The sequence below is a fragment of the Leifsonia sp. AK011 genome (assembly GCF_013410945.1).
GTDB lineage: Bacteria > Actinomycetota > Actinomycetes > Actinomycetales > Microbacteriaceae > Rhodoglobus.
This window is the reverse complement of the sequence record NZ_JACCCH010000001.1, coordinates 1871831-1928117: the sequence shown is the minus strand read 5'-3', so window position 1 is coordinate 1928117 and position 56287 is coordinate 1871831. Positions and strand designations below refer to the sequence as shown.

The following is a 56287-nucleotide window of genomic DNA, read 5'->3' as shown; positions in this document are numbered from 1 at the left end:
GGGTGCCTGAACTGGCGGCCCTGACGGGCAGGGATGAGCTCGTTCGCGACTACGTGATGGGTCAGCCGGGTGCGACGGAGTTCGTCGCTGCATACACCACCGCGCTGGGTCCGGTGCTGGCCGGGTATCAGCGTGAGAACAAACGACACGCTACGATCGCCATTGGATGCACGGGGGGCAAGCACCGCTCGGTCGCAGTCGCAGAGGCCCTCGCAGCCCAGTTGCGGGATGTGCCGGGCGTAGCGGTCAACGTGAGGCATAGGGATCTCGGGCGCGAGTAGGCACCCCCCATCCCATCGCAGCAAGAGAAGGAGCATGTCGTGGCACTTACCGCCGAGGTCAAGGAGGAGCTGGCGTCAGTCCAGACGGGCAAGACGACTCTCCGAGCGGCGGAACTGGCTACCATCCTCCGGTTCTCCGGGGGCCTCCACATGATCTCCGGACGCATCGCGATCGAATCCGAGCTCGACACGGAGCGTCTCGCCACGCGCGTTCGGCGTGACATCGCCGAGCTCTACGGCGTTCGTGCCGATGCACAGCTCGTGAGCGCCTCAGCACCCCGGCGCACGAGCCACTACCTCGTCCGAGTGATCGAGGGGGGAGAGACCCTCGCCAGGCAAACCGGTCTCCTCGACGCGCGCAGGCGCCCGATCCGAGGACTTCCCAACCGTCTGACGACGGGCAACACCGAGGAGATGGCCGCGCTCTGGCGTGGTGCGTTCCTCGCCGCGGGCGCCCTGACGGATCCCGGCCGCAGTTCGGCTCTCGAGGTCACGTGCCCCGGCAACGAGTCCGCCATGGCGCTCGTGGGTGCTGCCGGCCGTCTCGGTGTCGCCGCCAAGGCACGCGAAGTGCGCGGTGTGTACAAGGTCGTGATCCGCGACGGGGATGCCATCGCATCCATGCTCGAGCTGATGGGCGCCCGCAAGAGTGTGGCCGCGTGGAGTGAGCTCCGCCAGCGCCGCGAGGTTCGCGCCACCGCCAACCGTCTCGTCAACTTCGACGACGCGAACCTGCGTCGCTCGGCACAAGCTGCCGTTGCGGCCTGCGCCCGCGTGGAGCGTGCGCTCGAGATCCTCGGCAAGGACGTGCCAGAGCATCTGAGGTACGCGGGGGAGTTGCGTCTGCGCTTCCGCGATTCGAGCCTCGACGAGCTCGGGCACCACGCGGACCCTCCCATGACGAAGGATGCCGTCGCTGGTCGCATCCGTCGCCTTCTGGCTATGGCCGACAAGCGTGCGGCCGACGAGGGCATCCCCGGAACGGACGCCAACCTGCCCCCGGATTACGAGGACGAGTAACACCGACGTCACCCCCGCGAGTGCCGCTCACAGGGGTGACTAGACTGGAAAACACACCCCGTCGCAGTCTTTTTCGCGGGACTCGGGGGATCACTGCTAGGAGATCACGATGGCTGAATACACCCTTCCGGAACTTCCCTACGACTACTCGGCGCTTGCCCCGAGCATCAGCGCGGAGATCATGGAGCTGCACCACAGCAAGCATCACCAGGCGTATGTCACCGGTGCGAACGCAGCCCTCGCCGGCCTCGCAGCCGCGCGTGACGCTGGCGATCTCGCCAACGTGAACAAGCTCGAGAAGGACCTGGCCTTCAACCTCGGCGGCCACGTCAACCACTCGATCTTCTGGACCAACATGTCGCCCGACGGTGGCGACAAGCCCACGGGTGACCTCGAGAGCGCGATCGACGACACGTTCGGCTCGTTCGACAAGTTCACGGCCCACTTCACCGCAGCGGCCATGGGCGTTCAGGGCTCCGGCTGGGCAGCGCTCATGTGGGACTCGATCGGCAAGAACCTCATCATCAACCAGTTCTTCGACCAGCAGGCCAACTTCGCCGCCGGCACCGTGCCCCTCCTCCTGCTCGACGTCTGGGAGCACGCGTACTACCTCGACTACAAGAACGTCCGCGCCGACTACGTCAAGGCTTTCTGGAACATCGCCAACTGGGAGAACGTCCAGAACCGCTTCACCGTTGCGCGCGAAAAGACCGACGGCCTGCTGGTACTGTCATAGCGGCATCGTGGCCGGGGCTGGTGCCCCTGCCTCTTCAATCCACATCCCCCACCACAGCCATTCCAGCGTCATGGGACGCGTGAGCATCAATCGGAGCCATAGTGACCGTCAAGATCGGTATCAACGGATTCGGCCGCATCGGCCGCAACTTCTTCCGCGCCGCACTCGCCAAGGGTGCCGACGTGGAGATCGTCGCGGTCAATGACCTGACCGACAACAAGACGCTTGCGCACCTGCTCAAGTACGACACGATCACCGGCCGTCTCGACGCCACCGTCGAGTTCGACGGTGAGCAGATCGTCGTCAACGGCAAGGCCATCCGCGTCTTCGAGGAGCGCGACCCCGCCAACCTCCCCTGGGGCGAGCTGGGTGTCGACATCGTCATCGAGTCGACCGGCCGCTTCACCAAGTCCGAGGATGCCGCGAAGCACATCACCGCGGGAGCCAAGAAGGTCATCGTCTCCGCCCCGGCCACCGGTTCGGATGTCGCGACCCTGGTGCTCGGCGTGAACGAGGACACCTACGACCCCGCGATCCACAACATCATCTCGAACGCGTCGTGCACCACGAACTGCCTGGCGCCGCTCGCGAAGGTGTTCATGGAGAACTTCGGCATCGAGCGTGGTCTCATGACGACGGTCCACGCCTACACCGCCGACCAGAACCTGCAGGACGGCCCCCACAGCGACCTGCGCCGTGCCCGTGCCGCCGCCGCGAACATCATCCCCACGTCGACCGGTGCGGCCAAGGCCCTTGGCCTTGTCATCCCGGAGCTCGTGGGCAAGCTCGACGGCTACGCGCTGCGCGTCCCGGTCATCACCGGATCGATCACCGACCTGACCGTCACGGCATCGCGCCCGGTCACCGTCGAGGAGATCAACGCCGCGTACAAGGCTGCAGCCGAGGGCCCGCTCAAGGGAATCCTCAAGTACACCGAGGACGAGATCGTCTCCAGTGACATCGTGGGGGACCCGCACTCGTCGATCTTCGACGCGGGCCTCACCAAGGTCATCGGCGACCAGGTCAAGGTTGCCTCGTGGTACGACAACGAGTGGGGCTACTCGAACCGCCTGGTCGACATCACCGAGTTCGTCGGCGCGCGTCTCTAGGCCCCGCCTGGAGACCCGGACCACCACGACTCAGTCACCATGCCGATTCGCACGCTCGAGTCCCTCGGGGAGCTCGGGGGCAAGCGCGTCATCGTTCGCTGCGATCTGAACGTCCCCCTGAAGGACGGCCAGATCACGGATGACGGACGCATTCGCGCCTCGATCCCCACGCTCACCAAGCTCATCGACGCGGGTGCCCGCGTTGTGATCGTCTCGCACCTCGGTCGCCCTGACGGCGCCCCGGATCCTCGCTACAGCCTGGAACCGGTCGCCGTCAGGCTTGCGGAGCTCCTCGACCGCCCGGTCGCGTTCGCCACCGACACCGTCGGTGACTCGGCGACCGCGGTGGTCGGAGGGCTGGGCGATGGCGACGTCGCACTCCTGGAGAACCTGCGGTTCAACCCGGAGGAGACCTCGAAGGATGCCGCGGTCCGAGCATCCTTCGCCGGCCAGCTCGCCTCCTTCGCCGACGCGTTCGTCTCGGACGGTTTCGGTGTCGTGCATCGCAAGCAGGCGAGCGTCTTCGAGCTGGCCGACGCGCTTCCGAGTGCTGCCGGCCTTCTCATTGAGCAGGAACTCGGCGTTTTGGAACGGCTCACGGTGACTCCGGAACGTCCCTATACGGTCGTCCTCGGTGGGTCCAAGGTCTCGGACAAGCTCAGCGTCATCGACGCTCTGCTTCCCAAGGTCGACACGCTGCTCATTGGCGGCGGCATGCTGTTCACCTTCCTCGTGGCACAGGGGCACAAGGTCGCCTCCAGCCTGCTCGAGGAGGACCAGGTCGAGGTCGTGCGCGAGTACCTCTCGCGCGCGAAGGAACTCGGCGTGGAGATCGTCCTGCCGACGGACATCGTCGTGGCGTCCGCCTTCAGTGCGGATGCCGAGTACGAGGTGGCCCCCAGCGACGCAATCGAGCTGACCCCCTTCGGCGACAAGGGTCTGGGTCTCGATATCGGACCCGAGACGTCTGCACGCTTCGCTGAGGTGATCGCTGGCTCGAAAACGGTCTTCTGGAACGGTCCGATGGGCGTCTTCGAACTCGCTCCGTTCGCAGCGGGCACCAAGGCAGTTGCAGCGGCCCTCGCATCCTTCGACGGATTCGGGGTGGTCGGCGGGGGAGACTCGGCCGCAGCCGTTCGGGCCCTGGGCTTTGACGACGACCAGTTCGGTCACATTTCTACCGGCGGCGGCGCGAGCCTCGAGTTCCTCGAGGGCAAGCGACTTCCTGGACTGGAGGTCCTCGGATGGCAGCAGTAAGCAGGGTCCCGCTCATCGCGGGCAACTGGAAGATGAACTTCGACCACGAGCAGGCGATAGCCTTCGTGCAGAAGCTCGCATGGACCCTCAAGGACGCCGGTCACGACTTCGACGCCAAGGGTTCAGAGGTTGCGGTCTTCCCACCCTTCACTGATCTTCGACCCGTTCAGAACCTCATCTGGTCGGACAAGCTCGAGGTGGTCTACGGCGGACAGGACCTGTCCGAGCACGATTCCGGCGCGTACACCGGAGAGATCTCCGGTGCGTTCCTCGCGGCCCTGAAGTGCCGCTATGTGCTCGTTGGTCACTCCGAGCGCCGCACGATGCATGGCGAAACTGACGAGCAGCTCGCACGCAAGGTGGCGGCCGCGCTTCGCCATGGACTCGTCCCCGTGCTGTGCGTCGGCGAGACCGCGGAGGACCTGGAGGAGCACGGTCCGAGCGCCGTCCCCGTCGCCCAGCTCCGTGCGGCGCTGGCCGACGTCTCCGGAACGCCCGACATCGTGATCGCTTACGAGCCGGTCTGGGCGATCGGATCGGGATTGGCGGCCACGCCCGAGCAGGCGGAGCAGGTCGCTTCTGCACTTCGATCGACTCTTGCTGAGCTCCTCGGCGACGAGGTGGCCCAGGCCACGCGCATCCTCTATGGCGGATCGGTGAAGGCGAGCAACATCGCGTCGCTCATGCGCGAACCGAACATCGACGGTGCCCTGGTCGGCGGTGCAAGCCTCGACGTCAACGAGTTCGCGAGCATCGCGCGCTTCCAGAAGCATGTCGGAACCTGACACACAGCGCTCCCGCTATACTTACTGAGGCTTTCGAAAGGTTCTTCACGTGGAAATTCTCCAGGTCGTGCTTCAGGTTCTCCTGGGCATCACGTCTCTTCTCCTGACCCTCCTGATCCTTCTTCACCGCGGACGTGGTGGAGGACTGTCGGACATGTTCGGTGGAGGTGTCACGTCGAACCTCGGCGCATCCGGCGTTGCCGAGCGCAACCTCAATCGAATCACCGTTCTTCTGGCTGTTGTCTGGATCATCTGCATCGTGATTCTCGGACTCATCACCAGATTCAACGGCTGATTTCCCACAGGCTGAGCGAGGAGCATCATGGCATCTGGCGGTAGTGCAATTCGAGGGTCCCGCGTCGGGGCCGGTCCCATGGGCGAACAGGATCGCGGCTTCCACGCCGACCGCATCGCCGTGTCCTATTGGGACGAGATGGGCAACGAGACTGTTCGCTACTTCGCGGCAAATCTGCCCGACGAGGAGATCCCTGAGGTCATCGACTCTCCGTCGACGGGTCTGCCCGCCGGTCGCGACAAGAACAACCCGCCGTCGGTGGCCAAGCTCGAGCCGTACAAGACGCATCTCGCATACGTGAAGGAACGCCGCACCGAAGAGGAAGCATCGCAGCTCCTCGAGGAGGCGCTCGTCCAGCTCCGTACTCGCCGAGGCACCGCAGGCAACTAGCGCAACCGCAAGGCTGCGCGCAGTCAGTTCTGCTGGATGTCGTCCGCGCCCGTCCAGAACTGGCCGGGATCGATGAGGTTCTCGGGAACTTCTGCGGCGGCATCCCCGTCGACGAAGAACAACGTGCTGCGACGCCCTTCGAGGCCGGAAGCGGGGACCTCATCGATACTCGCGTCCGCGAGAGTAAGTCCCAGTGCTGATGCCTTGTCGGCCCCGGCAACGACAGCCCACACGCGCGCCGACGAGTTGATGGTCGGCAGCGTCAGGCTGAGCCGCTCCGGAGGAGGCTTGGGGGAGTTGCGTACCGAGATCACGGTTGCCTCGGTTTCGCGGATCCCGTCCATGCCGGGGAACAGCGAAGCGATGTGTCCGTCCGGCCCCATCCCCAGGAATGTGATGTCGAAGTGGGGGAAGCGCGCGGATCGGGGAGCGTTCGCCTGGAGCTCGGTCGAATAGGCTTCCGCCGCGGCATCCAGGTCAAGTCCTGCGTCAGAGCGGGCGAAGGGATGGACCCGCTCAGGGTCGAGCCCGACATGGTCCAGGAGGGCATCGCGAGCCTGCGTCTCGTTGCGTTCGGGATCACCCTCAGGCAGCCACCGCTCGTCGCCCCACCAGACGTTCACGCGGGACCAGTCGACGGAGTCACGCGCAGGCGACGAGTTGATCGCCGCCAGAACAGCGATGCCCATCGTTCCGCCTGTGAGGACGACACTCGCCTCGCCGAACTCCTCGATCAGATCCTTGACCTTGCGGAGGAATCGCGCCGCGACTGCTGCCGCGAGAATCTCCTTGCTCTCGTGGACGAGCACGCGACGTTCAGGACTCATGCTGAGACCTTAGCCGCTCCATGGGACGTGCTCAGTTCAGGAACGCCGCGCTGGATCACTTCGCCGTACAGGTCGTCGGGATCGAGACGTCGCAACTCCTCAGCGAGGCAGTCACGCATGCTGCGGCGGGGAAGTGAGATGTCGTGGGTCGGCTGGGACGGCTGCTCGAGCTGGGCGATCGCCGGCTCGATGCGTTCGAGCTTGATCACGCCGTTCTTGCGCGTGAGTTCGACTGCCTCGATGCCGGCGCCCTGGCTGCCGGCGGACACGGTGAGATCCACACGTACCTTCAGCGCGTGCTGCAGCCACGCGGCGAGTAGCGCGGTGGAGGGCGAATCCGACGCTCCCCGCACCCGGACCGCGGTCACCGGCACAAATGGGGGCTGGTCGAGCACCGCGGCGAGCTGTGCCCGCCAGAGCGTGAGTCGAGTCCACGCGAAGTCCGTGTCGCCCGGGGCGTAGCTGCTCGCGAGCCGAGAGAGCTCGGCGAGCGGATCGCTGCTGGATGCGGCATCCGTGATCCTGCGCTGGGCGATACGGCCCAGAGCCGACTGGGACACGTTCTCCGGTGCGACACCTGGCCACCATGCCACGACGGGGGCGTCCGGGAGGAGCAGACCCGTCACGAGGCTCTCCTCATCGGTCGAGGCGTCCCCGTAGGCACGCACGACGATGACCTCGCTCGCTCCGGCGTCACCACCGACGCGGATCTGCGCGTCAACGCGCGCTCCGCTGGTCTCCTCAGGATCCGAGGAGACCACGATCACCCGCATGGGGTGCTCACGAGAGGCGTCGTTCGCGGCCTCGATGGCCTCCTCCTCCTCACCGAGCCTCGTCGAGATGATGAGTGTCAGGACTCGACCGAGGGCGACAGCACCGCCCTCCTCGCGGATCTTGACGAGCGTCTTCGAGATCTGGCTCGTCGTGGTGTTGGGCAGATCGACGATCATGGACGCCTCCAGGTACGGCCGTCGCGGGCCATGAGAGCATCGGCGGATGCCGGCCCCCACGTTCCCGGACGATACTGCTCGGGCTGGCCCTGCTTGGCCCAGTACTCCTCGATCGGGTCGAGGATCTTCCAACTGAGCTCGACCTCCTCGTGCCTCGGGAAGAGGGGAGGGTCGCCGAGGAGCACATCGAGAATGAGTCGTTCGTAGGCCTCGGGGCTTGCCTCGGTGAAGGCGTGGCCGTAGCCGAAGTCCATCGTCACGTCGCGCACCTGCATCCCGGCGCCCGGCACCTTCGAGCCGAAGCGGATGGTCACGCCCTCGTCGGGCTGAACCCTGATGACGAGTGCGTTCTGGCCGAGCGCCGACGTCTGGCTCTCCGCAAAGAGGTACTGCGGGGCGCGCTTGAACACGACCGCAATCTCGGTCACCCGGCGGCCGAGCCGCTTGCCCGTGCGCAGGTAGAACGGCACGCCCGCCCACCGACGAGTGTCGATGTCGAGGCGAATGGCCGCGTAGGTCTCCGTGGTCGAGAGCGGGTTCATCCCGTCCTCGTCGAGGAAGCCGATGACCTTCTCGCCCCCGGCCCAACCACCCGAGTACTGGCCCCGGGCGGTGTGCTTTCCGAGGTCCTTCGGGAGGCGAACGGCCGAGAGAACCTTCTCCTTCTCGGCGCGGAGATCCGCGGCATCGAATGACACGGGCTCCTCCATCGCCGTCAGGGCCAGGAGCTGCAGGAGGTGGTTCTGGATCACGTCGCGCGCTGCACCGATGCCGTCGTAGTAGCCGGCACGTCCACCGACGCCCACATCCTCGGCCATCGTGATCTGGATGTGGTCGACGTAGTTGGCGTTCCAGATGGGTTCGTACAGCTGGTTGGCGAAGCGCAGAGCCAGGATGTTCTGCACCGTCTCCTTACCGAGGTAGTGGTCGATACGGAACACACTGTCGGGCGGGAACACGGACTCTACGACGTCGTTCAACTCACGCGCGGTCTTCAGGTCGCTTCCGAACGGCTTCTCGATGACGACTCGTCGCCACTGGCCCTCCTTGGGCTCGGCGAGCCCTGAGTTACGGAGCTGCTCGGTCACCTGCGGGAACGACTTCGGCGGGATCGAGAGGTAGAACGCGTGGTTGCCCATCGTTCCGCGGTCCCGGTCGAGTTCCTCGATCGTCGCCTTCAGGCGCGCGAACGCGGCATCGTCGTCGAACTCGCCCTGGACAAAACGGATGCCCGTCGCAAGCTGCTTCCAGACGTCCTCGTCGAACGGGGTCCTCGCATACTGCTTGACGGCGTCGTGGACGACCTCAGCGAAGTCCTGGTCCTCCCAGTCGCGCCGGGCGAAGCCGACGAGCGCGAAGCCGGGAGGAAGAAGACCACGGTTGGCGAGGTCGTAGACCGCCGGCATCAGCTTCTTGCGCGACAGGTCACCTGTCACACCGAAGATGATGAGGCCGCTCGGACCAGCGATCCGATTGAGTCGGCGATCGCTCGGAAGGCGCAGGGGATTGAATCCTGCGGTGATGGGCGCGGGTGTCATGGTGCTCGAATTCGCTATGCGACGGTGTCGACTACTACCGGGATGGCCCCAGCGGGGTTGGTGAGCGTGAGGCTCAGAACCGGGCGGCCGTGGTCCGCGAGCACGCTCGCATCGCCTGCTGCCTGGGCCCTGATCAGCTCACCGAAGGTGAAGGGACGGTCGGGAATCTGCAGGTCCTCGTCCTCGACTGTGGTCAGCTGGAGGAAAACGCCTACAGCCGGTCCGCCCTTGTGGAACTGACCGGTCGAATGCAGGAATCGCGGGCCCCAACCGAACGTGACGGGCCGCTTCGACCGCGCCGCGAGCGAGTCGCGGAGCTCGACGAGCTGAGGGTAGGCGAGACGGTTGACGTACGCCTGGATCGAGATGTAGCCGTCCCCGGGGACCAGCGAGATCAGCTTCTCGACGGCATCCGCGAGACTCGTGGCTCCCTCGACGACATCAGCGGTTCCACGAACCTCGATGTCCCCGTCGACGAACGCGGGGGACGGGGCCTGCGACGGATTGTCGATGAGCGCGCGAGTGGCGATCTTCGCCGACTCCACATCGGGCTGGTCGAACGGGTTGATGCCGAGGAGGCGGCCTGCGACGGCCGTCGCGTACTCCCAGGTGAGGAGCTGCGCACCGAGGGTGCCGGTGATCTCGATCTCACCATCAGCGACCTCACGAGTGTCCTCCCAGTCTCCGACGAGTCGAATGATCTGCACGTCGGGGAGGTTCTCGCTGAGCTCGGGGGAGTTGACGTCGAGCACGACGGGCAGGATGCCGGTACCGAGCTTGCCCGTCGACTCGGCGATGAGCTGCTCGGCCCAGTCGCCGAAGCCCAGGATGTGGGTTCCGTCCGGCACAATGCCGAGCTTGTTCTTGAGGGGCTTGGTGCCGGCGATAGCGGCGCCGAGCACGAGACCGGGGTTGGTCGTGGTGTCGACGGCCAGATCCAGCATCATGGCCTCAGCCTCATCGAGGAGCTCCGAGATGTCTGCTCCTGCGAGGCCCGAGGGGACCAGACCGAAGGCGGTCAGAGCCGAGTAACGGCCACCCACGGTGGGGTCGGCGTTGAACACGCGATATCCGGCCTCGCGAGCCGAGACATCCAGCGGAGAACCCGGGTCGGTCACGATCACGATGCGCTCGAGCGGGTCGATGCCCGCCTCGCGGAAGTAGGACTCGTAGACGCGCTTCTGGCTGTCGGTCTCGACAGTCGAGCCCGACTTCGACGAGATGACGACGGCCGTGGTGGCGAGTCGATCGCCCAGTGCCGAGAGCACCTGCCCGGGGTCGGTGGAGTCCAGAACGGTCAGCTCCACACCGTAGGTGCGAGTGATGACCTCTGGCGCGAGCGAGGATCCTCCCATTCCGCCGAGAACGATGTGGTTCACACCGGACTCGCGGAGCTTGTCACGCAGGGCGAGGATATCGTCGACCATGGGGCGCGATACGGAGACCGCCTCGACCCAGCCGAGTCGCTTGGCCGATTCCTCCTCGGCGTCGGGCCCCCAGAGGGTGGCGTCGCCGCCCGTGATCCGGCTCGCGACGAGATCGCTCACGAGCTGGGGCACAACCCGGTCCACGGCCTCAGCGGCCGCGCCCGAGAGAGCGATCTTCACGCTCACTTGGCCGCCTCGAGTGCTGCAGTGACGGTGTCGAGAAGTTCGTTCCAGGACACGATGAACTTCTCGACGCCCTCCTTCTCGAGGAGCGCGGTGACCTCGTCGTACGAGATACCGAGACCGGCAAGCGCGTCGAGAACGGCCTGTGCCGCGTCGTAGGAACCCGTGACCTCGTCACCCGTGATGACGCCGTGGTCGAAGGTCGCCTCGAGCGTCTTCTCGGGCATCGTGTTGACGGTCTCGGCAACCGCGAGCTGCGTCACGTAGAGAGTGTCGGGCAGGCTCGGGTCCTTGACGCCGGTCGATGCCCACAGCGGACGCTGCTTGTTCGCACCCGCGGCGATGAGTGCCTGGGCGCGCTCGGTGGCGAACGCCTCCTGGTACACGCGGTAGGCGAGCTGCGCGTTCGCGACGCCGGCCTTGCTCTTGAGCGCGATGGCCTCGTCGGTACCGATGGCGTCGAGACGCTTGTCGATCTCGGTGTCGACGCGCGACACGAAGAACGAGGCGACCGAGTGGATCGTCGAGAGGTCGATGCCCGCGGCCTTAGCCTGCTCGAGACCGGCGAGGTAGGCGTCGATCACGGCCTGGTGACGCTCGAGGCTGAAGATCAGGGTCACGTTGACGCTGATGCCAGCACCGATCGTCGCGGTGATGGCCTCCAGGCCCTCCACCGTCGCCGGGATCTTGATCATCGCGTTCGGTCGGTCAACCTTGGCCCAGAGCTGCTGCGCCTGCTCGATGGTGCCGGCAGCGTCGTGTGCAAGACCCGGCTCGACCTCGATCGAGACGCGGCCGTCGAAGCCGCTCGTGGTGTCGTAGATGCCGCGGAAGATGTCACTGGCGGCGGCCACGTCATCGGTCGTGATCTCGAAGACGGCATCGGTGACGGAAGTACCGGCCTTGGCCAGCTCGGCGACCTGCGCGTCGTAGGTCGTGCCCTTGGCCAGCGCGCTGGCGAAGATCGTCGGGTTCGTGGTGACCCCGACGACGTTGCGCTCGGCGATCAGCTTCTGGAGACCGCCCGACTGGATCCGGTCACGAGAGAGGTCGTCGAGCCAAATGCTGACGCCGAGGGCGGACAGTGCTGCGGTGGGGGATTCGGTGCTCATCTGTGTTCTGTGTTCTTTCTTGTTGTCGCTAGCTGCGGACAGCGGCCAGCGTCTCCTTGGCTGCGGCCACGGCTGCTTCCGTGGTGATTCCGAACTCGGTGAACAGGGTCTTGTAGTCGGCGGATGCACCGAAGTGCTCGATCGACACGCTGCGCCCTGCATCCCCGACGTACTTGGACCAGCCGAGCGAGAGACCCGCCTCGACGGACACGCGAGCCTTGACGGCTGCGGGGAGGACGGACTCGCGGTACGCGGCATCCTGCTCCTCGAACCACTCGAGGCACGGAGCGGATACGACGCGGGCGTTGATGCCCTCCTTCTGGAGCTCGGCGCGAGCGGCCACAGCCAGCTGCACCTCCGAGCCCGTTGCGATGAAGATCACGTCGGGAGTTCCGCCGGGGGCCTCTGCCAGGACGTAGGCGCCCTTCGGCACGAAGCTCGCCGAGGCAAACACGTCGCCCTCTGCCGCGCCATCTCCGCGCTCGAAAACCGGGATGTTCTGGCGCGTGAGGGCGATTCCCGCAGGGCCGTTGCGGCGCTCGAGGATCGTCTTCCAGGCCCAACCGGTCTCGTTGGCGTCGCCGGGGCGAACCACATCGAGGCCGGGGATGGCACGGAGCGTCGCAAGCTGCTCGATCGGCTGGTGGGTCGGGCCGTCCTCGCCGAGCGCGACCGAGTCGTGCGTCCAGACGAAGATCGAGGGGACCTTCATGAGCGCGGCGAGACGAACTGCTGGCCGCATGTAGTCGCTGAAGATCAGGAACGTGCCGCCGAACGCACGGGTGTTTCCGTGCAGCACGATGCCGTTGATGATCGCGCCCATGGCGTGCTCACGGATGCCGAAGTGGAGGACGCGGCCGTAGGGGTTGCCCGTCCACTCGTGGGTCGAGTGCTCGGCCGGGATGAAGGATGCGCCACCCTCGATCGTCGTGAGGTTCGACTCTGCGAGGTCCGCTGAACCTCCCCAGAGCTCCGGGATGATGGCGCCGAGGGCACCGATTACCTTGCCGGACGCGGCACGAGTGGAGACATCCTTGCCGCCGTCGAAGACGGGGAGTGCTGCCTCGACGCCCTCAGGCAGCTCGCCGCGCATGATGCGGTCGAACATCTCCTTGCGCTCGGGGTTCGCACTCGCCCAGGCGTCGAACGACTTGTCCCACTCGGCGTGGGCGGCCTTGCCGCGCTCGACCGCCTCGCGGGTGTGGGTGATGACCTCGTCGCTGACCTCGAAGGTCTTCTCGGGGTCGAATCCGAGAACCTCCTTGACGGCTGCCAGTTCCTCCGCGCCGAGGGCGGAACCGTGGATCTTGCCCGAGTTCTGCTTCTTCGGGCTCGGCCAGCCGATGATCGTCTTGAGGATGATGAGCGACGGCTTGTCGGTGACACCCTTGGCCGCCTCGATGGCGTCGTTGAGCGCCTGGAGGTCCTCGACGTACTCGCCGGTCTTCTTCCAGTCGACGGTCTGCACGTGCCAGTGGTACGACTCGTAGCGGGCCTTGACGTCCTCGGTGAAGGCGATGTTCGTGTCGTCCTCGATCGAGATCTGGTTGGAGTCGTAGATCGCGATCAGGTTGCCGAGCTGCTGGTGACCGGCGAGCGACGATGCCTCGGACGAGACACCCTCCTGCAGGTCGCCGTCGCCCGCGAGCACGTAGATGAAGTGGTCGAAGGGGCTCGTGCCCTGATCGGCATCCGGGTCGAACAGGCCACGCTCGAAACGGGCTGCGTAGGCGAAGCCGACTGCCGACGAGATTCCCTGGCCGAGCGGGCCGGTCGTGATCTCGACACCGTCGGTGTGTCCGTACTCCGGGTGTCCGGGGGTCTTGGAGCCCCAGGTGCGGAGGGCCTTGATGTCGTCGAGCTCGAGGCCGTAACCGCCAAGGTAGAGCTGCACGTACTGCGTGAGCGAGCTGTGCCCGATCGAGAGGATGAACCGGTCGCGACCGATCCAGTGGGTGTCGGAGGGATCCTGCCGCATCACCTTCTGGAAGAGCAGGTACGCCGCTGGCGCCATGCTCATCGCGGTTCCGGGATGCCCGTTCCCCACTTTCTCAACGGCGTCGGCGGCGAGAATCCTCGCGGTGTCGACTGCCCTGTTATCGATGGGGTCCCATTGGAGAGCGGCCACGGTGACTGATAACCCTTCTGCAAGCGGCGCCGCCTGAAAGGCTGGTGCACGGCGAACGAACGCCTGCCACAGACGACCTCGGCTGTGTCGCCGCAGCCTCGAACCACTCAGGGAGAGGGGGACGGGCCGCATTTGTTGGCTGGCAGGCTATTCCCAGTATAGAGAGTCCGCGCCCGGTGTTACCGCCCGTGTTGCCCGCGACACGGAACCCCGCTCCGACGGTCGCCTATCATCGAGAGTATGGACGTCGTGCTCGAAGACCGCCCGGAGACGGGGCGCATCGGCGTCATCCGTAAGACCAAGGCCTACATCGCCCTCACCAAGCCAAGAGTTATCGAGCTCCTGCTCGTCACTACGGCTCCCGTGATGATCCTCGCAGCGCAGGGCATCCCCAACCTCTGGCTCGTTCTCGGCACACTCATCGGTGGTTCGCTCAGCGCTGGTTCGGCCAACGCGTTCAACTGCTACATCGACCGCGACATCGACAGAGTGATGAACCGCACCAAGAAGCGTCCGTTGGTGACGGGGGAGCTGTCCGACCGCGAAGCCCTCGCCTTCGCCTGGATCACGGGGATCGTCTCGGTTCTCTGGCTCGGCTTCCTCGTGAACTGGCTGGCCGCCGCCCTGTCGCTCGCCGCGATCCTGTTCTACGTCTTCGTCTACACTCTCCTGCTCAAGCGCCGCACCCCCCAGAACATCGTCTGGGGTGGAGCAGCGGGATGCATGCCTGTGCTCATCGGATGGGCGGCCGTAACGGGGTCCCTGAACTGGACCCCCGTGATCCTCTTTGCGATCGTCTTCCTCTGGACCCCGCCGCACTACTGGCCCCTCTCGATGAGGTACCGCGCCGACTACCAGTCCGTGAACGTGCCGATGCTCGCCGTCGTCCGAGGACGCACCGTGGTGGGCCTACAGGTCGTTCTCTACGCGTGGGCGACGGTTGCGTGCTCGCTCCTGCTCATCCCGGTTGCGGGCATGGGCCTCGTCTACTCGGTCGTTGCCGTCGCGAGCGGCGGATGGTTCATCATCGAGTCGCACCGTCTGTACTCGACCGCGATCCGGCACGGCAACGTTCGCCCGATGCGCGTGTTCCACGCCTCGATCACATACTTGACGCTCGTCTTCCTCGCAGTCGGGATCGACCCGCTGCTGCCGTTCTAGCTCACTGCGGCTGGCGCGGAGGCGGGATCGGTCCGGGGCTCGCGCAGGGAGAGCACAACTGCGGTCATGGCGGCGGCCAGGCAGCACGCGAGCACCATGTGGATGCCGACGAGAAGCTCGGGGAGTCCCAGGCGCGCCTGGGTGAGTCCGACAGCGATCTGCACGATCTCGACGACGAGCAGGACGACCGCGAAGCGCAGCATCCGAGCCTGACCAAGTCGCCATGCGCCGATGACAAGCAGAACGGTCGCCCCGAACGTCGCATAAGCGGGCCAGCTGTGGATGTGCTGCAGCAACTCGGGGTTCAGCCCATTGCGTGCAGCTCCACCGTCACCCGCGTGCGGCCCGGAGCCCGTCACGAGAATTCCGACGAGGATCGTCATCGCTGTGAGCACGCCCGTGGCGTACACCAGGGCGGAGAACCACAGGGGCAGAGCGATCCTGTCGCCGCGGGGTCCGACGAACACGCGGAACACGAGAACTGCCGACAGCGAGACGAGCACGACGGAAGCCAGGTAGTGCAGGCCCACCACATACGGGTTGAGGTTGGTCAGCACCGTAATGCCGCCGATGATCGCCTGGATCGGCACGTAGAGGCCGATGAACAGGGACAGAAAGAACAGGTCACGACGCTCGCGACGGATGCGCAGCACCAGTACGAACATGATGATCGCGATCAGAACGAGCACGAAAGTGAGGAGTCGGTTGCCGAACTCGATGATTCCGTGGATGCCCATCTCGGGCGTTGTGACAAACGACTCGTCCGTGCACCGCGGCCAGGTCGGGCATCCCAGCCCTGACCCGGTCAAACGCACGGCTCCGCCCGTGCCCACGATCAGAATCTGGGCGATGAGAGTGGCAATGGCGAACACGCGGATACGCGTGTCGACGGCGCTGGGCAATCGAGCGAACACGGCTTTCACAGCCGAACCTCCTGTTATTTGGTGCTGTGCCCTGTAGAATCATGGGGTTCTATGAACAGCCCAAGCCGGGGAGTCAGCGCAGACGTCGGAGACAACTCCGAGTCCTGGTTCAGTCTAAGCAAGCCCCGGCCGTGCCACTCACGAGCAGCGCACATCGGGCCTGCCGAGTACTGAACCCCAAGCTGCCGTGGAGGGAATGCCGGTACTGCCACCTTGGTTGGCACCGGTGGGAAAGAGGAATACACATGGCTGACGTACTGATTGATCGCCCTGAGTTGGGCAGTCTCGGCCAATACGAATTCGGTTGGTCCGACTCGGACGCCGCTGGCGCCACGGCGCGACGCGGTATCAACGAAGACGTGGTTCGCGACATCTCCGCTCTGAAGAACGAGCCGGAGTCGATGCTGAAGACCCGACTTGCCGGTCTTCGCAACTTCTTCCGCAAACCAATGCCCACGTGGGGAGCTGATCTCTCGGGCATCGACTTCGACAACATCAAGTACTTCGTGCGCTCCACCGAGAAGCAGGCACAGACGTGGGAGGACCTCCCCGAGGACATCCGCAACACGTACGAGAAGCTCGGTATCCCCGAGGCGGAGCGCCAGCGCCTCGTCTCCGGCGTCGCGGCACAGTACGAGTCCGAGGTCGTGTTCCACTCGATCAACGCCGAGCTCGAGGCTCAGGGCGTGATCTTCATGGACACCGATACGGCGCTCAGGGAGCACCCGGAGTTCTTCGAGGAGTACTTCGGCACCGTCATCCCGGCTGGCGACAACAAGTTCGCCGCGCTCAATACCGCGGTGTGGTCCGGAGGCTCCTTCGTGTACGTGCCGAAGGGTGTCCACGTCGAGATTCCTTTGCAGGCCTACTTCCGCATCAACACGGAGAACATGGGCCAGTTCGAGCGCACGCTCATCATCGCCGACGAGGGCTCGTACGTTCACTACATCGAGGGATGCACGGCACCGATCTACAAGTCGGACTCCTTACACTCCGCGGTCGTCGAGATCATCGTGAAGAAGAACGCCCGCGTTCGCTACACGACCATCCAGAACTGGTCCAACAACGTCTACAACCTCGTGACGAAGCGCGCGATCGCGCACGAGGGCGCGACGATGGAGTGGATCGACGGCAACATCGGATCCAAGGTCACGATGAAGTACCCGTCGATCTACCTCGTCGGTGAGCACGCCAAGGGTGAGACGCTCTCCGTCGCCTTTGCTGGCCCCGGCCAGCACCAGGACGCCGGCGCGAAGATGATCCACATGGCGCCCTACACGACCTCCTCGATCGTCTCGAAATCGATCGCTCGCGGTGGCGGCCGCGCTGGATACCGCGGTGAGGTTCGTGTCGACGAGAAGGCACATCACTCGGCCAACACCGTGCGATGCGACGCGCTTCTGGTCGACACGATCTCGCGATCCGACACCTACCCCGCCATCGACATCCGCGTGGATGACGTACAGCTGGGTCACGAAGCGACGGTCTCGCGCGTGAGCGCAGAGCAGTTGTTCTACCTGCAGTCCCGCGGGATGCCGGAGGACGAGGCCATGGCCATGATCGTCCGCGGGTTCATCGAGCCCATCGCCCGCGAGCTCCCGATGGAGTACGCGCTCGAACTCAACAAGCTCATCGAGATGAGCATGGAAGGCTCTGTCGGCTAGATGTCCATCGCTACTACCCAAACCCCCGGCCAGCACGGAGCTACGGCCCACAGTGACGGAGGGTGGGGCGCCGTAGAGGTGCCCGTACAGACCCGCTCCGAGCGCTTCACCTCAACGGACCCCGCTGAGTTCCCGGATGTCACCGGCCTGGAGATCGACTGGAAGCTCACCCCCGTCGCGACGGTCCGAGACTTGATCGACGGCTCGCTCGACGGAGGCGCCTACTCGCTGCAGGAGCAGCCGGAAGGCAGCGGAACCGTCGAGTGGATCGCGATGGACGACGCGCGGATCGGGAGCGCCGGCATCCCCGAGGACAAAGCAGCAGCCAACGCATGGTCGAGCACCGAGCGCGCCCTCGCCGTGGAGATATCGGGGGAGGAGCCGATCGCGATCGGGCTCGACCGCTCGGGCTTCGGTGACGCCGCCCGCGCCGCCCACACGGTCATCACCGCTCGGGAAGGTTCCACGGGCCACGTGGTTCTCCGCAGTTCGGGCCGGGCCACGCTGGCCGAAAACGTCGAGATCGTCGTCGAGCAGGGCGCATCGCTGACCGTCATCAGCCTCCAGGAGTGGGACGACGACAGCCTCCACCTCGCAAGCCACTTCGCACAGGTGGGGCGGGACGCGAAGCTCACGCACATCGTCATCTCCCTGGGCGGCGCTGTGGTCCGGGTCAACCCGTCGGCCCACCTCAGTGGCGAAGGCTCGAATGGCGAGCTCTACGGCCTGTACTTCGCTGACGCCGGGCAGCACCTCGAGCAGCGCGTCTACCTGCACCACGAGGCCGCGCACACCGTCGGGCGCGTCAACTACAAGGGCGCGCTCCAGGGCGAGGGCGCTCGCACGGTCTGGGTGGGCGACGTCCTCATCGGTCCGGATGCCACGGGCACCGACTCCTACGAGCAGAACCGCAACCTCGTCCTCACCGGCGGGACCCGGGCCGACAGCATCCCGAACCTCGAGATCGAGACGGGTGACATTCTCGGAGCCGGGCACGCGAGCGCCACGGGACGCTTCGACGACGAGCAGCTGTTCTACCTGCAGTCGCGCGGCATCACCGAGCCGGAGGCTCGCCGCCTCGTGGTGATCGGCTTCCTCAACGAGATCGTGCAGAAGGTCGGCGACCCCGCTCTCGAGGAGTACCTCACGGGGCGCATCATCGCGGAGCTCGGGGGCGCAGCATGACCGCGGAACGCGTGTGCACGACGGCAGAGCTCGAGGTCAACAAGCCGTTCAAGGTCGTGCTCGACGGCACGGCAATCGTGATCGTCAAGGACTCTGCCGGTGACATCCACGCCATCGGCGACACGTGCACGCACGGGGACATCTCGCTCTCCGAGGGCTTCGTCGAGGACGACTCGATCGAGTGCTGGGCGCACGGCTCGGCGTTCTCGCTCAAGACCGGCAAGCCATCCAACCTTCCCGCCTACGAGCCCGTGCCGGTGTTCGTGGTGAACGTCGACGCCGATGGCGTCGTCTCCATCGACCCGCACGAGATCGTGTCCGTCTGAGCCCCGGCCAGACCACAGACCCACAGAAACGAAAAGACATGTCAGTACTGGAAATCAAAGACCTCCACGTCAGCGTCGAGACCGATCAGGGCACGCGCCAGATCCTCAAGGGCGTCGACCTGACCCTCCGACAGGGGGAGATCCACGCGATCATGGGGCCCAACGGCTCCGGCAAGTCGACCCTCGCCTACTCGATCGCGGGACACCCGAAGTACACCGTGGAGAGCGGCTCCGTGCTCCTCGACGGTGCGGAGGTGCTGGAGATGAGTGTCGACGAGCGTGCCCGTGCAGGTATCTTCCTTGCCATGCAGTACCCCGTGGAGATCCCGGGCGTGCGCATGACCGACTTCCTGCGCACCGCGAAGACCGCCCTTGACGGCGAAGCTCCCGCGATCCGCACCTGGGTCAAAGAGGTAAACCAGGCGATGGAGTCCCTCCGAATGGACAAGTCCTTCGGTGAGCGGAACGTCAACGAGGGCTTCTCGGGTGGAGAGAAGAAGCGCCACGAGATCCTCCAGCTCGAGCTGCTCAAGCCGAAGTTCGCCGTGCTTGACGAGACGGACTCCGGTCTCGACGTCGACGCTCTCAAGATCGTGTCAGAGGGCGTGAACCGTGCACACGAGGCCAATGACCTCGGTGTCCTGCTCATTACGCACTACACACGCATCCTCCGCTACATCAAGCCCGACTTCGTGCACGTCTTCGTCGACGGACGCGTCGCTGAAGAGGGTGGCCCGGAGCTCGCCGAGCGTCTCGAGGAGGAAGGCTACGATCGCTTTCTCCAGGGCACGGGCGTAGCGTAGGTCCATGGCAACCGCACTCGCACCGGCCCTCTTCGACCAGGTCGAAGAGGCGCTGAAGGACGTCGTTGACCCCGAGCTCGGCGTCAACATCGTCGACCTGGGACTCATCTACGACCTCAGCTGGGATGACGAGAACGATGCGCTCATCATCAGCATGACGCTCACGTCGGCTGGATGCCCCCTCACGGACGTCATCGAGGAGCAGACCGCGCAGTCGCTGGACGGCATCGTCGACGCATTCCGCATCAACTGGGTCTGGATGCCGCCGTGGGGGCCGGACAAGATCACCGACGACGGTCGCGAGATGATGCGCGCCCTCGGCTTCTCGATCTAGCGTTCCTCCACCGTCCGGATCATCCGGACGGTGTGCCCCGCGTCCCACCGTAGACTGTGTGGCTGACCCCCCGTTTTTCGCGTCCTACGAACGCGCCCAGAGAACTGGATCTCCGCTGTGCTTTCTGTACAGGACCTAGAGTTGCGCGTTGGCGCACGCCTCCTCATGGAGAACGTGAGCTTCCGTGTGACCCAGGGCGACAAGATCGGTCTCGTCGGGCGCAATGGCGCCGGCAAGACGACGCTGACCAAGGTACTCGCGGGGGAACTCCCGGCCACTGCCGGATCGGTCACGAGTAGCGGCGCTGTCGGGTATCTTCCTCAAGACCCGCGATCGGGAGACCCCGAGGAACTCGCGCGCACTCGCATCCTGAACGCCCGAGGCCTGGGTGACCTGGTCCAGGGTATGCAGGAGGCGTCGATGGGCATGGCCGACGACGATCCGGCGAAGAGTGCTGCCGCGATGAAGAGGTACGAGCGGCTCACGGACCGGTTCGAGGCACTCGGCGGTTACGCGGCCGAGGCCGAGGCGGCATCCATCGCCAGCAACCTGAGCCTTCCCGACCGAATCCTCGATCAGCCCCTCAAGACGCTCTCCGGCGGACAGCGACGACGCATCGAGCTCGCTCGCATCCTCTTTTCCGATGCCGAGGTCATGATCCTCGACGAGCCCACCAACCACCTCGATGCAGACTCGGTCGTGTGGCTGCGGGAGTTCCTGAAGACGTACCAGGGCGGGTTCATCGTGATCTCCCACGATGTCGAACTTGTGGGGGAGACCGTCAACAAGGTCTTCTACCTCGATGCCAATCGCCAGTGCATCGACATCTACAACATGGGCTGGAAGCACTACCTGAGGCAGCGCGAGGCCGACGAGGAGCGCCGCAAGAAGGAACGCGTCAACGTCGAGAAGAAGGCGACGCAGCTGCAGCTCCAGGCTGCCCGCTTCGGCGCAAAGGCCTCAAAGGCCGCCGCCGCGCACCAGATGGTTGCTCGCGCCGAGAAGATGCTCTCCGGACTCGACGAGGTTCGCGCCGTGGACCGCGTGGCGAAGCTGCGCTTCCCCGACCCGGTCGCGTGCGGACGCACCCCGCTCATGGGACACAACCTCTCGCGTAGCTACGGCTCACTCGAGATCTTCACCGCGGTTGACCTCGCGATCGACCGCGGGTCCAAGGTCGTCGTGCTCGGCCTGAACGGCGCGGGCAAGACCACGCTCCTGCGTATTCTCGCCGGCGTCGACAAGCCAGACACGGGCTCCATCGAAGGTGGCCACGGCCTGCGGATCGGCTACTACGCCCAGGAGCACGAGACGATCGACGTCAAGCGTTCCGTGCTCGAGAACATGGTCTCGGCGAGCCCGAACATCACCGAGACGGAGGCCCGCCGGGTGCTCGGCTCGTTCCTGTTCACGGGGGATGACACCTCCAAGCCCGCGGGAGTTCTGAGCGGTGGCGAGAAGACCCGCCTCGCCCTCGCCATGATCGTGGTCAGCGGAGCGAACGTGCTCCTGCTGGACGAGCCGACCAACAACCTCGACCCCGCGAGCCGCGAGGAGATCCTCGGCGCTCTCGCGAGCTACACGGGAGCGGTCGTACTGGTGAGCCACGACGAGGGCGCTGTGGAGGCGCTCAACCCCGAGCGTGTGCTGATCCTGCCCGACGGCGTCGAGGACCACTGGAACAAGGACTACGCGGACCTGATCAGCCTGGCGTGATCGGGTCACCCTCGCTCAGCGATCGAGGAGTGCGTCCTCGACGTCCGCATCGCTCGGAGATCGTTTGGCCGCCTTCGCGCGGCGCTTCTCCGCCCGCGCCATTTCGTCCGGGTCATCCTCGTTGCGAGCCCTGTACTCCTGCCGCACGGCCCATGCAAGCGCGATGAAGGCCATGACGCCGAAGACGAGCCACTGGAAGGCGTACGAGAGGTGCGGCCCCTCATCCGGTTCGGGTCGTACGGTGGCCGCTGGCCTCGTCTCGGCGGGAAGCGGATCCTCCTGCGCGAGAACTCCATAGGCACCTGTGTAGGTGGGTCGATCGACAAGCTGCTCCACTTGGCCCAGATTGATCGTGGCGAGTTGACCCTCCGGCGCCGAGCGGCCGGCGAGCACGGGTTCGCTGGGCTTGAGCCGTGCCGTGACCGTTACCCGACCCTCGGGCGGCGCGGGAACGGCATCGGGAGCGTCTTGTTCGTTGCCAGTGGGTACCCAGCCACGGTCCACCACGAAGACGCTGCCGTCATCGAGGAGGAAGGGTACGAGAACGGCGAATCCCGCAGCGCCGTTCATCGGACGCCCGCGAACCAGCAGTTGCTCGTCGGTGAGGTAGGTGCCCGACACGGTCACAGGCAGCCACTGCTCCGTGGCATCGAACTCATCCAACTCGGGAAGGGCGCGATCGATCGACACCGGCTGTGCGTCCCAGTTGCGCTCGACGACCTCGATGGCGGCACGTGCCTCGTCCCGCCGCGCGAGTTGCCACATCGAAAGGAATACGCAGGCGACAGCGAAGATCACGACGAGCGCGAGGTATCCGAGCCAGCGTCGGGACAGTGCGAACCGCCACCCCGTGCTCACTGGCCGGCCCCGTCGGGAACTCGATCAACGATTTCGCCCAACGGCACCACCGTGACGGGGAACCCTCGTGTCGCGAGGTAGTCGCGCAGGTACTCGCGGTGCTCGTCACAGGCGAGCCAGGTCTTCACGCGGTCGGCCGAGTGGATACGCGGATTACGCCACGCCACCGTCCACAGCGCGTCGGAACGACATCCCGCACGCGAGCAACGCGTGGTCTCCAGCGAATCGATCATCCGTACTACGCGCCCGGCTCCCGGTAGGGGAGAATCTGCCCGGGACGCTCGACCGAGGCGCCCGGTCCGGCCATTCGAGCATTCGCCACAACGACGGCGACGTAGGGCAGAACCACTGCGCCGATGACAGGCAGGACCAGCCACCATCCGTGCACGAAGAAGCACAGGATGACGCACACGAACCGGATCCCCATCGCGATGGAGTAGTTCAGGAAGCGCCGATTGCGTTCCTCCTCCGGCGACTCGGGAAGGCTCGTGATGGACTGAAGCTCCTCCATGACGTGCCTTCCTCTGACCCAGCGACTGTGTGCGCTGGCACAAGCCTACGTCGCCTCGCCTGACTAATAGGCTGGTGCGCATGACTGAGCCCAGAACTGTTCTTATCACCGGCGGCAACAGAGGGATCGGGCGGGCCATCGCCGAGGAGTTCGTCGCCCAGGGCCACCGAGTAGCCGTCACCGCCCGGTCCGGCCAGGGCCCGGAGGGCACTCTCACGGTCATCGCCGACGTGACGGATGCCGCTAGCATCGACGCTGCCTTCACCGAGGTCGAGAACGCCCTGGGGCCCGTGGAGGTCGTGGTCGCCAACGCCGGAATCACCCGTGACACGCTTCTCCTCCGGATGAGCGACGAGGACTTCACCGAGGTGATCGACACCAACCTCACCGGATCGTTCCGCGTGGTCAAGCGGGCGTCGAAGGGCATGCTGAAGGCGCGGTTCGGCCGTGTCATCCTCGTCTCGAGTGTCGTGGGCCTCCTCGGCTCCGCTGGGCAGATCAACTACGCGGCCTCCAAGAGCGGGCTCATCGGAATCGCCCGTTCACTGACGCGAGAGCTCGGGTCTCGCGGGATCACGGCGAACGTCGTTGCCCCGGGGTTCATCGAGACCGATATGACCGCCGAACTCCCTGCGGAGCAACAGGAGGCCTACCTCGCGCAGATCCCCGCGAAGCGCTTCGCCAGTCCGACGGAGGTCGCCAGGGTCATCACGTGGCTCGCGAGCGACGACGCGGGCTACATCTCCGGTGCCGTCATCCCGGTCGACGGCGGCCTCGGGATGGGTCACTAGGCACTCAGCCCGGGGGAGTCAGCCGCGCAGCCCCAGGAGCGGCAGCACCTGGCTCAGGTCCCGGTCATCGATCAGCACACCAGCAAGATCACGCACCGGTGCCTTGGCGTCGAAGCCGATCGCGAGACCCGCGATGGCCATCATCGTGAGGTCGTTGGCACCATCGCCGACCGCCACGGTGTTGGACAGGGGGATGGATGACTCGGCCGCCCACTCGCGAAGAGTGGTGGCTTTCGCCTCGGCGTCAATGATGGGCCCCGTCAACCCGCCGGTGAGGACGCCATCGACGACCTGCAGGCGGTTCGCCCTCCAATAGTCGAGCCCGAGCTCATCGGCGATCGGATCGAGTATCTCGTGGAATCCGCCGGAGACGACTCCGACTCGACCCCCGGCGCCCCGCACCCCATCGATGAGCTCTGGAACCCCGCGAGTGACGGTGACGTGGGTGCCGACCTCGGCGAACACCGACTCCTTCAGCCCAGCGAGAGTGTGGACGCGCGCGCGGAGACTCTCCTCGAAGTCGAGTTCCCCGTTCATCGCCTTGAAGGTGATGTCCTCCACCTCAGACAACGAGCCGGCCTCCGCGGCCAGGAGCTCGATGACCTCGTTCTCGATGAGCGTGGAGTCGACGTCGAGCACGACGAGGAATCGGGGCATGGTGGAACGCCTTCGGGTGGAGTACGGACGGATTAGGAGACGACGACGCCCTTGCCGACGACGGTGATCCCCGTCTCGGTCACGGTGAAGCCGCGTGCACGGTCGGCGTCATGGTCGACCCCGACCGACGCTCCGGCCTCCACCACGACGTCCTTGTCGAGGATGGCCTTGCGGACTACCGCATTGGGCATGATCTTCACGCGCTCGAACACCACGGAGTCAGCGACGAGCGCGCCCGACTCCACGGTCACCCACGGACCGAGCACGCTCCGCTCGATGTGCGCACCGGAGAGCACCGACCCGAGGGAGATGATCGAGTCGATCATCGTGCCGAGGTCACCGCGGGCATCCCGGACGAACTTCGCGGGCGGCGAGTTGAGCTGCTGGCTGAAGATCGGCCACTCGCGGTTGTAGAGGTTGAAGACGGGCAGCGCCGAGATGAGGTCCTGGTGGGCGTCGAAGAACGACTCGATGGTTCCCACATCGCGCCAGTAGAAGCGGTCGCGGTCTGTGGCGCCGGGCACGTGGTTGCGGTTGAGGTCGTAGACCCCGGCGAGTCCGCGCGAGACGAAGTCGGGCACGATGTCGCCACCCATGTCGTGGTTGGAGTCGCTCCGCTCACCATCGCGGATGACGGCGTCGATGAGGACGTCAGCGTCGAAGACGTAGTTGCCCATCGAGGCCAGCACTTCGTCAGGGGAGTCGAGAAGACCGATCGGCTTCTCCGGCTTCTCGTGGAAGGCCGCGATGCGCGTCTGGTCGGAGGCCTCCACCTCGATCACGCCGAACTGGTTCGCCAGCGCGATCGGCTGGCGGATCGCCGCAACGGTGAGTCCCAGTCCCGACTCGATGTGTGCATCGATCATCTGGCTGAAGTCCATGCGGTACACGTGGTCGGCACCGACCACAACGACGATGTCAGGCTTCTCGTCCCTGAGCAGGTTGAGGCTCTGGAGGATGGCATCCGCGGAGCCACTGAACCAGCGCTTGCCGAGTCTCTGCTGTGCAGGCACGGATGCCACGTAGGCGTTCAGCAGCCCGGAGAGTCGCCAGGTCTGGGAGACGTGGCGGTCGAGGCTGTGCGACTTGTACTGCGTGAGCACGACGATCTGGCGCAGCCCAGAGTTGATGAGGTTGGAGAGGGCGAAATCGATGAGGCGGTAGCCCCCACCGAACGGAACGGCGGGCTTGGCCCGATCTCCTGTCAACGGCATCAGCCGCTTTCCTTCACCACCGGCGAGAACGATGCCGAATATCTTTGGGGCGACCATGGCACAAGACTAGGTCACGGACGAGGTCACGACGATAGCGACGTGGGGTAGCGTCAAGATATGCGAGTCGATGTCGTCACACGTGAGTATCCACCGGAGGTCTACGGGGGTGCCGGAGTCCACGTGGCGGAACTCGTCAGGGCGCTGAGGGGCCAGCTCGACGTGCAGGTGCGCTGTTTCGGGATGCCTCGTTCCGAGCCCGACGTGCACTCCTACCTCGTGCCGCAGAACCTCGTGGGAGCCAATCCCGCCCTCGCCACTCTCGGCGTCGACCTCTCCATCGCCCAGGATGTCGCGGGCGCCGACCTCGTCCATTCGCACACCTGGTACGCCAATGCTGCCGGTCACCTGGCGAGCATGCTGCACGGCATCCCACACGTCGTCACGGCCCACAGCCTCGAGCCGCTGCGCCCGTGGAAGGCGGAACAGCTCGGCGGCGGCTACCGGGTGTCGAGCTGGATCGAGAAGGACGCGTTCGAGAACGCCGCCGCCGTCATCGCCGTGAGTGCGGGGATGCGACGTGACATCCTGCGCTCCTATCCGTCACTCGACGAGGAGAAGGTCGTCGTGATCCACAACGGCATCGACCCGGTGCACTGGAAGCCAGTCGATGACCCAGAGCTCGTTCGCTCGTTCGGTATCGACCCCGAGCGACCGTCGATCGTCTTCGTGGGGCGGATCACCCGCCAGAAGGGCCTCCCGTACCTCCTCAAGGCGGCTCGCCTGCTGCCACCGGAGGTGCAGCTCATCCTCTGCGCTGGCGCCCCGGACACCCCCGAGATCCTGGCGGAGGTCCAGGCCGGTGTCGCTGCTCTCCAGGAGGAGCGCACCGGCGTCGTGTGGATCGAACAGCTCCTCAGTCACTCCGAGCTCTCCGCCGTGCTCTCACAGGCGACCACGTTCGTGTGTCCCTCGGTGTACGAACCGCTCGGCATCGTCAACCTCGAGGCCATGGCCTGCGGAATTCCGGTCGTCGGTACCGCCACGGGCGGCATCCCCGAGGTCATCGATGATGGGGTCACCGGTCGGCTCGTGCCGATCGACCAGCTCGAGGATGGCACGGGCACTCCGCGCGATCCCGACCGGTTCGTCGCCGACCTGGCCGCGGCACTCACCGAGGTCGTCAGTGATCCCGAAGCGGCCCAACGAATGGGCGCGGCAGGCAGAGCGCGTGCGGAGCGCGAGTTCAGCTGGACGACAATAGCCGAACGAACCATCGACATCTACCGCAGCCTCACGGGGAGCGGCACCGGCACACCGTAGGCTGGGAATCACCATGACCAGCGTTCTTGATTTCACCGACGTCTCTGTTGTTCGCGATAGCAATCGGATTCTCTCCGGCCTGACGTGGGAGGTCGACGAGTCCGAACGCTGGGTCATTCTTGGCCCGAATGGGGCGGGCAAGACAACCCTGCTGCAGCTCGCCGCCGCCCAGATCCATCCGAGCTCGGGGTCAGTCACCGTGCTCGACGACACGCTCGGCCGCACCGATGTGTTCGAGTTACGGCCGCGTGTCGGTTTCGCGTCGAGCGCCATGGCACGACGGATGCCACGCGACGAGCGTGTCATCGACGTCGTGCTCACAGCAGCCCTCGCCGTGACGGGCCGCTGGAACGAGGAGTACGAGGACGTCGACGTCCGGAGGGCCCAGCGCGTGCTCGCCGAATGGAAGCTCGACCATCTGGCCGATCGACGGTTCGGAGACCTGAGCGACGGGGAGCAGAAGCGCGTCCAGATCGCCAGGGCGATCATGACGGACCCTGAGCTCCTGCTTCTCGACGAGCCAGCCGCAAGTCTCGACCTCGGCTCCCGCGAGGAACTCGTCACTCTGCTCGGGGGCTTCGCGAGCACCGAGGCCGCGCCGGCCATTGTCATGGTCACCCACCACGTCGAGGAGATTCCGCCAGGATTCACCCATGCGTTGCTGCTGGCCGGGGGAGAGATCCAGGCAGTCGGAACACTCGACGAGGTCGTGACATCCGAGAATCTGAGCTCCGCGTTCGGCCTGCCGCTGTCCGTCACCAAGGATGGCGCGCGATTCGTCGCCCGCGCCGCGTAAGTTGGCGTTCCCTCCCAAGCCTGCGCCCTTCTGCTAAGCTAAGGGGTCGGCCCGCGGCTATACCAGCGCGCCTCACAGACTTTTCACACACCACAGTCATCCACTCATACAGGGAAACACCATGAAGACCGATATTCACCCGGAGTACAACGCCGTCGTTTTCCGCGACCTGGCATCCGGCGCAACCTTCCTGACCCGCTCGACCGTGGGCAGCGACAAGACGATCGAGTGGGAAGACGGCAACACGTACCCCGTCATCGACGTCGAGATCTCGTCGGAGTCGCACCCGTTCTACACGGGCAAGCAGCGCATCATGGACTCCGCCGGCCGCGTCGAGAAGTTCAACACGCGCTACAAGGCATTCGGCGCAGCGCCCGAATCCAAGTAGTACCGCTACAGCGTCGAGAAGGGGCGACTCGGACTTCGGTCCGGTCGCCCCTTTCTCATGCTCGTTCCTGTGTCGAGAACAGGCTCTTGTCGCTAGAAGAGCGCGGAGCGCCGCTTCTCCCACAGCGGGAGCACGGTGTCCCTCGTGAGCGGTGCCAGCTCGATGCCCGGGCTCTCGAGGGTCTCGAGCCACACGAGCTCCTCGATCTCCGACGAGGGCGCGACGACGCCGTCGGTGACGAGAGCGAACACCTCGGCGCGAATAACAGTGTTGGGCTCGTTGGCAGCCTCCGCGCGGAAACTGCCGAGATACTCGGTAGCGTCGGGATCGAGCTGAAGACCGATCTCCTCGAGAAGCTCACGAGTGAGCGCGGCCAGCGCGCTCTCGCCGGGTTCGATCTTGCCGCCGGCCTGCATGAACGCCGTGGTACCCCGCTTGCGCACGACAAGAGTGCGACCACTCGCATCGGTGATGATGCCGGCCGCGACGCGGAGCACCGTTGGTCGACGTGGCGTGACGCGGGGGAGTGTCTCCGCAGTGTCGGCCGTGTCAGGCGCGGTTGAGGGAACGACCTCGAGCACGAGCGGCTCCGCATGGCGCGGATGCGCCACGGGGGCCGCTTCGATCTCCTCGAGCGGCTGCCGCGGATACGCTGGCGGACTCTGCGGCGGCGGGGCAGTCGCGTACGCCGAAGCGCGGGGCCGGGCGAAAGCCTCGAGTGAGAGCGTTCCCGTCGTGTAGATGTCGATCTCGGGGACCGTGAGACTGGGACGGGGACGGGGAGCGGGAATCGGCTGGGTGTCCTCGAAGGAGACCGCATACTCCGTCGTTCTCACCGGCCACTCGCTGTTCGCGACGAACTGGGAATCGCCCTTCGTGGTGCGCACATAGTCCTGGAAACGCTCGGCCTGCTCGCGGTACCAGCCGCGCTGGAGCTCGTGGAGGTCACGGGCATCCAGAGCCAGTTCCTCCGGATACGCGCGCGCGAGGGCCTGGGCCACGAGCCCAGCCGCGATGGCATCCGAGCCCGCGTCGTGGGCATCAGACAGGTCGACGCCATACCGGTCTGCCGTGACCTCGAGTGTGCGCTTGCCCTTGCGGTAGCGGTCGACGGCCTTGTCCATGACGAGCGGGTCAATCACCGGCTTCAGGTCGTCGAGCACCGGGACCCCGTGCCTGCGGCACTCACGGTCGAGGAGGCTGAGGTCGTACGGTGCGTTGTAGACGACCACGGGCATGCCCAGTCCGAAGCTCACACGCAAAGCCTGGGCTATCTCGGCCACGACGGTGGCGGCCGGTCTGCCCTCCGCACGAGCCCGCTCCGTAGTGATGCCGTGCACGCGCGAGGCGCCCTCTGGGATGTCGACTCCGGGGTCGGCAAGCCAGTCCCACCGGGCGACAACATCGCCATCGGCGTCCAGGACGGCAACGCACGCGGAGACGATACGGCTGGTGTCGACATCGACTCCTGTGGTCTCGAGGTCGAAGGCCACGATTCTGCCCCACGAGTTCATGTGGACAGGGTATGACTCGGGTACGACACCGCGCGTCACGCTATCCGCGCGCCGCTGGCACGAGTCGAAGCCAGTAGAACGATTGCGAGCCCAACGTGAGGTTGAGCGTGCCCGACTCATCGACCGACGGGAACTGGGACCCACCGAACAGGTCCCAGGTCTCGGCCCCCTCGTATCCCTCGAGTGTGACCGAGGCGGAGACCGGGGTGTGCGCGAAGCTGAAGACGCACAGCACCGTCTCCGCGGCATCCCCGAACTGCCCCTCGGTACCGGGGTAGTCACGGACGAAGGCGATGACCGAGTCGTGGTCGCTCGGCATGACGGTGAGGTGTCCGAGACCGAACACGGGATGCTGCTTGCGCACGTGGATCATGTTGCGCACCCAGTGCAGCATCGAGCGGGACTGGGCGAGCTGTGACTCGACGTTCGTGAGCGTGTAGTTGTAGACCAGCGACTGCACGACGGGCAGGAACAGCTTGCCGGGATCGGCCGTCGAGAAGCCGGCGTTTCGGTCGGGTGTCCACTGCATGGGCGTGCGGCTCGAGTCGCGGTCGGGCAGCCAGATGTTGTCGCCCATCCCGATCTCGTCGCCGTAGTACAGGAAGGGGCTGCCCCTGAGCGAGAACAGCAGCGCGTACGCGAGTTCGAACTCGAGGCGGGAGTTGTCGAGGAGCGTCGCAAGCCGACGACGGATTCCCACGTTCGAGCGCATGCGGGGGTCGTAGGCGTACCAGCCGTACATCGCCTGCCGGTATTCCTCGCTCACCATCTCGAGCGTGAGCTCGTCGTGGTTGCGGAGGAAGACCCCCCACGCCGAGCCCTCGGGCTCCTGGGTCACCTCGGAGAGCACGCGCTCGAGCTCTCCGGCGTGCTGCGAGCGGAGGGAGTAGAAGATGCGGGGCATGACCGGGAAGTCGAAGGCCATGTGGCACTCCGGCTCCTCGACAGTGCCGAAGAACTCCACGACCTCGTTCGGCCACTGGTTGGCCTCGGCGATGAGCATCCGGCCCGGGTACTCCTTGTCGACCATGGCGCGAATGACCTTGATGAAATCGTGGGTCTTCTGCTCACCCTCGCCGTTGCCCTCCTCGGACTCGAAGAGGTACGGAATGGCATCGAGGCGGATACCGTCGACCCCCATGTCGAGCCAGAAACGGATGATGTTCAGAACTTCCTGCTGAACGGCAGGGTTCTCGAAGTTCAGGTCCGGCTGGTGCGAGAAGAACCGGTGAAAGTAGAACTGGCGACGCACGGGATCGAACGCCCAGTTCGAGTCCTCGGTGTCGACGAAGATGATGCGGATGTTCGGGTACTTCTCGTCGGAGTCGCTCCAGACGTAGTAGTCGCCGTACGGGCCCTCCGGATCCTCGCGGGACTGCTGGAACCACTCGTGCTGGTCTGACGTGTGGTTGAGCGGGTAGTCGATGACGATGCGCATGTTGCGCTCGTGGGCCTTCGTGACGAGCTCGCGGAACTCATCCACGGTGCCGAACTCGGGGAGGACCGCCGTGAAGTCGGAGACGTCGTATCCACCGTCCCGCAGCGGCGACTGGAAGAACGGGGGAAGCCACAGGGCGTCGACGCCCAGCCATTGGAGGTAGTCGAGCTTCGTGATGAGTCCTGCGAGATCCCCGGATCCGTCACCATTGGCGTCGTAGAACGACCGAACCATGACCTCGTAGAACACTGCCCTGCGATACCACTGCGGGTCGAGCGCGAGCCCGGGCAACTGGATGGGGGCGGTGAAGGTCATGAAGCTCCTTGGGACGAGGCGATCGATAGAGTCTAGAGCCGGTTGATGCAAGCGCTTGTCGAACGGGCGCTGCCTAGGATGGACGTCGTGCCCACAGCGAACCCCTATGCCTCCCTGCTCGACGCAGTGACCGTTCGGGAAGCAACGGTGACGGTTCTCGGGACCTCGACGAGGTACTGGGATTACGGCCCCGAGAATGCCACTACAACCATCATCGCGGTTCACGGCTACCGTGGCGAGCATCACGGCCTCGACCCGGTCGTCGCGCATCTCTCTGGCCTTCGCATCATCAGCCCGGACCTGCCCGGTTTCGGCGAGTCCGAGCCTCTTGTCGGGCGTTCGCACGACATCGCCGGGTACACGGCGTGGCTCTCCGCCTTCGTCGCGGAGCTGGGCCTCACGAGTCCTGTCATCCTCGGGCACTCGTTCGGATCGATCGTGGTCTCGTCGGCCGTGGCCGGTGGCCTCGAGGCATCCCGCGTCATTCTGGTGAACCCGATCGCTGCGCCGGCGCTCTCCGGGCCCAACGGTTTTCTCAGCAGACTCACCCTGCTCTACTACCGGGCCGGCCGCGCCCTGCCCGAGCGTCTTGGCGCCTCGCTGCTCAGCAGCTGGCTCGTGGTGCGCTTCATGAGTGTGTTCCTCGCGCAGTCCAAGGATCCGGCGATGCGTCGCTGGATCCACGACCAGCACCACACCTACTTCAGCCGCTACGCGACCCGCAACTCCGTTGTCGAGGGGTTCGAGGCATCCATCACCGCGGATGTCAGCCAGTTCGCCGCGCGCATCACACAACCGACCCTGCTCGTCGGGGCCGACCGCGACCCGATCACGACGGTCGCGGCCCAGGAGCGGCTGCGCGACCTGTTCCCGGATGCCCGGCTCGTGATCATCCCCGGCGTCGGGCACCTCGTCCACTACGAGAAGCCGCGCGAGGCGGCAGAGGCGATCGTCGAGTTCCTCGGCGACGGATCGGTTCCCGGACCAGCAGAACCCATGGCGGAGGGCCAGCGATGAAGATCATCTTCGATTGCCGATACACGCGGCTCGGGCGTCACGACGGGATCTCGCGCTACGGTGCGCGCCTGGTGGAGGAACTCGCCAAGCTGCATCCCGTGACGATGCTGATCTCCGACGAGCGCCAGCTGGAGATGCTCCCTGACCTTCCCTGGGTGATGGGTCCTGACCCGACCGCCATCACGGAGCCCTGGGTGGCACGAACCGTCAACAAGTACCAACCGGACGTGGTCTTCACGCCCATGCAGACGATGGGACCCGGCGGACGCAACTACGCGCTCGTCACCACGGTCCACGACCTGATCTACTACCGTCACCGCACGCCACCGCGCGATCTCAACCCCGCGCTGCGACTTCTCTGGCGCGCGTACCACCTGTGGGTGGGTTTCCAGCGAGCGGTGCTCAACCGGGCCGACGCTCACCTCGTGGACTCGGAGACCACGCGCGACCTCATGGCGAAGTACCGGATGACGCGTAACCCCATGCACGTCGTGCTCCTCGGCACTGAGCAGCCCGAGACGGCCCCGGATCGGCAGATGCCTGCCACACGCGATCTCGTCTACATGGGGTCCTTCATGCCCTACAAGAATGTCGATCTGCTCGCGCGGTCCCTGGCTTCACTGCCGGGGTTCCGCCTGCGGCTCATGAGTCGCATCAGCGACGCGGAACGCGAGCGGCTCACAGCGATGGCGCCGGAGGGATCGATCGAGTTCCTCAATGGAGCCAGCGACGAGCAGTACAACGACGCCCTCACGTCTGCCTTCGCGCTTGTGTCGGCCTCCCGCGATGAGGGCTTCGGCCTGCCCGTCGTCGAGGCCCAGGCGTTGGGAACGCCCGTCCTCCTGAGCGATACGGCGATCTTCCGGGAGATCGGGGGAGCGCCAGCTGGCTACTTCGATCCTGATTCGATCGAGTCGCTCGTGGACGCCGTGCGTGCACTCGATGACCCCGAGGAATGGCGGAGCCGTTCGCTCGCCTCCGCGGAGTGGGCCAAGCGGTACAACTGGCCTGACGCGGCGCGGCAGCTCCTCGACGTGCTTCGGGATGCCGCGGCCCGACGCTCTAACTGACGCGCCCGACCCTCGCCCCGGCCAGCTCGACCAGCCGGCCGGGTGCGATCGGAAAGACCGAGTTCGCACTGCCGGCGGCCGCCCAGACCTCGGGCAGGAGCAGGAGCGTCTCGTCCAGGATCGTGGGGAGCTGCTGGGCATGGGCGAGCGGCGGCACACCGCCGATGCTGTAGCCCGTGACGAGCTTCACCGACTTCGCATCCGCCATCGACACGGGCGCACCCACGAGCGCGCCGACGAGGTCCGTGTCGACGCGGTGGGGGCCAGACGCCAGGACCAGCACGAAATCGTCCCCGGCGCGGAACAGGAGGCTCTTGACGATCGCCTCGACCGGGCATCCGATCGCCTCGGCCGCCTGCTGCGCCGTGTGGGTGCTCTCCGTCATCTCGCGGGCCTCGATCTCGATGCCGAGGGCCGCGAGCTTCTCCACGTAGGCATCGGCGCGACGGTCGCTCACCGGCGGACTCCGGCGTCTTCGCGACCCTCGATCGCGTTCTGCTCATCGAGGCCCGGCGCCCCGGGTTCGAGGGACTCCTCCTCGATCGGATCGTTGAAGGCGATGAGCTCGAACGAGCCATTGTCATGACGGAAACTGTGGACCGACCCGTTCGCGATCCGGCCGTGGTCGCGGTCGGGGTCGACGACGGACAGGATCGACCGGATGACGCCGCCGTGGCTCACGACGAGCACAGCCTGGTCCGGGTGCTCCTCAGCCAACTGCATGAGCGCGGGGAAGACGCGCGCTACGACCTCCTCGCGGGATTCACGACCGGGGACCTCAGAACCCTCCGGGAAGCGCTGGGAGAGTTCGGGGTCGGCGAGACCCTCCGCCTCGCCGTAGTTGCGTTCGACGAGGGTCTCGACGGGGATGGGGCCCGGCATCCCGAGCTCACGGGCGATCAGCTCGCCGGTCTCCATGGCTCGCGACAGCGGCGAGGAGTAGATGGCATCCCACCTGCGTCGCGCGAGTAGTCTCCCCGTCGCGACAGCCTGCTCGCGGCCGGTCTCATTGAGCGGGATGTCGGTGCTCCCCTGAATCCGACGCTGCAGATTCCAGTCGGTTTCGCCGTGGCGAACGAGATACAACAACACGGCGTGGCCTTTCAGGACAGAGAGCCTTGAGGGACGCAGTGGCCTAGCTGAGCCTCTCGAGGAGATCTGCGAGAGTCTCCGACGTTCCCGACTCGATCTTAACGCTCGCGCGGATGTCACCCTTCGTCGAACCACGGTTGATGATCACGACGGGCATGCGGCGACGCGTCGCCTGGTCGAGAAGCCGGATGCCGGAATTCACGACGAGGGAGGAGCCGGCGATCACGAGCGCCTCGGCGCGCTTCACGAGGGCGCGCGCCTCGTCGAACTTCTCGCGGGGTACTAGCTCACCGAAGAACACGACGTCAGGCTTGAGAATGCCGCCACACACACTGCAGTCGGGAATCACGAAGCCGTCGACATCGTGGATCTCGACGTCGCCATCGGGGGAGAGCTCGACGGCATCCGGCGACTCGAGCCACGGGTTGTCGGCTGCGATCCGGTCGGCGATGCTCGCTCTCGCGTAGTGCTGGCCGCACGTGAGGCAGCGCACACGGTCCATGGAGCCATGCAGGTCGACGACCCGAACCGAGCCAGCCCGCAGGTGCAGTCCGTCGACGTTCTGGGTGATCACGCCGTCGAGGATTCCGCGGCGCTCGAGCTCCGCAATGGACTGATGCCCGAGGTTGGGTTCTGCCGAGTCGAATCGCTTCCAGCCGAGGTGGCTGCCTGCCCAGTAGCGCTTGCGGTAGTTCGCGCTGTCGAGGAACTGTTGGAAGGTCATGGGGGTGCGAACCGGAGCGCCCTCACCGCGGTAGTCGGGAATTCCCGAGTCGGTACTGACGCCTGCACCCGTGAGAATGGCGAGCGTGCGACCGCGCAGGAGGCTCACGGCGTCGTCGAGACGAGGGGAAGATGCGGCGGTTCCCGCGTACTGGGTCGTCATGGTGCTCCTTCCCGACGTCACTAAGCCTAGGCAACGAAGTTTTCCGGCATGTTTCCCAGCGCTGCGAGAAACCGTGAGTGTCCACCCCAACTCTCGTCGGCTACAGTCTCTCGGGCGGCCGCATCACGGTCACGGCGGGAGTTCAGGTGCAGATCAGTCACATCGAGTCGCTCGACGATCCCCGGCTCTCCGACTACCGCGATCTGACGGATGTCGCGCTCCGTCGCGTCTCGGAGCCCGCTGGTGGCCTCTACATCGCTGAGTCGTCCAAGGTCATCACGCGCGCCCTCGCCGCAGGACACCGGCCGCGCTCCGTGCTGCTCCTCGAGAAGTGGGTGGACGATGTCGCACCCCTCGTCGAGGACTTCGACGTTCCCGTGTTCGTCGGGGATTCGGAGCTGCTCGAGCAGCTGACCGGGTTCACGCTGCACAGGGGTGCACTGGCATCCATGCATCGCCCCCCTCTGCCGAACGTCAGCGACCTGCTCGCGGGCGCACGTCGTGTGGTGGTCATCGAGGATGTCGTTGACCACACGAACGTGGGGGCGATCTTCCGTTCCGTCGCGGGACTCGGGGCGGATGCTGTCCTCGTCACCCCGCGGTGTGCCGACCCGCTGTACCGCCGGAGTGTTCGCGTGAGCATGGGAACCGTGCTGCAGGTGCCGTGGACCAGGCTCGCCGAATGGCCAGCCGGCGCCGAAGAGCTGCATTCGGCGGGATTCCACATCGCCGCCCTCGCCCTCGCCGACGACGCGGTGTCCCTCGACGACTTCTCGGTTGCCCCTCCTGATCGCGTCGCGATCGTGGTCGGCACCGAGGGGGACGGGTTGTCTCCTGCCGCGCTCCGCGCCGCCGACACCGTCGTGACGATCCCGATGCTGCACGGTGTGGATTCCCTCAACGTGGCGTCGGCGAGCGCGGTTGCGCTCTACGCCCTCCGAGCACGCTGAGTTCGGGAACCACCCACAGGCCGGACACGCTCCCGTCCGCTCGGGACTATGCTCTCGATACCCCGACGGCGAGGAGCGAGACATGGCGGAGACGACCGCAACGGCACCCAGGATGCCCTCGAAGGGGCTCGCGACGGGAACATTGGGCCTCGTCGGCTCCACCGTCATCGGGCTCGCGTCCACCGCGCCGGTCTACTCCCTCGCAGCGACCCTCGGCTTCGTCGTGCTGGCCGTGGGGGCGCAGGCTCCCGTCGCGTTCATCATCGCGTTCGTGCCGATGCTCCTCATCGCGTTCGCCTACCGGGAGCTCAACCGCGCAGTCCCGGATTGCGGCACCACCTTCACCTGGGCGACGAAGGCCTTCGGGCCGCGCGTGGGCTGGATGGGCGGCTGGGGCGTCGCCGTTGCGGGAATGGTTGTACTCGCCAACCTCGCCCAGATCGGCGGCAAGTACTTCTGGTTGCTGATCAACGAGGACATCGCACAGAACCCGGTCATCGTGACGGCGACCGGCGTCGTCTTCATCGCGCTCATGACCTACATCAGCTACCGGGGGACCGAGATCGGCGAGAAGCTGCAGAACGTGCTGCTGGGCATCCAGTACCTGGCCCTCATCATCTTTGTGATCGCCGTCATCGTCGCCCTGTCGACGGGTACCGCGCCGGCCGGGGCGACCGTACCGGAGCTGTCCTGGTTCAACCCCTTCGCCTTCGAATCAGCGTCGGGATTCGTGGAGGCGATCCTGCTCGCGCTCTTCATCTACTGGGGATGGGACACGTGTCTCGCACTCAACGAGGAGACGAAGGATCCTGAGCGGATCCCCGGCCGTGCCGCGATCCTGTCGACGCTCATCCTGCTCGTGACCTACGTGGGCGTGACCGTCGCCGCCATGGCGTACGCAGGGCTCGGAACGACCGGACTCGGCCTCGGCAACGAGAACAACGCGGAGGACGTGTTCTTCGCCCTGAAGGACGTGCTGTTCGGCCCGCTCGCGTGGCTCCTCGTGATCGCGGTTCTCGTGTCGGCGGTGTCCTCGACCCAGACCACGATCCTTCCCACGGCACGTGGCACGCTGGCGATGGCCGCGTATCGCGCACTGCCGCGTCGCTTCGGCATGGTGCATCCGAAGTACCACACCCCAGCGTTCTCCACCGTCGTGATGGGCATCGTGTCCACCGTGTTCTATGTGGGCCTGACGATCGTGAGCGAGGACTTCCTCTCGGACACGATCCTGTCGCTCGGACTCGCGATCGCCTTCTACTACGCGATCACGGGGTTCGCGTGCGTGTGGTTCTTCCGGCGGGAGCTGTTCGCCAATGCTCACAACGTGTTCTTCAAGTTCCTCTTTCCGCTGCTCGGCGCCCTCATGCTGACGGCGGCCTTCATCTTTTCTGCCATCGACATGTTCAATCCGGACTACGGGTACACCGTCATCTTCGGCATCGGTGGGGTGTTCGTCGTCGGAATCGGGTCTCTCGCGCTCGGCGTTGTGCTCATGATCGTGTGGTCGTTCTTCCCGCGGTCGAAGCCGTTCTTCCGGGGCGAGACGCTCAACGAGACGACGGAGGTTCTCGTGCCGGAGGAGACAGTCCCGCCGCGCAGGTCTGTGGATGGCGGCTGGGCCTGACACGCCGTTCAGGAGTTCTGAACGCACTCTGCCTACGATGAACGGGTGCCACAGACAACCCCCGCGCTGACGAAGAAGCAGATCTACCGCCGGCGACGGATCACCGTGTTCACGGCTGCGGCCCTCGTTCTTGCCGCGGGTTTCTACCTTCCTCTGACCCTGCTCGCCCCCGCCCCCACCTCATCGGCCGTGGTCGCCCCATACTCGGCGATTGAGCCTGTGACACCGGTGCTGTCCTTCCCGCCCTACGGCGCTGCGGGCATCGGCGCCGTGGGGTACGACGGGGTTCTCGCTCGTTCGGGAACGGAGGACGCCCTGCCCATCGCCTCGATCTCCAAGGTCGTCACTGCTCTCGTCGTACTGGACGCGCACCCACTCCAGCCGGGAGAACAAGGTCCCAGTGCGACCTTCGGGCCGGCTGACGAGCAGTTCTACGCGGAGCAGGTCGCTCAGGACGGCATTGTGGCGCCCGTCGCGGTCGGCCAGACGATGAGCGAGCGGAACATGCTCGACCTCGCGCTCATGGCATCCGCCAACAACTACGCGCAATCCGCCGCAGCGTGGGCGTTCGGCAGCGAGGCCGCCTACGTGGAGGCAGCGGCCGCGTGGCTCGGCGAGAACGGCCTCACCGGCACGACGATCACGGATGCCACGGGCATCCAGCCGACCAATACGAGCACGGTCACCGACCTCATCGCCCTCGCCAAACTCGCACTCGACAACCCGGTCGTCGCCGAGATCGCCGCAACGGCCTCGGTGGACATCCCGGGGATCGGACTCGTGGAGAACCGCAACGGACTACTGGGCATCGACGGCGTCGACGGCATCAAGACCGGCACCCTCGACGAGTCGGGCGCGTGCCTGCTGTTCTCCGCCGACCACATGATCGCGGGGGAGACGGTCACCCTCGTGGGCGTCGTGCTCGGAGGCCCCGACCACGACACGATCAATGCCGCGATTCGCACGCTGCTGGCCGAGGTCGACCAGGGCTTCCGCTCGATCGATCTCGCAACGCAGGGGCAGGTTTTCGGAAGCTATTCGACCGCGTGGGGCGACGCCTCGAACGTCGTGGCATCCGAGGGCAGCTCGATGCTCGCGTGGTCGGAACTGCCGATTACCGCGGACATCGCCATAGGCGACATCCACCTGGCCACGGCGGGAACCGAGGTCGGCTCTGTGAGATTCACAGTCGGCGATCGGACTGCCGTGGTTCCGCTCGTGGTCGAGGAGTCGATCGACGACCCCGGGCCGTGGTGGCGACTGGGAAACCCCGGTGAGTTGTTCTGATGCTTGCCTGATATCCACCGTTTCGCACCGCCGACAGATAGGCTCGCAGCATCCCGAGCATCTGCTCGACTCCGTGTGGCTGTGAAGTCATCTGAACTTCTGAGGTCACGTGCCCGCTTCTGACGTATCGTCTTCCGGCCCCATCATCCGTACGGGACAGCGGGGTGTGGGAAACCAACTCTCCGAGTTCTCAGCACTCATGAACACGGTGCGCGACGCTGGGCTCCTTCGTCGCCGTCGCACGTTCTACTTCGTGCTCCTCGCCGCGATCACGACCGCCATGGTCGCCGCCTGGTTCGGCACCGTGATGCTCCAGGACACCTGGTTCACCCTCCTGATGGCAGGCGCGATGGGCATTCTGTTCACGCAGTACGCCTTCGTCACGCACGAGTTCGCGCATCGCCAGGTCTTCACCTCCGGCAAGGCGAATGACGTCGCTGGTCGGCTCATGGCCGACCTCGTCGTCGGCATCAGCTACTCCTGGTGGATGAGCAAGCACACGCGTCACCACGCCAACCCGAACACGGCGGGCAAGGACCCGGACATCATGCCGGACACGATCGTCTTCCAGGCCGAGGATGCCACAGCCAAGACCGCCATCGGACGTTTCCTCCAGCAGCGTCAGGGCTGGCTCTTCTTCCCGGCACTCCTCCTCGAGGGAATCAACCTCCACTTCCACGCCTTCAAGACGGTGTTCACGCCTGGCACGAAGGTCGACAAGCGCGCGCTCGAAATCGTGCTGCTGGCGGTTCGCAATGTGGGCTTCGTCGCTGCGATCTTCGCGATCATGCCCCTCGGAATGGCGTTCGCCTTCCTCGGTGTGCAGCTCGCCGTCTTCGGCCTCTACATGGGTGCATCATTCGCCCCGAACCACACGGGTATGCCGATCCTGCCCAAGGGCTCGAAGGTCGACTTCCTCCGTCGCCAGGTGCTCACGAGTCGCAACATCTCCGGCGGCCCGGCCGTCGACATCTACATGGGTGGTCTCAACTACCAGGTCGAGCACCACCTGTTCCCGAGCATGCCGCGCCCGCACCTGCGTCACGCTGCGGAGATCGTTCGCGAGTTCTGCGAGAGCAGGGGCATCCTGTACACGCAGGTGTCGCTCGCCTCGTCGTACGTGGCCGTCATCAACTACCTCAACGAGGTAGGCCAGGGTCCTGCACGCGACCCGTTCGCCTGCCCCGCTGCCGGACGCGTCGGCTACACCGGCATCGCGTAACTACGCCTCGGGGGTGAACCCCGGACGCTTCGGCACCACGTTGTCACCTGACGACTGGTGCCGAATCCGTCTGAGCACCCACGGCACGAGGTATTCGCGCGCCCAGCCGACGTCTCCGACGCGCGCCTGGCGCCACGAGACGGTGGGCAGCGGCTCCGGTTTGTAGGGCTCGAGATCGTTCTCGACGTTCAGCGCCTGCAGCACCATGCGGGCAATGGTGTGGTGCCCGAGTGGCGAGAAATGCAGGCGATCGGGCGCCCACATGCGAGGATCGGTGAGCTCGCGCAGGGCCCACATGTCGGCGACGATCGCGTCGTGCCGCTGCGCGATGGCGCGCAGGTTCTCGTTGTAGATCGCCACCTTGCCCCGAACGCGCCGCAGGACGGGCGTCATGCCGATGTCCGGGCCGTTGAACATGACGACGGTCGCCCCGTCGCTGCGGAGCTTCTCGATGAGCGTCTCGAACCGGGCCGCCACGTCGTCGGGATCCGTGCCGGGGCGGATGATGTCGTTACCGCCGGCCGAGACACTGATGAGGTCGGGTTTGAGGAGGAGAGCGGCATCCGCCTGCTCGTCGGCGATCTGCTGGAGGAGCCTGCCGCGGATGGCCAGGTTCGCGTAGGCGAAACCCTCCGTTCCCTCGTTCAGGACTTCGGCAACGCGGTCCGCCCACCCTCGATGACCGCCCGGGGAGTCCGGTTCCGGATCGCCGATTCCCTCGGTGAAGGAATCACCGATCGCCACATATCTGCTCCACGGGTGCTGCTGTGCCATAGCTCCAGCATCTCGCACGAAAGTGAACACATGCGCAGGGACACGGCGCGAGGAGGTTGCCCCCCCGTTGGGGGGAGTGACAGGATGACAGCACGGTGCGGGTTTCCCGCATCCACGATCGATTACAGCGTCGATTGTTCCGCAGCGGGGGCGACGCACTCGGGATTCGCCGCCTCCGCTGCATCGCACTTCTGCCCCTTGTTGCTGCGCCTGGGGGAGTGCCAAGCTGGGCCTGCGGTGCGCAGGTGCCCGCTACAACGGTTGGAGTGTCATATGGGTTGGTTTGCCGTTCTCATTCTCGGGATCATCGCCGCCGTCATCGCGAAGCTCATCCTTCGCCAGCGTGTCGGCTGGTTCCTCACGATCGTTCTCGGCGTGATCGGCGCGTTGCTCGGCGGATGGATCTCGCAGCTCTTCTTCGGCGAGAATCTGCTCGATTCCAACGGCTTCTTCTCATTCGTCTCGTGGTTCTGGGCCGTGATCGGTGCACTCATCGTGCTCGCGATCTTCGGTGCGATCCGCGGACGCCGGAGGGCGTAGCAGGCAGAACCGATACGAGGGGCGGATGCAACGGAGCATCCGCCCCTCGTCGTTTCCGGCCGCAACGGGGTGGCGTCGGCAGCACCTGCGAGGATGGCTCCATGGGCAAGCAGGACGGCCGTGACCGCCAGGTCACCACGGGTGTCATCGACTCCTCGAGCGCGCCCATCCTCCACGTCGACATGGACGCCTTCTTCGCCTCCGTCGAGCTCCTGGATCATCCGGAGCTCGTGGGCAAGCCCGTGATCGTCGGCCACAACTCACCCCGATCGATCGTCACGGCTGCAACGTATGAGGCCCGCAAGTTCGGCGTGAACTCCGCCCTGCCGATGTCGATCGCGCTGCGGAGGTGTCCCCAGGCGATCATCCTCGAGCCGCACTACGAGCGCTACCAGTACTACTCGCGCCGCGTCTTCGAGATCTGCGACGAGTTGACCCCCTCCGTCGAGCGGCTCGGCATCGACGAGGCGTTCCTCGACGTCGCGGGTGCCCGGTCCATCTTCGGGTCTCCGCAGCAGGTTGCCGAGTTGCTGCGCGCCCGTGTGCGCTCCGAGACGGGACTCATCTGTTCGGTGGGTGCCGCTGCCACCAAGTACGTGGCCAAGGTCGCCTCGGGGCTCTCCAAGCCCGATGGACTACTCGTGGTGCCGCGGGACCAGACGGTCGCGTTCCTGCACCCACTTCCGATCGCCAAGCTCTGGGGTGTCGGCGCCAAGTCGGAGGAGCTTCTGCGGGCGCGAGGGCTACACACGATCGGCGATCTCGCGAGGGCCGATCTCGACACGCTCCGCCGCGCTGTGGGGGAGTCTGCGGCGCGTCGGCTGCACGACCTCGCCTGGGGCCGCGACGATCGCGTCGTCGAAGCAGGGGCGGAGGAGAAGAGCGTCGGGCACGAGATGACCTTCAGCACCGATGTGACGGATGCCACCGCCATCCACCGCGAACTCCTGCGCCTGTCGAACATGGTCGCTGTGCGCCTGCGTCGACACGGGTTGCGCGCGCGAACCGTCGTGCTCAAACTGCGCTTCTCGGACTTCACGACGATTACGCGGTCCCGGACCCTCCCGGACCCCACGGATCTCGGGAGGCAGATCTACGAGGAGGTGCGAGCGATCTACGACACCGCGCGCGAGGGCGGTCGCCCGGTGCGTCTCGTGGGTGTGCGCGGTGAACAACTCGTCGACCCTGATGGCATGATGCAGGCCCTCTGGGACGACACGGCGGGCTGGCGCGAGGCGGAGAACGTCATGGATGCCGCGAGCGATCGTTTCGGCAAGGGTGCGGTGAAGCCCGCGGCGCTGCTCGGCCACCGCGCGACGGATCGACCGCGGCTGGGCCAGCGCGACTGATTCCACAGGCACCGACTCCTGACAGATCGGGCTCGTGGACGAGTCATGTCACTCGTCTCGGGTAACGTCTTCTCAAGTGAGTACACCAGCGCTACCAGGCCCCACAGTGGGTACCTTTGCCGCTGAACACCTCTCTCCGGCCTACCCCGAACGCGCCGCGCGCGGCACGGCATCCAAGCTCCGCGCCTGGCAGGCCGAGGCCCTCGACCTGTACTTCGAGCGCGAACCGCGGGACTTCCTCGCGGCCGCAACACCGGGCGCAGGCAAAACGACCTTCGCGCTTCGACTCGCCGTCGAGCTCATCGCCAGGCGAGTGGTCGACCGAGTCACCGTTGTCGCGCCGACCGAGCACCTCAAGCGCCAGTGGGCGGATGCCGCGCACCGTGTAGGCCTACGACTCGACCCGGGATACTCCAACGGTGCCGCGTGGGGCGGGCGGCGGTTCCACGGGATGGCCGTCACGTACGCGCAGGTGGCGGTGCGGGCATCCCTGCACCGCGAGATCACGGAGTCGGCACGCACGCTAGTGATCCTCGACGAGGTTCACCACGGCGGCGATGCACTGAGCTGGGGTGACGCGATCCGCGAGGCCTTCGAGCGGGCGACGCGCAGGCTCTCCCTCACCGGCACGCCGTTCCGCAGCGACACCGCCCCGATCCCCTTCGTCACCTACGCGCCCGACGAGAAGGGCATCCGCACCTCGCAGACGGACTACAGCTACGGCTACGGCCGCGCTCTCCAGGACGGCGTGGTGCGTCCCGTCATGTTCCTGGCCTACGCAGGCAAGATGCGCTGGCGCACCAAGATGGGCGACGAGATGGAGGCTCGCCTCGGGGAGGGCGACACCAAGGATGTCACGGCCCAGGCCTGGCGCACCGCTCTCGACCCCGGCGGAGAGTGGATGCAGTCGGTGCTCAAGGCGGCGAACACGCGCCTCACCGAGGTACGCCATTCGATTCCGGATGCCGGCGGCCTCGTCATCGCGACGGACCAGCAGGCAGCACGCGCCTACGCCGCCCTCCTCACGTCCATCACGGGGGAGCAACCGACGGTCGTGCTCTCCGACGAGAAGGAGTCGTCCAGACGCATCGAGACCTTCTCCGAGGGTGACTCGCGGTGGATGGTGGCCGTCCGCATGGTGTCCGAGGGTGTGGATGTGCCCCGGCTCTCTGTGGGGGTCTATGCGACCTCGGCCTCGACCCCGCTGTACTTCGCGCAGGCGGTTGGCCGGTTCGTGCGAGCACGTCGGCGCGGCGAGACGGCATCGATCTTCGTGCCGAGCGTGCCGACGCTCCTCTCGCTCGCGAGTTCCCTCGAACGCGAGCGCGATCACGCGCTCGATCGGGAGCGGGACGACGACCAGCTGCTCGACGACGGGCTCATCGACGAGGAGAACCGGGAGGACTCGGCGAGCGACCAGCTCATGGACGAGTTCACGTGGGAGGCGATCGAGTCCGACGCACACTTCGACCATGTCCTGTTCGACGGTGACGAGTTCGGCGCTGCGGCCTTCACCGGCAGTGACGAGGAGCTTGATTTTCTCGGGCTCCCCGGCATCCTCGAGCCCGACCAGGTTCGCGAGCTGCTTCGCCAGCGACACGCTCGCCAGCAGCGGCGCTCCTCGACGAAGCCCACGGAGGAGAAGCCCGTCGCGCTGTACCGCACGCTCAAGGAGCAGCGCACGCTGCTGAACTCGCTCGTGGGGATGCGGTCGAAGATCTCCGGCGAGCCGCACGGGCTCATCCACGCGGAGCTACGCAGAGTCTGCGGCGGTCCGGCCGTTGCGCAGGCCACCGTCGCACAGCTGCAGGCCCGGATCGACTACGTGCGGCGCGGGCTGCGCCAGTAGACCGGTTCATTCCGGGAAAGACAAAACGCCCCGGCCGAAGCCGAGGCGTTTTGCTTTACTGAACTGATACCCAAAACCGCCGTTCCGCTCCATTGCGGGGCAATGTGGCGGCGGTGCGGGTGGGAAGCAAGATCAGATGGGGCGGATGTTCTCCGCCTGCGGGCCCTTCGGGCCCTGGGTGATGTCGAACTCTACCTTCTGGTTCTCATCGAGAGACCGGTAGCCGTTCGACTGAATTGCCGAGTAGTGGGCGAACACGTCAGGACTTCCGTCCTCAGGGGCAATGAAACCAAAACCCTTTTCCGCGTTGAACCACTTGACGGTGCCTTGTGCCATGTAAAACTCCTCCAGGAGCGTTCTGCTTGGCCCCGACAGTCGAGGCCGCATCCGCGGGCGCTGTTGTACCGCACGCGAACGTGTTGCCAAGGCTATAGCAGTAGTTGCCATATGCCGCCATTGTTTGGAAAACCGGTAACTAAATGTCATCTACCGGAAATCTCGCGATCGGGTCCTCGGGACCATTCCGAGGTGCTCAACCTGGTCGGCGACGAGGTTGATGACGCCCTCGGGGGAGCGCTCCAGGGTGCCGCGGATCACGAGCGCCGGAGCCTCCCGGACAACCCTGCGGTAGCGCCCCCACAGGCCGACGCTGCAGATCACGTTGACGAAACCCGTCTCATCCTCGAGGTTCACGAACGTGATGCCGCTCGCGGTCGCCGGTCTCTGACGGTGGGTGACGACCCCAGCAACACGAACTCGCCTGCCGGATTCCGCCGTGACGAGATCGTCGGCCGACAGGATGCCCTGCTCCCGCAATGCGGAGCGAAGATGTGCAACCGGGTGGCTGTCCGTCGAGATTCCCGTCGCCCAGAGGTCGTTCATCATCGTCTCCACCTCGTTCGGCATCGCGAACAGCGGCGGCTGCACCGACACGATCGTGCCCGCGAGGAACTCCGGACGGTCCTGGGCTGCGTTGCCGGCGTTCCAGAGAGCCTCCCGGGTGGTGTGCCCGAAACACTCGAACGCACCGGCCGCCGCAAGAGCCTCCAGTTGGGCCGTGAGGAGACCGGTGCGCCGCACGAGGTCGTTCATGTCGCGGAACTCGCCGTGCTGCTGCCGCTCCTCGACGATGCGGATGGCCACCGCCTCGCTGATCCCCGAGACCTCGTCGAGACCGAGTCGCACGGAGTAGGCGCCATCACGACGGTGGTCGCGGGTATCGAAGGGCGCTGACCGGTCGAAGGGACCGACGGGAGGCTGCTCTCGGTCGAGGCAGTGCGGGTCGCCGTTGGGGCCCGGCTGCCCTTCGAGACGGGCTTCGCCCTCCTCAGGGACCGGGGTGAGCGGCTCGAGCGCGGCGTTCGCCATCGACCGCTGGATGTCGGGCCTGAGCACCTCGACACCGTGGCGCCGGGCATCCGCCACCAGGCTCTGGGGGGAGTAGAAGCCCATCGGCTGGGCGCGCAGTAGGGCCGCGAGGAACGCCCCGGGGTAGTGCAACCGCAGCCACGCGCTCGCGTAGACGAGGAGGCCGAAGCTCAGGGCGTGGCTCTCGGCGAAGCCGAAACCCGCGAAGGCCTGGATTCCGCCGTAGATCTGGTCGGCGGCCTCTCCGGTGATGCCGTTCTCCGCCATACCCGCGTAGAGCTTGTCCCGCAGCTTCTCGATCTTCTCGACACCGCGTTTGGAGCCCATGGCCCGACGCAGCAGGTCGGCATCGTCCGGCGTGCATCCGCCGACAGCGACCGCGATCTGCATGAGCTGCTCCTGGAAGATCGGCACGCCGAGCGTGCGTTCGAGCGGCTCGACGAGGTTCGGGTGCACGTAGCTCACGGGTTCCTGGCCCATCTTGCGACGGACGTAGGGATGCACCGCCCCACCCTGGATGGGGCCGGGCCGCACGAGCGCGATCTCCACGACGAGGTGGTAGAACTCGCGGGGTTGCAGGCGGGGGAGGAGCCCCAGCTGGGCCCGACTCTCCACCTGGAACACGCCGATCGCATCAGCCCGACACAACTGGTCGTAGACGCCCTGCTCCTCCTTGGGGATCGTGTCGAGGTCGAGCTTCTCACCGAGCGTCTCCTCGACGATCTCGAAGCAGTACCGCAGCGCCGAGAGCATGCCGAGGCCGAGCAGGTCGAACTTGACGAGACCCATCCAGGCGCAGTCATCCTTGTCCCACTGCAGCACCGTGCGCTTCTCCTTGCGTGCGTGCTCGACGGGCACCACCTCGCCGACCGGGCGCTTGGTGAGCACCATGCCGCCCGAATGGATGCCGAGGTGCCTGGGGAACTTCATGGCCTCGAGCGCGAGCGAGATCACCTGGTCGGGGATGTCGTGGTCGGTCTCCGGCTGGTCGGGCAGGGGAGTCCACCTCTCAACCTGCTTGGACCAGGCATCCTGTTGGCCCGGCGAGTAGCCGAGCGCCCGCGCCATGTCGCGCACCGCGGCCTTCGGCCGGTACTGGATGACGTTGCACACCTGCGCGGCATTACGTCGCCCGTACTTGTCGAAGACGTACTGGATGATCTCCTCGCGCCGGTCGGACTCGAAGTCCACATCGATGTCGGGCTCCTCCTCGCGCATCGTGGAGATGAAGCGCTCGAACGGCAGCTTGTACCGGATCGGGTCGACAGCCGTGATGCCGAGCAGGTAGCAGACGACGGATGCCGCGGCAGAGCCCCGACCCTGACACAGGATCCCGCGGCTCCTCGACTCCCGCACGATGTCCCACACGATGAGGAAGTATCCGGGAAAACTCTTCTCCTCGATGATGTCGAGCTCGTGGTGGATGCGCGCCCTGATCTGCTCCGTCAGTACCATGCCGCGCTGCTCGATGCCCTCCCACACCAGTTCGCGCAGGTAGCTCGCGGGGGTATGCCCCTCGGGCACCTCCTGGTCGGGGAGCGCCGGCTTGGCGCGACGCAGCTCGAAGGAGAGCTCGTCGGCGATCGTCACCGTGTTCTCGACGGCACCCGGGTAGCGGCGGAACCGCTCGGCCATCTCCGCCCCGGAGCGCAGGTGTGCCTGACCTGCGGCCGGAAGCCAGCCGTCGAGCTCGTCGAGGCTGCGCCGCGCGCGTACTGCGGCGAGGGCCGCGTGCAGGTGGTGGCTGTCGGGGGAGGCGTAGTGGGCGTTGTTGGTCGCGACGACGCGCAGTCCGCGCTCGCTCGCGAGGTGCGCCAGGGCGTCGTTGCGGGCACTGTCGAGCGGATCGCCGTGGTCGAAGAGTTCCACGACGACATGGTCTGGCCCGAACAGGTCGACGAGGCGGTCGAGTTCGGCACCTGCTGCGGCGGCATCGGGAACGCTGATACCCAGTGCCCTGCGCACGGCCCCCTTGCGGCATCCCGTCAGGATCATCCAGTGGCCGTCCGCCTGCTCGGCCAGCTCCTCGAGCCGGTACACCGGCCGGCCCTTCTCGCCACCGGCCAGTTGACCGGCGGTGATCGCCGAGGCGAGACGGTGGTACCCCTCCTCGCGTCGGGCGAGCACGAGCAGGTGGTTGCCCTCAGGGTCGGCCATGCCGTTCTGCGGGCCGCTCAGGCCGAGCGAGAGTTCCGCGCCGATGATCGTGGCGAGCCCGAGCTCCGCCGCGGCCTCCGCCATGCGCACAGTGCCGTAGAGACCATCGTGATCGGTGAGTGCGAGAGCGTGGAGGCCGAGACGGGCGGCCTCCTCGGCCATCATCTCCGGCATGGTCGCCCCGTCGAGAAAGCTGAAGCTCGAGTGCGCGTGGAGCTCGGCGTAGGGCACGAGGGTCGCGGCATCCTGCCTCGGTACCTCCGGGGGCACGTACGCCTTGCGTTTGTACGACCATGCGGGGCTGTCGCCACCGTCGGCGCCGGGCGGGGGCGCGGAACCGGGGCGACTCACGTCGGTCAGGCGTCGCTCGAACTCCGACCACGAGACGGGCGGGTTATTCCAGCCCATGGCTCCACCGACTCTGCCTAGTCATAGCGCGCCTCGGCCCACCAGCCGCTGTCGTCGAGCACGAGGAGCCAGCCGCAGCCCGTGGCATCCACCGCCTGGAAGCGCCAGGAACGGCTCGCCTGCTCCGGTGCCCACCAGCGCTCATCCACCGGCCAGGGGCCAGCCCACGCGGTGAGTTCGAGGGTGCGGGTGCCCGAGGTCATGCGAACCGGTGGTGCCGAGACTGCTCCGCGTGCCGCCACCGACACGGGCTCGCCTCGGGCGTCGACGACGTGCACGGGATGCCGCGGCACGAACACGGTTGCAGGTAAGGGTGCTGGCAACCGGCCCGGCCACGGCGCTGCCCTGTGACGGAGCCCGACCGGGCGATCACCCCAGGCAACGAGGTGCTGGCGATCGGCGAGCGTGCGGCCACCACCCAGGGCGGGCACGAGCACCGCCTCGTGCCCGAGGAGGCCCTGGACGCGGGAGAGGCCGTGGTGGATGCGCTCGTCGGGGCCGGAACCCCAGAGCCCCGTCTCGTGGTGCTGAACGGCATCCACGGCGTCCGGTGAGACGACGACGCGGGTGATACCAGCGGTGAACTCGGCCGAGGACGCCTGCCAGCGCACCCGGTCGATGACGTCGGCCGGGGTGAAGGAACGCGGATGCAGCCAGGTGCGCTCATGCGCCTGCCCGGCATCCGACTCCAGGCGCACGAGAATCGCGGTGCACACCAGCCTGCGGGCGAGCAGATCGTCGATGAACCGTTCGGCGGCCTGGCGCATCCCGAACGCGACCTGGTCGACAAGCTCGAGTGCCGGCTCGAAATCGACCTCGGCATCGATGTCGTCAGGCACGACACGGGGCACGAGCGGCCAGCTGTCCTTACCCGCTGCCAGTGCGTGGAGCCTGGCACCCTGCGGGCCGAAACGCGTCTGCACATCACCGATGTCGAGGGCCGCAAACTGGCCGAGAGTGTGGATGCCCAGCCTCTTCAGCAACGTGACGATGCCGGTCACGTCCGGAACCGGCCCCTCCTCCAGCACTCCGATGTCGAGGGGACCGAGAAAGTCGCTGGCGTTACCCGCCGGCACGATCTCCACGGTCTTCGTTGCTCGCCGCGCCGCAAGCTCGGCGGTGAAGATGCCGTCGGCCACACCTGCACGCACGTGGCCCCCGCCGAGCTCGACGAGCCGGGAAACGAGGGCGAGCGCTGCTGGCCGCTCACCTCCGTAGTAGCGGGCGGCACCGCGTACCCTCACGGCACAGATACCGGGTCGCAGAACAGTCACCCCTGGCGTGAGCTCCTCGATAGCGGAGACGAGCGGATCGAAGACCCGGGCATCCCGACCGGCGTCATAGGGCACAACAACGAGATCGGTGCAACGCGCCTGCGCCTCGCGCACCCGAAGTCCTCGGCGCACGCCCTCGTGGCGGGCAGCGGCGGATGCCGCGAGCACAATGCCCTTCTCGATGAGGGCGATCGGCGCTTCCGGGGAGATGTCAGAGGCGTCGAGCGCCGCCGTGACGGGCCAATCCGCGCACCAGAGCACGATGACCCGTTCCGGGGAGGCTGCAGCGATCATCCCGTCGCCGCCAGTCGAGTGGGTGAAGTGGCGATGCGCTCAATCGTGGAATCGCCCGCGGGTAGCCACATCCGCGCGCTTCGGGGTCGGCCCGCGGTGCGGGTCGTGACGGTCACCGTGACCTCCCGTGCAGCGAGATGCCCATGACCCTGGCCGATGCCGTGCCAATGACCCTCGTCGAGGGAGAACATCGCCTCGCCCTGGGGCCACGGCCCGAGCACGAGCATGGTCGTGCCCCGCTGGCGCAGTCGAGCTGCCAGCCGTGACACGCTCGCCTCGCTCGCCCTCGCGGGCGGGCGTGTGACAACGACACCCATGATGTCCGCCAGGGCTGCGGTCACCGTCATCCACTGGTCGCCCGGCCTCGGCACCAGAACAAGCCGCTCGAGATCCACGCCGTGGTGTGCGGCAGCCTCGATACCGAACTCGGGAACACCCACGACACCACACCATGCGCCGGCCGCGGAGGGAGCCGCGAGCAGGGCCATGAGCAGCGTTGCCGAGCGCTGCACGGAGTAAGCAGCTCCCTGGCGCAGGCCGCCGTCGGGGAGGAGCCCCGCGATCGCGGGATGCGTCGGGATCGTGCGCACGTCGAGCTTCGTCGCCTGCAGCGCACCGATGCGCGCCTGCAACTCCCGCACCGTGTCGGACGGTGCCCCAGCGGACCGCACAGGAGACTGCGCTGGTATGGGGGAGGCAAGTGCGGCTGTCACTTGACCATGCTCGAACATACCTTCGATGGTGTCAACTGCCACCGACAGTGAACGGCGTGTCGCACAGCGGCAGAGAGGACTACTGTGTGTGCCACACACAACCCGAACACAGTGAGGTGTTTCGCATGGTTCCTGAGATCAACTGGCTCGCCGTCATCCTGGCCACCATCTCGAGCATGATCATCGGCGCGATCTGGTACGCACGCCCCGTCTTCGGAAGGCGGTGGATGCGCCTCGCGAAGATCGACGAGTCGACGATGGGCAGCGGGGTTCCGCAGATCATCCTCACGATCATCGTGAGCTTCATCACCGCACTCGTGCTCGCGGGCGCCGCCGCGATCGCACAGGACTTCTACGGCGGCAACTTCCTCGCCAACACCCTCATCACGGCGGTCATCCTCTGGGCAGGCTTCACGGCGGCGCGCGTCATCACGCACGATGCCTTCGAACGCCGCCCCGCGGGGCTCACCATCCTGACAATCGGCCACGAGCTCGTGACAGTCCTCGTCATGGCGCTCATCATCGGCCTCGTCGGAATCAGCGCCGCTTAGACCGCTTCGCCTGGCGCGGGTACTTGACGCGCGCCTTCGGTTTCTGGGTCTGCTTCGGTGCCGTCTTCTTCGGCGCGGGTGCCGGCTCCTCCTTCTCCGACCCGCGCGAACTGTTCGCCGTGCGCCCGCGCACGATGCCGATGAACTCCTCCGTGAGCTCCGTCGCGGCGTCGGGATGCCACGCCAGCGCGATGCGCGTCGTCGGCTGCTCCACGGCTGGCCTCGCCACCACGTCCTTCCGCGACAGCGCGCGGGCCACCGACTGCGGCATGATCGCCACGCCGACACCGGTGGCCGCGAGTTCGACGGCTGCGCCCCACTCGCCCTCGATCACGTGCACGCCCTCCAGGTCGGCGGGCTCCACGGCGTCCAATGCCGACAGCAGGTGTTCCTTCTCCATGACGACGACCGGCTGCTCCTCATAGAGCGGGATCGCCGCGAACTCCTCGGGCACGGGCATCCTCACGAACACCGCGTCGACCTTACGTGAGGCCAGCGCACCGACGGCCCCGGCCTGCGACAGAGGGGTCAGGGTGAGTGGATGCCGCGGCATCCGTTCTGCCCAGACCCGCGCCCACTTACCCGGCGTGACCCCCGGCACGAAGGCAACAACGAAGGGCTGGGTCACCGCCTCAGGCTACCGCGCGGCTGTGCTTCACCCTCGAGACTCCATTCGTGGCGACTGTGGTGCCAGCCGAACCCACCACAGATGGAGTCTCGACAGAACTGACAACATCATCGGCGGGGCCTAGCTGACACACCGCGCTACCCTTGTCACGTGTCAGACCAGACGATGAAGCCCGCCACCGCGGCAAAGAAGCTGGGCATCTACCTGCCCGCCACGCCGCAGGAGTTCCAGGACGGCACGGTGACTCGCGCGGAATACGCCGAGCTTGTGTCGTCCCCGCCCGAGTGGCTAGTGGACCTTCGGCAGAACGGCCCCCACCCGCGAGCGGTGGTTGCGCAGAAGCTGGGGATCTCGGCATCCGGACTCGCCCGTGCCGGGGTTCGTGACGTCATGACGACGACGGAGATCAAGAGCCTCCTCGTGGAGATGCCCGAGTGGCTCTCCGCCGAGCGCGCCGTGCACGCCGCGGTGCAGGAGGAGAACGCTCGCGTCAAGAGCGAGCGTGCCGCCAAGGAGAAGCTCCGCCAGGGCGGACGGTAGCCCCTTAACGACACGGGGCGCCGGAGCCGAAGCCCCGACGCCCTTGTGAGTGCGAGTTACGCGAACTGCGCCTCGACGGTCTCCTTGCCGTGGGTGCGCGCCTGGATGGCGGCGATCGCGAGCATGATGCCGAAGGCAATGGCGTAGATGCCGATCGCGAAGACGAGTCCGAAGATCGCGGCACCGGGCACCGTCCAGACGAGGATGCCGAGAGCGATACCGAACAGGATGCTCGCGACGCCGGCCACGATGGCCCAGGTCCTTCCCTTGCCGACGGCGCCGGAGGCCGAGCCGATGACCATGACACCGTGGGTGATGTTGTAGAACACGATCGTCCACAGCAGGAACAGGCCACCGAGCAGGCCCGCGAGGCCCGGCAGGATGAGCGCGGCGAGACCGGCGAGCACGGACACGATGCCCGCGAACAGCAGCCAGCCCCAGCGCGGCGTGGTGTTGCGGATGCGCACGGCGTGCACGATCTCGGTGATGCCGTCGACGAGGGCGTAGGCACCGAAGACGATGGCGATCGCGAGGAAGGCGGACGCCGGCCAGATGAGCGCGAGAATACCGAAGATGATGGCGAGGATGCCGCGAACCAGAACGAGCCACCAGGGGCCCGCGCTGAGCTGCACGAGGGGCTGTTCGACCTCCTCGACCGCTTCTTCCAGCGGGTCGTCGAGGGGTGCGGATGAGGACGTGGGATCAGTCATGGCACCCACCGTATCGGAGGGCAGTGCAAGGATGGGAGCGTGAGCATGAGCGATTTTCCCACCCAGTTCAGGGGTGAGGTCATCACCCCCGATTCGCCTGATTACGACCCGGCCCGCGCATCCCTGGGTGCAGCGGCCGCACCGGTCGGCATAGTGCTGCCCGAGACTCCTGCCGATGTGGCCCTGGCGGTGCGCTACGCGGCGAGCCGTGGCATCCTTCCCGCGGTCCGCAGCGGCGGACACAGCGGACACAATTTCGTCTCGTCGAGCCCGACACTGCTCATCGACCTGTCCCGGCTCGTCGACATCGAGGTCCTCGAGAATGACCTCGTTCGGCTCGGCCCGGGGTCCGTCTGGGGAACCGTGGCGGAGACTCTCGGAGAGCACGGACTGGCCGTGACCTCAGGCGATACGTCGTCCGTGGGTGTCGGCGGTCTCATCCTGGGCGGGGGAGTGGGGTGGCTCGTGCGCCTGGTGGGTCTTACGATCGACACCCTCGTCGAAGCAGAGGTGGTCACCGCGGCCGGCGAGCTGGTGACTGCAAGCGAGCACCAGAATCCCGACCTGTTCTGGGCTCTTCGCGGTGGCGGTGGCAACTTCGGAGTCGTCACCTCCTACACGGTTCGTGCACGGCGGCTCCCCGGTGTCATCGGCGCGACCATCTCGATCGACCCCGCGTACGTATCGGCCGCGATGAGAACGTGGCGTGACGTGATGCGCGAAGCTCCCGACGAGCTCAGCGCGACGTTCCTGGGGTTGCCGGCGTTCGGGCCGGAGGCCCCGGCATCCGTTCAGATCGTCGCCTGCTGGGCTGGCAAAGATCTCGACACTGCAACGGCAGCGCTCGCACCCCTTCTGTCGATGCCGGGCGTCACGGCGCACACGGTTGCCCCCGCCACCTATGCGAGCCTGCTCAACGAGGCCCCGGTTCCCCCCGTGCCGCTCACCGTCGTCGACAATGCCTCCTTCACGCCGAACCTCACCGACGAGCTCATCGACGCGGTCACCGCGCTCTGGGCCGACCTGGGGCTCGCGGTCTTCTCCGCGCGCAGCCTGGGGGGTGCCTTCTCGCGTGTTCCGTCGGATGCCACGGCCGTGGCGTATCGCGAGAGCGAGGCTCTCCTCTTCAGCGCCATCCTGCTCCCCGGCGATGCCGACCAGGCGCAACAGCAGCGGATCATCGACCGGTGGAATGAGTTGCCCGGCCCGCGAGTTGGCACCTTCAGCTCGTTCATCTCCCGCACGGGACCGGGCGTGCTCGCCGAGATCTATCCGCCTGCCACACTGGAGCGCCTGCGTTCGGTGAAAGCCGTGTGGGATCCGACAAACCTTTTCCGCCTCAACCAGAACGTTGCGCCCGAGTGACCGAATGTATCCATGGCCTTGATGGCCAGCAGTGTGATGTGTGCTTCCCGCAGAAGCTCCCCGAGAAGCCCGCAGCCGTTCGCTCGGCCGCACCCCGCAAGACCGCGGAAGTGCGCCCCGCGCGCGTCGGCACGGCTGTGAAGTCCCGCCGCCCGGTGGGCGAGCAGCGTGTCTACCACGTGACCCACGTACGCAACCTTCAGGGCATCCTCGCGGATGGCGCGCTCCGATCGGATGCCACCCCCGAGGTGCCGCTCTACTCTGAGCTCGGTCTCGAGCTCAGAGCCACTGCCGAGGTCGGCGACGGCCGCACCGTGGACGAGTACGTCTCGTTCGCCCTCACTCCGGAGTCGAGCGCCTGGTCCGAGGTTCGTGGGGGAGCTCACGAACCCGGCTGGTCAGAGGCGGCGCGCCGTGCCGTGCCATCCGACTTCGTCTTCCTGGTTTCGACCATTGGCAGGCTCGGCGATGTCGTGGTTGCCGACGGCAACGCGGCGGGTTCGCTCACCAGATTCGCGTCGGACTCGGAGGGCGTGCGACGTTCGCTCGATCGCCTCACGGACTACCCGGAGCTGGGCGCTGCTGCCGAGGTGCTCGTGGCGGGGAGTGTGCCGCTGGAGAGCATCCAGCTCATCGGCGTCGCCAACGAACCCGCCAAGGAGCG

At 66.3% G+C, this 56287-nt stretch carries 56 protein-coding genes (2 of these 56 cut by a window edge); 32 read left to right on the top strand and 24 right to left on the bottom strand.

What is annotated here, in order from left to right:
• The 8 genes from rapZ to HDC94_RS09395 form a co-directional block, all read left to right on the top strand.
• Window positions 1-281: the end of an RNase adapter RapZ gene (rapZ, locus tag HDC94_RS09430; protein ID WP_179496960.1), read on the top strand. 595 nt of this gene lie to the left of the window's left edge; 281 of the gene's 876 nt are visible here — the last part of the coding sequence; its start codon lies off the left edge, out of view; the stop codon is at window positions 279-281.
• Window positions 282-320: 39 nt separating this feature from the next.
• Complete coding sequence (gene whiA / locus HDC94_RS09425; RefSeq protein ID WP_179496958.1) at window positions 321-1301, top strand: DNA-binding protein WhiA; 981 nt, start codon at window positions 321-323, stop codon at window positions 1299-1301.
• 109 nt (window positions 1302-1410) lie between these two features.
• On the top strand, window positions 1411-2037 hold the full coding sequence (locus HDC94_RS09420; protein WP_179496956.1) for a superoxide dismutase: 627 nt from the start codon (window positions 1411-1413) through the stop codon (window positions 2035-2037).
• A 101-nt stretch (window positions 2038-2138) separates the two neighbouring features.
• Window positions 2139-3146, top strand: coding sequence for a type I glyceraldehyde-3-phosphate dehydrogenase (gap, locus tag HDC94_RS09415; RefSeq protein WP_179496954.1), 1008 nt, complete (start codon window positions 2139-2141; stop codon window positions 3144-3146).
• Window positions 3147-3185: 39 nt separating this feature from the next.
• Window positions 3186-4403 carry a phosphoglycerate kinase gene (pgk, locus tag HDC94_RS09410; protein ID WP_179496952.1) on the top strand — a complete coding sequence of 406 codons (1218 nt, stop codon included), beginning with the start codon at window positions 3186-3188 and terminating at the stop codon, window positions 4401-4403.
• Window positions 4391-5188 carry a triose-phosphate isomerase gene (gene tpiA, locus HDC94_RS09405; protein ID WP_179496950.1) on the top strand — a complete coding sequence of 266 codons (798 nt, stop codon included), beginning with the start codon at window positions 4391-4393 and terminating at the stop codon, window positions 5186-5188. The genes pgk and tpiA overlap by 13 nt, the downstream gene beginning before the upstream one ends.
• 49 nt (window positions 5189-5237) lie before the next feature.
• On the top strand, window positions 5238-5483 hold the full coding sequence (gene secG / locus HDC94_RS09400; protein WP_179496948.1) for a preprotein translocase subunit SecG: 246 nt from the start codon (window positions 5238-5240) through the stop codon (window positions 5481-5483).
• A 27-nt stretch (window positions 5484-5510) separates the two neighbouring features.
• Complete coding sequence (locus tag HDC94_RS09395) at window positions 5511-5873, top strand: RNA polymerase-binding protein RbpA (RefSeq protein ID WP_179496946.1); 363 nt, start codon at window positions 5511-5513, stop codon at window positions 5871-5873.
• Window positions 5874-5896: 23 nt separating this feature from the next.
• Here HDC94_RS09395 and pgl read toward each other — a convergent pair whose 3' ends face one another.
• Genes pgl through tkt form a run of 6 tightly spaced genes read right to left on the bottom strand, consistent with a single transcriptional unit; the run spans window position 5897 to window position 14038 of the window.
• Entirely contained in the window at window positions 5897-6700 is an 804-nt protein-coding gene (pgl, locus tag HDC94_RS09390; protein WP_179496944.1) for a 6-phosphogluconolactonase, read from the bottom strand.
• Window positions 6697-7650, bottom strand: coding sequence for a glucose-6-phosphate dehydrogenase assembly protein OpcA (locus tag HDC94_RS09385; RefSeq protein WP_179496942.1), 954 nt, complete (start codon window positions 7648-7650; stop codon window positions 6697-6699). Before HDC94_RS09385 ends, pgl begins: the two co-directional genes overlap by 4 nt.
• A complete protein-coding gene (zwf, locus tag HDC94_RS09380) occupies window positions 7647-9188 on the bottom strand; it encodes a glucose-6-phosphate dehydrogenase (RefSeq protein ID WP_179496940.1) in 1542 nt (513 codons plus the stop codon). The genes HDC94_RS09385 and zwf overlap by 4 nt, the downstream gene beginning before the upstream one ends.
• 14 nt (window positions 9189-9202) lie before the next feature.
• Entirely contained in the window at window positions 9203-10801 is a 1599-nt protein-coding gene (locus tag HDC94_RS09375) for a glucose-6-phosphate isomerase (RefSeq protein WP_179496938.1), read from the bottom strand.
• On the bottom strand, window positions 10798-11910 hold the full coding sequence (gene tal, locus HDC94_RS09370; protein WP_179496936.1) for a transaldolase: 1113 nt from the start codon (window positions 11908-11910) through the stop codon (window positions 10798-10800). The genes HDC94_RS09375 and tal overlap by 4 nt, the downstream gene beginning before the upstream one ends.
• A gap of 28 nt (window positions 11911-11938) precedes the next feature.
• Window positions 11939-14038 (bottom strand): transketolase, encoded by a 2100-nt coding sequence (gene tkt, locus HDC94_RS09365; protein ID WP_179496934.1) that lies wholly within the window; start codon window positions 14036-14038, stop codon window positions 11939-11941.
• A 240-nt stretch (window positions 14039-14278) separates the two neighbouring features.
• Here tkt and HDC94_RS09360 point away from each other — a divergent pair, with 240 nt between their 5' ends.
• On the top strand, window positions 14279-15199 hold the full coding sequence (locus HDC94_RS09360; protein WP_179496932.1) for a heme o synthase: 921 nt from the start codon (window positions 14279-14281) through the stop codon (window positions 15197-15199).
• Here the strand turns inward: HDC94_RS09360 and HDC94_RS09355 are convergent.
• Window positions 15196-16122: a heme A synthase gene (locus tag HDC94_RS09355; RefSeq protein WP_179496929.1), complete on the bottom strand. Its 927-nt coding sequence runs from the start codon at window positions 16120-16122 to the stop codon at window positions 15196-15198. The two genes, HDC94_RS09360 and HDC94_RS09355, sit on opposite strands and share 4 nt — an antisense overlap.
• Window positions 16123-16367: 245 nt before the next feature.
• Here HDC94_RS09355 and sufB point away from each other — a divergent pair, with 245 nt between their 5' ends.
• The 6 genes from sufB to HDC94_RS09325 all read left to right on the top strand — a co-directional run bounded on the left by sufB (window position 16368) and on the right by HDC94_RS09325 (window position 22150).
• Window positions 16368-17786 (top strand): Fe-S cluster assembly protein SufB, encoded by a 1419-nt coding sequence (gene sufB / locus HDC94_RS09350; protein ID WP_179496927.1) that lies wholly within the window; start codon window positions 16368-16370, stop codon window positions 17784-17786.
• Window positions 17787-18971: a Fe-S cluster assembly protein SufD gene (gene sufD, locus HDC94_RS09345; RefSeq protein WP_179496925.1), complete on the top strand. Its 1185-nt coding sequence runs from the start codon at window positions 17787-17789 to the stop codon at window positions 18969-18971.
• Window positions 18968-19297 carry a non-heme iron oxygenase ferredoxin subunit gene (locus tag HDC94_RS09340; protein WP_179496923.1) on the top strand — a complete coding sequence of 110 codons (330 nt, stop codon included), beginning with the start codon at window positions 18968-18970 and terminating at the stop codon, window positions 19295-19297. The genes sufD and HDC94_RS09340 overlap by 4 nt, the downstream gene beginning before the upstream one ends.
• 38 nt (window positions 19298-19335) lie before the next feature.
• On the top strand, window positions 19336-20100 hold the full coding sequence (sufC, locus tag HDC94_RS09335) for a Fe-S cluster assembly ATPase SufC (RefSeq protein WP_179496921.1): 765 nt from the start codon (window positions 19336-19338) through the stop codon (window positions 20098-20100).
• Between the two features lie 4 nt (window positions 20101-20104).
• Window positions 20105-20434, top strand: a complete 330-nt coding sequence (locus HDC94_RS09330) for a metal-sulfur cluster assembly factor (protein WP_179496919.1) — start codon at window positions 20105-20107, stop codon at window positions 20432-20434.
• A gap of 117 nt (window positions 20435-20551) precedes the next feature.
• Window positions 20552-22150, top strand: coding sequence for an ABC-F family ATP-binding cassette domain-containing protein (locus tag HDC94_RS09325; RefSeq protein WP_179496917.1), 1599 nt, complete (start codon window positions 20552-20554; stop codon window positions 22148-22150).
• A gap of 15 nt (window positions 22151-22165) precedes the next feature.
• Here HDC94_RS09325 and HDC94_RS09320 read toward each other — a convergent pair whose 3' ends face one another.
• Genes HDC94_RS09320 through HDC94_RS09310 form a run of 3 tightly spaced genes read right to left on the bottom strand, consistent with a single transcriptional unit; the run spans window position 22166 to window position 23519 of the window.
• Complete coding sequence (locus HDC94_RS09320) at window positions 22166-23008, bottom strand: SURF1 family protein (protein ID WP_308495688.1); 843 nt, start codon at window positions 23006-23008, stop codon at window positions 22166-22168.
• On the bottom strand, window positions 23005-23241 hold the full coding sequence (locus tag HDC94_RS09315; protein ID WP_179496915.1) for a hypothetical protein: 237 nt from the start codon (window positions 23239-23241) through the stop codon (window positions 23005-23007). The genes HDC94_RS09320 and HDC94_RS09315 overlap by 4 nt, the downstream gene beginning before the upstream one ends.
• A 5-nt stretch (window positions 23242-23246) precedes the next feature.
• Window positions 23247-23519, bottom strand: a complete 273-nt coding sequence (locus HDC94_RS09310; protein WP_179496913.1) for a DUF3099 domain-containing protein — start codon at window positions 23517-23519, stop codon at window positions 23247-23249.
• Between the two features lie 80 nt (window positions 23520-23599).
• On the opposite strand from HDC94_RS09310, the gene HDC94_RS09305 reads away from it, so the two are divergent.
• A complete protein-coding gene (locus HDC94_RS09305) occupies window positions 23600-24310 on the top strand; it encodes a beta-ketoacyl-ACP reductase (RefSeq protein ID WP_179496911.1) in 711 nt (236 codons plus the stop codon).
• A gap of 18 nt (window positions 24311-24328) precedes the next feature.
• Here the strand turns inward: HDC94_RS09305 and serB are convergent, their stop codons facing one another.
• Together serB and HDC94_RS09295 are read right to left on the bottom strand one after the other, a co-directional pair.
• Entirely contained in the window at window positions 24329-24967 is a 639-nt protein-coding gene (gene serB, locus HDC94_RS09300; RefSeq protein WP_179496909.1) for a phosphoserine phosphatase SerB, read from the bottom strand.
• Between the two features lie 32 nt (window positions 24968-24999).
• Entirely contained in the window at window positions 25000-26238 is a 1239-nt protein-coding gene (locus HDC94_RS09295) for a glucose-1-phosphate adenylyltransferase (RefSeq protein WP_179496907.1), read from the bottom strand.
• 60 nt (window positions 26239-26298) lie between these two features.
• Between HDC94_RS09295 and glgA the strand changes: the two genes are divergently transcribed.
• The 3 genes from glgA to HDC94_RS09280 all read left to right on the top strand — a co-directional run bounded on the left by glgA (window position 26299) and on the right by HDC94_RS09280 (window position 28685).
• The gene (gene glgA, locus HDC94_RS09290) at window positions 26299-27501 is read left to right on the top strand and encodes a glycogen synthase (protein ID WP_179496905.1); all 1203 of its coding nucleotides are present in this window, start codon (window positions 26299-26301) and stop codon (window positions 27499-27501) included.
• A 13-nt stretch (window positions 27502-27514) separates the two neighbouring features.
• Window positions 27515-28297, top strand: a complete 783-nt coding sequence (locus HDC94_RS09285; RefSeq protein ID WP_179496903.1) for an ABC transporter ATP-binding protein — start codon at window positions 27515-27517, stop codon at window positions 28295-28297.
• Window positions 28298-28418: 121 nt separating this feature from the next.
• Window positions 28419-28685 (top strand): type B 50S ribosomal protein L31, encoded by a 267-nt coding sequence (locus HDC94_RS09280; RefSeq protein WP_179496901.1) that lies wholly within the window; start codon window positions 28419-28421, stop codon window positions 28683-28685.
• 92 nt (window positions 28686-28777) lie between these two features.
• Here HDC94_RS09280 and HDC94_RS14785 read toward each other — a convergent pair whose 3' ends face one another.
• Window positions 28778-30199: an exonuclease domain-containing protein gene (locus HDC94_RS14785; RefSeq protein ID WP_179496899.1), complete on the bottom strand. Its 1422-nt coding sequence runs from the start codon at window positions 30197-30199 to the stop codon at window positions 28778-28780.
• A gap of 40 nt (window positions 30200-30239) precedes the next feature.
• The gene (gene treS, locus HDC94_RS09270) at window positions 30240-31952 is read right to left on the bottom strand and encodes a maltose alpha-D-glucosyltransferase (RefSeq protein WP_179496896.1); all 1713 of its coding nucleotides are present in this window, start codon (window positions 31950-31952) and stop codon (window positions 30240-30242) included.
• A gap of 87 nt (window positions 31953-32039) precedes the next feature.
• Here treS and HDC94_RS09265 point away from each other — a divergent pair, with 87 nt between their 5' ends.
• A complete protein-coding gene (locus HDC94_RS09265; protein ID WP_179496894.1) occupies window positions 32040-32969 on the top strand; it encodes an alpha/beta fold hydrolase in 930 nt (309 codons plus the stop codon).
• Complete coding sequence (locus HDC94_RS09260; RefSeq protein ID WP_179496892.1) at window positions 32966-34039, top strand: glycosyltransferase family 1 protein; 1074 nt, start codon at window positions 32966-32968, stop codon at window positions 34037-34039. The genes HDC94_RS09265 and HDC94_RS09260 overlap by 4 nt, the downstream gene beginning before the upstream one ends.
• On the opposite strand, the gene HDC94_RS09255 is transcribed toward HDC94_RS09260, so the two are convergent.
• From HDC94_RS09255 to HDC94_RS09245, 3 genes are read right to left on the bottom strand one after another with little or no spacing between them, the layout of a single operon-like run.
• Window positions 34032-34496 (bottom strand): YbaK/EbsC family protein, encoded by a 465-nt coding sequence (locus HDC94_RS09255; protein WP_218870533.1) that lies wholly within the window; start codon window positions 34494-34496, stop codon window positions 34032-34034. The genes HDC94_RS09260 and HDC94_RS09255 overlap by 8 nt on opposite strands.
• Complete coding sequence (locus HDC94_RS09250; protein WP_179496890.1) at window positions 34493-35131, bottom strand: histidine phosphatase family protein; 639 nt, start codon at window positions 35129-35131, stop codon at window positions 34493-34495. The genes HDC94_RS09255 and HDC94_RS09250 overlap by 4 nt, the downstream gene beginning before the upstream one ends.
• Before the next feature lie 43 nt (window positions 35132-35174).
• A complete protein-coding gene (locus HDC94_RS09245) occupies window positions 35175-36017 on the bottom strand; it encodes a Sir2 family NAD-dependent protein deacetylase (protein ID WP_179496888.1) in 843 nt (280 codons plus the stop codon).
• 146 nt (window positions 36018-36163) lie between these two features.
• Here HDC94_RS09245 and HDC94_RS09240 point away from each other — a divergent pair, with 146 nt between their 5' ends.
• From HDC94_RS09240 to HDC94_RS09225, 4 genes are all read left to right on the top strand, one after another.
• Window positions 36164-36967 carry an RNA methyltransferase gene (locus tag HDC94_RS09240; protein ID WP_179498987.1) on the top strand — a complete coding sequence of 268 codons (804 nt, stop codon included), beginning with the start codon at window positions 36164-36166 and terminating at the stop codon, window positions 36965-36967.
• An 82-nt stretch (window positions 36968-37049) separates the two neighbouring features.
• The gene (locus tag HDC94_RS09235; protein WP_179496886.1) at window positions 37050-38594 is read left to right on the top strand and encodes an APC family permease; all 1545 of its coding nucleotides are present in this window, start codon (window positions 37050-37052) and stop codon (window positions 38592-38594) included.
• 45 nt (window positions 38595-38639) lie between these two features.
• Window positions 38640-39881, top strand: a complete 1242-nt coding sequence (locus HDC94_RS09230) for a D-alanyl-D-alanine carboxypeptidase (protein ID WP_308495687.1) — start codon at window positions 38640-38642, stop codon at window positions 39879-39881.
• A 199-nt stretch (window positions 39882-40080) separates the two neighbouring features.
• On the top strand, window positions 40081-41103 hold the full coding sequence (locus tag HDC94_RS09225; protein WP_179496884.1) for an acyl-CoA desaturase: 1023 nt from the start codon (window positions 40081-40083) through the stop codon (window positions 41101-41103).
• On the opposite strand, the gene HDC94_RS09220 is transcribed toward HDC94_RS09225, so the two are convergent.
• Window positions 41104-41877 carry an SGNH/GDSL hydrolase family protein gene (locus HDC94_RS09220; protein ID WP_179496882.1) on the bottom strand — a complete coding sequence of 258 codons (774 nt, stop codon included), beginning with the start codon at window positions 41875-41877 and terminating at the stop codon, window positions 41104-41106.
• Between the two features lie 273 nt (window positions 41878-42150).
• On the opposite strand from HDC94_RS09220, the gene HDC94_RS09215 reads away from it, so the two are divergent.
• The 3 genes from HDC94_RS09215 to HDC94_RS09205 all read left to right on the top strand — a co-directional run bounded on the left by HDC94_RS09215 (window position 42151) and on the right by HDC94_RS09205 (window position 45615).
• A complete protein-coding gene (locus tag HDC94_RS09215) occupies window positions 42151-42417 on the top strand; it encodes a GlsB/YeaQ/YmgE family stress response membrane protein (RefSeq protein ID WP_179496880.1) in 267 nt (88 codons plus the stop codon).
• 101 nt (window positions 42418-42518) lie between these two features.
• The gene (dinB, locus tag HDC94_RS09210) at window positions 42519-43766 is read left to right on the top strand and encodes a DNA polymerase IV (protein ID WP_179496878.1); all 1248 of its coding nucleotides are present in this window, start codon (window positions 42519-42521) and stop codon (window positions 43764-43766) included.
• A gap of 76 nt (window positions 43767-43842) precedes the next feature.
• Window positions 43843-45615 carry a DEAD/DEAH box helicase gene (locus tag HDC94_RS09205; RefSeq protein ID WP_179496870.1) on the top strand — a complete coding sequence of 591 codons (1773 nt, stop codon included), beginning with the start codon at window positions 43843-43845 and terminating at the stop codon, window positions 45613-45615.
• 132 nt (window positions 45616-45747) lie between these two features.
• On the opposite strand, the gene HDC94_RS09200 is transcribed toward HDC94_RS09205, so the two are convergent.
• The 4 genes from HDC94_RS09200 to HDC94_RS09185 all read right to left on the bottom strand — a co-directional run bounded on the left by HDC94_RS09200 (window position 45748) and on the right by HDC94_RS09185 (window position 51829).
• Window positions 45748-45951 carry a cold-shock protein gene (locus HDC94_RS09200; protein ID WP_179496868.1) on the bottom strand — a complete coding sequence of 68 codons (204 nt, stop codon included), beginning with the start codon at window positions 45949-45951 and terminating at the stop codon, window positions 45748-45750.
• A gap of 150 nt (window positions 45952-46101) precedes the next feature.
• Entirely contained in the window at window positions 46102-49548 is a 3447-nt protein-coding gene (locus tag HDC94_RS09195; protein ID WP_179496866.1) for an error-prone DNA polymerase, read from the bottom strand.
• 17 nt (window positions 49549-49565) lie between these two features.
• Window positions 49566-51116 carry a DNA polymerase Y family protein gene (locus HDC94_RS09190; RefSeq protein WP_179496864.1) on the bottom strand — a complete coding sequence of 517 codons (1551 nt, stop codon included), beginning with the start codon at window positions 51114-51116 and terminating at the stop codon, window positions 49566-49568.
• Window positions 51113-51829 carry a hypothetical protein gene (locus HDC94_RS09185; protein ID WP_308495686.1) on the bottom strand — a complete coding sequence of 239 codons (717 nt, stop codon included), beginning with the start codon at window positions 51827-51829 and terminating at the stop codon, window positions 51113-51115. Before HDC94_RS09185 ends, HDC94_RS09190 begins: the two co-directional genes overlap by 4 nt.
• 125 nt (window positions 51830-51954) lie before the next feature.
• Here HDC94_RS09185 and HDC94_RS09180 point away from each other — a divergent pair, with 125 nt between their 5' ends.
• Complete coding sequence (locus tag HDC94_RS09180; protein WP_179496862.1) at window positions 51955-52380, top strand: DUF1761 domain-containing protein; 426 nt, start codon at window positions 51955-51957, stop codon at window positions 52378-52380.
• Here HDC94_RS09180 and HDC94_RS09175 read toward each other — a convergent pair.
• Window positions 52367-53008 carry a LysR family transcriptional regulator substrate-binding protein gene (locus HDC94_RS09175; RefSeq protein ID WP_179496860.1) on the bottom strand — a complete coding sequence of 214 codons (642 nt, stop codon included), beginning with the start codon at window positions 53006-53008 and terminating at the stop codon, window positions 52367-52369. The genes HDC94_RS09180 and HDC94_RS09175 overlap by 14 nt on opposite strands.
• A 165-nt stretch (window positions 53009-53173) precedes the next feature.
• Between HDC94_RS09175 and HDC94_RS09170 the strand changes: the two genes are divergently transcribed.
• A complete protein-coding gene (locus HDC94_RS09170) occupies window positions 53174-53548 on the top strand; it encodes a DUF5997 family protein (RefSeq protein WP_179498984.1) in 375 nt (124 codons plus the stop codon).
• 56 nt (window positions 53549-53604) lie between these two features.
• Here HDC94_RS09170 and HDC94_RS09165 read toward each other — a convergent pair whose 3' ends face one another.
• Window positions 53605-54258, bottom strand: a complete 654-nt coding sequence (locus tag HDC94_RS09165) for an HdeD family acid-resistance protein (protein ID WP_179496858.1) — start codon at window positions 54256-54258, stop codon at window positions 53605-53607.
• A gap of 45 nt (window positions 54259-54303) precedes the next feature.
• On the opposite strand from HDC94_RS09165, the gene HDC94_RS09160 reads away from it, so the two are divergent.
• Together HDC94_RS09160 and HDC94_RS09155 are read left to right on the top strand one after the other, a co-directional pair.
• A complete protein-coding gene (locus HDC94_RS09160; protein WP_179496856.1) occupies window positions 54304-55623 on the top strand; it encodes an FAD-binding oxidoreductase in 1320 nt (439 codons plus the stop codon).
• Window positions 55624-55661: 38 nt separating this feature from the next.
• Window positions 55662-56287: the 5' portion of a DUF4433 domain-containing protein gene (locus tag HDC94_RS09155; protein WP_308495685.1), read on the top strand. The gene runs 76 nt beyond the window's last position; 626 of the gene's 702 nt are visible here — the first part of the coding sequence; its start codon is at window positions 55662-55664; its stop codon lies off the right edge, out of view.

Excerpts from the sequence above, each read along its gene's own strand:
- HDC94_RS09420 (WP_179496956.1), top strand. The coding sequence starts at position 1,411 with ATGGCTGAATACACCCTTCCGGAACTTCCCTACGACTACTCGGCGCTT.
- pgk (WP_179496952.1), top strand. The coding sequence starts at position 3,186 with ATGCCGATTCGCACGCTCGAGTCCCTCGGGGAGCTCGGGGGCAAGCGC.
- tpiA (WP_179496950.1), top strand. The coding sequence starts at position 4,391 with ATGGCAGCAGTAAGCAGGGTCCCGCTCATCGCGGGCAACTGGAAGATG.
- HDC94_RS09395 (WP_179496946.1), top strand. The coding sequence starts at position 5,511 with ATGGCATCTGGCGGTAGTGCAATTCGAGGGTCCCGCGTCGGGGCCGGT.
- pgl (WP_179496944.1), bottom strand. The coding sequence starts at position 6,700 with ATGAGTCCTGAACGTCGCGTGCTCGTCCACGAGAGCAAGGAGATTCTC.
- HDC94_RS09385 (WP_179496942.1), bottom strand. The coding sequence starts at position 7,650 with ATGATCGTCGATCTGCCCAACACCACGACGAGCCAGATCTCGAAGACG.
- zwf (WP_179496940.1), bottom strand. The coding sequence starts at position 9,188 with ATGACACCCGCGCCCATCACCGCAGGATTCAATCCCCTGCGCCTTCCG.
- tal (WP_179496936.1), bottom strand. The coding sequence starts at position 11,910 with ATGAGCACCGAATCCCCCACCGCAGCACTGTCCGCCCTCGGCGTCAGC.
- HDC94_RS09360 (WP_179496932.1), top strand. The coding sequence starts at position 14,279 with ATGGACGTCGTGCTCGAAGACCGCCCGGAGACGGGGCGCATCGGCGTC.
- sufB (WP_179496927.1), top strand. The coding sequence starts at position 16,368 with ATGGCTGACGTACTGATTGATCGCCCTGAGTTGGGCAGTCTCGGCCAA.
- sufD (WP_179496925.1), top strand. The coding sequence starts at position 17,787 with ATGTCCATCGCTACTACCCAAACCCCCGGCCAGCACGGAGCTACGGCC.
- HDC94_RS09340 (WP_179496923.1), top strand. The coding sequence starts at position 18,968 with ATGACCGCGGAACGCGTGTGCACGACGGCAGAGCTCGAGGTCAACAAG.
- sufC (WP_179496921.1), top strand. The coding sequence starts at position 19,336 with ATGTCAGTACTGGAAATCAAAGACCTCCACGTCAGCGTCGAGACCGAT.
- HDC94_RS09330 (WP_179496919.1), top strand. The coding sequence starts at position 20,105 with ATGGCAACCGCACTCGCACCGGCCCTCTTCGACCAGGTCGAAGAGGCG.
- HDC94_RS09315 (WP_179496915.1), bottom strand. The coding sequence starts at position 23,241 with ATGATCGATTCGCTGGAGACCACGCGTTGCTCGCGTGCGGGATGTCGT.
- HDC94_RS09310 (WP_179496913.1), bottom strand. The coding sequence starts at position 23,519 with ATGGAGGAGCTTCAGTCCATCACGAGCCTTCCCGAGTCGCCGGAGGAG.
- HDC94_RS09305 (WP_179496911.1), top strand. The coding sequence starts at position 23,600 with ATGACTGAGCCCAGAACTGTTCTTATCACCGGCGGCAACAGAGGGATC.
- serB (WP_179496909.1), bottom strand. The coding sequence starts at position 24,967 with ATGCCCCGATTCCTCGTCGTGCTCGACGTCGACTCCACGCTCATCGAG.
- HDC94_RS09295 (WP_179496907.1), bottom strand. The coding sequence starts at position 26,238 with ATGGTCGCCCCAAAGATATTCGGCATCGTTCTCGCCGGTGGTGAAGGA.
- glgA (WP_179496905.1), top strand. The coding sequence starts at position 26,299 with ATGCGAGTCGATGTCGTCACACGTGAGTATCCACCGGAGGTCTACGGG.
- HDC94_RS09285 (WP_179496903.1), top strand. The coding sequence starts at position 27,515 with ATGACCAGCGTTCTTGATTTCACCGACGTCTCTGTTGTTCGCGATAGC.
- HDC94_RS09280 (WP_179496901.1), top strand. The coding sequence starts at position 28,419 with ATGAAGACCGATATTCACCCGGAGTACAACGCCGTCGTTTTCCGCGAC.
- HDC94_RS14785 (WP_179496899.1), bottom strand. The coding sequence starts at position 30,199 with ATGAACTCGTGGGGCAGAATCGTGGCCTTCGACCTCGAGACCACAGGA.
- treS (WP_179496896.1), bottom strand. The coding sequence starts at position 31,952 with ATGACCTTCACCGCCCCCATCCAGTTGCCCGGGCTCGCGCTCGACCCG.
- HDC94_RS09260 (WP_179496892.1), top strand. The coding sequence starts at position 32,966 with ATGAAGATCATCTTCGATTGCCGATACACGCGGCTCGGGCGTCACGAC.
- HDC94_RS09245 (WP_179496888.1), bottom strand. The coding sequence starts at position 36,017 with ATGACGACCCAGTACGCGGGAACCGCCGCATCTTCCCCTCGTCTCGAC.
- HDC94_RS09235 (WP_179496886.1), top strand. The coding sequence starts at position 37,050 with ATGGCGGAGACGACCGCAACGGCACCCAGGATGCCCTCGAAGGGGCTC.
- HDC94_RS09225 (WP_179496884.1), top strand. The coding sequence starts at position 40,081 with ATGAACACGGTGCGCGACGCTGGGCTCCTTCGTCGCCGTCGCACGTTC.
- HDC94_RS09220 (WP_179496882.1), bottom strand. The coding sequence starts at position 41,877 with ATGGCACAGCAGCACCCGTGGAGCAGATATGTGGCGATCGGTGATTCC.
- HDC94_RS09215 (WP_179496880.1), top strand. The coding sequence starts at position 42,151 with ATGGGTTGGTTTGCCGTTCTCATTCTCGGGATCATCGCCGCCGTCATC.
- dinB (WP_179496878.1), top strand. The coding sequence starts at position 42,519 with ATGGGCAAGCAGGACGGCCGTGACCGCCAGGTCACCACGGGTGTCATC.
- HDC94_RS09200 (WP_179496868.1), bottom strand. The coding sequence starts at position 45,951 with ATGGCACAAGGCACCGTCAAGTGGTTCAACGCGGAAAAGGGTTTTGGT.
- HDC94_RS09195 (WP_179496866.1), bottom strand. The coding sequence starts at position 49,548 with ATGGGCTGGAATAACCCGCCCGTCTCGTGGTCGGAGTTCGAGCGACGC.
- HDC94_RS09190 (WP_179496864.1), bottom strand. The coding sequence starts at position 51,116 with ATGATCGCTGCAGCCTCCCCGGAACGGGTCATCGTGCTCTGGTGCGCG.
- HDC94_RS09180 (WP_179496862.1), top strand. The coding sequence starts at position 51,955 with ATGGTTCCTGAGATCAACTGGCTCGCCGTCATCCTGGCCACCATCTCG.
- HDC94_RS09170 (WP_179498984.1), top strand. The coding sequence starts at position 53,174 with ATGAAGCCCGCCACCGCGGCAAAGAAGCTGGGCATCTACCTGCCCGCC.
- HDC94_RS09165 (WP_179496858.1), bottom strand. The coding sequence starts at position 54,258 with ATGACTGATCCCACGTCCTCATCCGCACCCCTCGACGACCCGCTGGAA.
- HDC94_RS09160 (WP_179496856.1), top strand. The coding sequence starts at position 54,304 with ATGAGCGATTTTCCCACCCAGTTCAGGGGTGAGGTCATCACCCCCGAT.